The following is a 56,734-nucleotide window of genomic DNA, read 5'->3' on the forward strand; positions in this document are numbered from 1 at the left end:
GACCCGGGCCAGATAGTCGGGGGCATGGTCGGCATTGTCGGCCACCACCAGGGCGCCGGGGCGGAGATGCGGCTCGATCAGCGCCAGGATCTCGGCATAGAGCACCTTGGCGCCGTCCAGCAGCACCAGATCGATCGCCGGCGGCAGGTCGCGGGCCAGCGTTTCCAGCGCATCGCCCTCGCGCAGCTCGACCAGATCGGCAAGGCCGGCGGCGCGCAGGTTGTCGCGCGCACGGGCGGCCTTGGCGGGCTCGAATTCGGTGGTGATGATCCGCCCCGCGCCATCCGTGCCGGCGGTATCGCGCAGCGCCGCCGCCAGATGCAGGGTCGAGATGCCGAAGGAGGTGCCGAATTCGACGATCGACCGCGCCTTCAGGCTGTATGCAAGCATATAAATCAGACGTCCGGTTGCAGGTGACACCGGCAGCGCCAGCCCGGCCAGACCGTGATAGAGGTGGCGATAGAGGCTGCGGCTGCGCATCAGCCGGTCGCGCTCTTCGGCGGAGAGCGCGGCGAGGGCCGGGGGAATTTCTGCCGCCGCGGCTTCGGCGAACAGGCGGTCCAGCAGGGTGGCGACCGGCTGTGCGGTGAGTGTGGACATGGGACGACATCCCTCTCGACAGGCAGGGTTCAGAGATCGACCGTTTCGGATTGAGAGGGGCGCCGCCTCGCCCTAAAAATATGACGAGATCGTCGCATTCGCGCTAATCGCATTGGCGGAGCCCAAGATGCCCCCTGCCCCAACCCCGCGGATTTCCTTGCGAAAACGCCCGCAACAATCCCGGTCCGAGGGGCTGGTGGCGGCGATCCTGGAAGCGGCGGTTCAGGTTCTGACGACCGAGGGCGCGCAGCGTTTCACCACCGCGCGGGTGGCGGAACGGGCGGGCGTGGCCGTGGGCTCGCTCTACCAGTATTTCCCCAACAAGGCGGCGATCCTGTTCCGCCTGCAAAGCGACGAATGGCAGCGGACCGGCCGCCAGATGCATGCGATCCTGGCCGACACCAGCCGCACGCCCGCCGACCGGCTGCGCGATCTGGCAATCACCTTCCTCCGCTCGGAATGCGAAGAGGCCGCCATCCGCCGCGCCCTCGACGACGCCGCCCCGCTCTACCGCGACGCGCCGGAGGCCCGCGCCGCCCGCGCCTGGATCCACGACACCCTCGCCGCCTTCATGCGCGAAGCCCTCCCCGACGCCGACGACGCCCGCCGCGCGCTGATCGGCGAGTTGATCCTGCGCACGCTGAAATCAGTGGGGCAGGACTATTCGGAAACGCCGCGATCGGCCGCGGAAATCGCGGCGTTCGGGGCGGCGTTGGGGGAGATGCTGGTGGGGGGGTTGGGGGGGTAGACCGGTTGGCACGACTAATGGGTGACAATTTAAAAACTATTAGGTTAAAATCTACCCACACGGGTGCTCTTCACGGATAACGTGGCCCGCATTCGGCTGTTCGGCATGACATTCGCCTCTTTGGCGGGTCAGAGGCTGCCTCTATTTCGGCTAATGATCATGGGGACCTGTCGTCGGGAGAACTGCCCGTGCCCTCGTTTAGGGAAACGCTTGCACCACTGTCAGCCCAAATGGTGCGCGAGCATCAGATCCTCCACATCGCCGCTGATCTGCCGAGCGATGATGGCGCAATTGAGCGTGCACGCGCTGAAATTCTGAGATGGGCGCAGAAGCGTAGCGGCGGCAAGCTTCCGCGTCATGCCATGGAGGGGCGGGGTTTCGAATTGCTGGCAGCCGGCCGCAACAGCAGCGCGGTGGAAGTCCATCTTCCCGAAATCCATGCTTGGGCTTTGCGTCAGGAAGATCCCGATAAAGAGGTTCCAGGGCGCATCTGGACCTCGGAAGCGATCCTGTGGCGCACGCCGGACAGGCCACCAAGGTTTGCTGCCAGATTGATCGTCGGCAGCGGGGAGGCGGAGCTTGATATTGCTCCTGCGGTTCCTGGATATATTCGACAACTGATCGATAGGGTTGGCCTGAAAAGCGGCGGTCGGACGTTGTCGTCGCTGCCACGCCATGTCGAAGGTAGGGACGCCGAGGACGCGCTTCTTGATTTGCTGGCAGATCCGGCACGCCGACTGCCGGTCGTCGCCGTCTCCGTGGACCCGAACAACCCAAAGTCGCCGATTGATCTTGACGGGCTCGCTGCTGCTCTTTGTGGGCTCTGTGATGTCGTCAAGGTTCCGCCAGAGGCATCGTGGGCACTTACCGAGCGGTTCGGCAAGCGGCTGTCAGTGTTCGACCGCGCCGTTCGGATCTATATGCCGGGGTTCGATGATTACGCCGATCCGTTCGCCCACCCGCTTTGGCTAGGTGCACGGCTGGCAACCGAGGGTGATGCCGCGGTTGTCGAACGCCAGATCAGGGCGCAGGTGGCACAGTTCAGCACGCGCGCCGTACGCCTGGGCGTGACTATCCTGCCATTTGCGCAACTGCGCAGCTACGCTCGAAAAGCGGAACAGGAGCGGCTGGCGAGAACTGGAGCGTCCGATAGCGAGAAACTATCGGCGGCGGAACGTCGCATCATGGCGTTGGAGAAGGAACTGGCCGAAGCCAAAGACATGGAACAATATGCGCTGGAGGAAGAGGGCAAGACAAGGCTGCGTGCCGAAGAAGCCGAGAGCCGAGAGCGGAATACGACGGCTCAAATCCAGGTGCTCCTGCAAAGACTGTCGAATGCCGGATTGGGCAGCGACGACGTCCAAGTGCTTCCAACAACGTGGGCAGATTTTGAAGATTGGTGTGACGAAACGTTGGTAGGGCAGGTTGCGCTCACGGGAGCGGCACGACGCGGCTGCAAAAAAGCGCTCTATACCGACGTGAAGCAGGCCGCTCGTTGCCTGCTGTGGTTGGCCCGGGAATGTCGCAGTCGCTTTCTGGATGGTGGCGGCTCACTCCGCGACGAACCAATCGAAGATGGAATTCGCAACGCTCCTTGCGGCAGCGACGGATTCGCATTCAATTGGCAAGGTCAACATCTGAACGCAGCTTGGCACGTGAAGACGGGGGGAAACACGCGTGCCCCTGAATACTGCCTACGCATCTACTACGGCTGGGATGAACAGACACAGCAGATCGTCGTCGCCGACATGCCGGCCCATCGGCGAACTGGCGCCAGTTAGGGACGAACGTCCGAATTTCATCGCACCCTCCCCGCGACCGTCAAGGCGCACCGCTCGGCGCGGTCGCGGATCATGTCGGCAAACTGCTCACTGGCCCATTGGTCCAAGCCGGAAGGCGAAAGCTCCTCTGCGACGGTGGTCGCCTTCTCAAGCACGCCCCTGCTGATCTCCGCAACCCGTCGTCGGATCAGCGGCAGGCCGAGACCCGTGTCGGCTGCGAAGCTTGCCCAGCCCTTGGCGTCCAGCTCGGCGAGCGTCGCCCGTTTCCCGATCTTCATGGCGAAATTCGGCGAGAGATCGGGATAGGCGACAGTCGCCAGAAGGTCGTAGAGCGGGGCGAGGCGCGGGCCTCCGGTGTCATAGAGGATCGAGAAGTTCTTGCCGTGCGCATCGGCATTCCCGGCGATCACATTGAAGATCACCGCGTCGAGAAGCTTCAGCACATCGACGGCGGGCCTGGCGGCGACACGGCGGAGCAGCGCGAAGCAATCCTTGAAGGTCGGGCCACCTTCGCTGGCATATTTGATCTCCGGTGGCACACCGAGTGCCTGGCAGAAATCTTCCTGATGGATCCGGCGCACAGCTCCATCACCGCCGATGGCGCGGTCGTAGCGCTGGATCAGCAGAAATGGGCGCCCCTGCACGATACGCGCCTCTACCGGCGCGACATCGAGACCGATTTCAGCGGCAAGTCGCATCACAAAGGCCTCGTTCTCGGTCGTGGCTGCGAAGCGCGAGATCGGCGGTTTGAGAATATGTGTCGTCGGCTGGCCCGGCGCAGGCAACGCCACCGCACCATCCACCAGAACGACCGGCACCTTCGATTGCGCGCCGGCCAGCGAGAGGCGCAGTCCGCGCTCGCCCGCCAGCAGCGGGCGAAGGGGCAGCGCCTCCAGCATCCGGATCAGGGCCGCATCATCAAGCGGGCTCGTCCGCCGCTCGTCGGCAAAACCCGTCGGTGGTTCGCCGGGCGGCAAAAGCTGGAGCGCGCCCGCGACATCGCCCCCGAGACGATCGAGAAGGGCGAAATCATTGGCGCGTGAAACGCCCAGCGCCTGAGCCACACCGTCGCGCTGGCCTTCTTCCGGCAAGAGGCCACCGAAAAACGGACGACATTCGCGACGGCTGAACGGCTCCACCCGCTTTGGCAGCGAGGCGGACAAGGGCGGCACCTCTGCATCGCCCAGCCACTCCGGCGCATAGGCGAAGCCGAGTTCACCGTGCGGGTTCTGTGTCAGCTGGCCAACCAGGCGCCCGTCCCACCAGATATCGAGGGCGCGCGTCATGCCTTCGGCCGTCCGTTGATATCGGGCGGCGGTGCGATATCGAAGGAGCATCCGAGGGCCGCCAGGACCTGAAGCGTCTTGCCGATCTGCGCGGTCGGCTTGCCCGCTTCGAGATCGACGATGAAGCGCAAGCCGACTCCGGCTGCGCCCGCAAGCTCGTCCTGCCGCAGGCCTGCGGCCTTGCGGGTGGCGCGGACGATATCGCCGATCTCGGCAGGGGTGAGGGTGCGTCTGGCCATGATCTTTCCCGATCGGGAAATTATGATCGAACCCCGAAGATTGTCCATCAGAATTTCCCGCTCGGGAAAACGCTTCGCGAGCATAATGACGGCGGATCGTCTTAAAGAGACATAAAAACTAGCCTTGGTCTCGGCAAAAAAGCCCCGACAGGCCCAACCCCGCCGGGGCAATCCTCCCTCAGAGACGGCCGCCCCTCACACCGCCGCCATCACCTTCTCCCGCGCCCAAAACCGCAGGTCGCGGCAGGTTTTCAGGAAGGCGGGGGCGTCCGACGGGGCGGTCAGTTTCACGAAGCCGGCGTCGCGCTTGGGCGGGGCGGCGCCGGCTTCGGTCATCAGCGCGTCGGCGTCGGGGGCCCAGGCGATGAATTTGCGGTGGGCCCAGGCGTCGCCGATGAAATCGAGCGCGGCCGGGTGGGCCTTCAGCCGGTCTGCGCCCTCGGCCGAGATCAGAATGGCGACGGCGTCGTAGAGCACCGAGGGGCCGCCGTCGATCTTCTGCGCCGCCGGCACCAGCATGCCGTCGCTGAGGGTGACGCCGGCGATTTCGGGGGCGATCACCTCGATCATCGCGCCTTCGGCCGAGACCGCCTTTTCAAGCGCGGCATAAAGATCCGCATCGGCGCCGTCGGTCAGCAGCACGCCCAGCTTGCGGCCGCGGAAGCTGTTCGGGCCGTTGAGCAGGATCGACAGGGCCGGCGAGGGCGGCAGGTCGGTGCGGGTCGGCTTCGCCGCCGGGGCCGGATCGGGCATGTCGCGCACGCCCAGCCCCACCGCCACCGCATCGGCCAGATCCTGATGCACGTTCAGAAGATGCGACAGCATGCGCAGGCGGATGTCCGGGCGTTCCACCTTGCTCAGCTCGAACACCAGCGCATTTGCCATATGGGTGCGTTCCGCGGGCGTCTGGCTGATATAGAACTGCCGCGCCTGGCTGTAATGATCCGCGAAGCTTTCCGGCCGCATGCGCAGCTTGTCGGGCTCGTGCTCGGTGACCCGCAGGCTGGAGAAGCCGGTCTTCGGGTCTTCGCGCGGCCCTTCCTTCCAGGAATTGGGTTCGTAATTGGCGCGGCCCTTGCGCACCTCCATGCGCATATGCCCGTCCTGCTGGAAATGATGCATCGGGCAGCGCGGCCGGTTGACCGGGATCTCGTTGAAATTAGGGCTGCCCAGCCGTTTCAGCTGGGTGTCGAGATACGAGAAATTGCGCCCCTGAAGCAGCGGGTCGTTGCTGAAATCGACCCCGGGGATGATGTTCTGGGTACAGAAGGCGACCTGTTCGGTCTCGGCAAAAAAATTGTCGACCACGCGATCGAGCACCAGCCGGCCCACACGGCGCACCGGCACGATCTCTTCGGGGATGATCTTGGTCGAATCCAGAATGTCGAAATCGAAAGCCTGGGCGAAGCTTTCATCGAACAGCTGAAGCCCCAGCTCCCATTCCGGTGCGTCGCCCTTCGTGATCGCATCCCAGAGGTCGCGGCGGTGGAAATCCGGATCGGCGCCGTTGATCTTCACCGCCTCGTTCCACACCACCGACTGCATGCCGAGCTTCGGCTTCCAGTGGAACTTCACGAAGGTCGATTTGCCGTCGGCATTGACCAGACGGAAACTGTGCACGCCGAAGCCTTCCATGAAGCGGAAGGCGCGCGGGATCGCCCGGTCCGACATGATCCACATGACCATGTGCATGCTCTCGGGCGTCAGCGAGATGAAGTCCCAGAAATTGTCATGCGCCGTCTGCGCCTGGGGGAAGCCGCGATCGGGTTCCTGCTTGGCGGCATGGATCAGGTCGGGAAACTTGATCGCGTCCTGAATGAAGAAGACCGGGATGTTGTTGCCGACGATGTCCCAGTTGCCCGCCCCGGTATAGAGCTTCACCGCGAAGCCGCGCACGTCGCGCGCCAGATCGAACGAGCCCTTGTTGCCGGCGACCGTCGAAAAGCGCACGAAGGCCTCGGTGCGCCGTCCCGCTTCCTGAAACGGATCGGCGGTGGTGATGTCGGCAAGGGATTCATAGGCCTCGAAAAAGCCGTGCGCCCCCATGCCCCGGGCATGCACCACCCGTTCGGGGATCCGCTCGTGATCGAAATGGAAGATCTTGTCGCGGAAATGCACATCCTCCATCAGCACCGGCCCGCGCGGGCCGATCTTCAGCGAGGACTGATCATCGGCGACCGGCATGCCGTGCGAGGTGGTGAGCACCGGCGTATCGCCGCCGGCGGTCTGGTGCAATTCCCCGCCAGGGCCGCGCAGCGCCTCCTGGTCGTGGATCTTCACGGGCGTGCGGGCATCGGGATCGGTGGTATTGGCCATCTGGTCGGGGCTCCGCTGGCGGGATCAGGCGATCCGGGGCTGGCTGAGTGAAGGGAGAGAGGGAGAGAGGGAGGGCGGGCGGCCCGGCCGGGGAGGCGGGGCGGAGCGGCCGGGCCGCCCGCCGACGGGGCAGGGCTCAGCGCCCGCCGCCGCCATTTCCGGCCGCACCATGCCCGGCGCGGCTCTGGTTGTGCGCACCGCCCGGCACGACCACGCCGGTCATCGCGGTGCCGGTGGAGTCCGGCGAATAGCCGAGGGCGCTGTCGGCCAGCGACAGCACGCCCACCAGCCGCTCCTGCCGGTTCATCACCGGAATGCGGCGGAGCTGGATGTCGCCCATGTTCTGGACGACATGCTCCACATCCTCGTCCTCGTAGCAGTATTTCACGTCGCGGGTCATGACCTCGGCGACCTTGGCGGACCCGTCGCGGCCGGCGCCGACGCCGCGGATGGCGATGTCGCGATCGGTCACCGCACCGATCAGGCGGTCGTTCTCGCCCACCGGCATATAGCCGATATCGCAATCCGCCATCCGCTCCGCCACCGCGCGCAGGCTTTCATCCGGCGTGGCAAGCTGGACATTGCGGCTCATGAGTTCCTGAACCTGCATGTTCTCGATCCTCCGTCACGGTGCCCGGCCGGCGGGTGCCGACGGCCGGCGCCAGGTTCCCGGTGTGTCGATCGTTCGGGCGCTCAACACCCGTCGGCGCCGATGGTTCCGGAGCCGATGGTTGCGGAACGGATCGCGCGGACAGGCGATTGAGGGGCCGTCCCGCCTGCCCATCCACGACGCCAGGAAGGATCTCCCAGTGACAGCCCAGACGACGGATCGCAAGGCGCAGGCCTCCGGCTCGGGCGAGCCCGGCAATCTCGACGACCTGCTCGACCGGCTGGCAGAGGCCGGCCGGAACGAGACCGACGGCAAGGTGTCGGTCGACGACATCTGGCACACCATCGGCCAGCGGTCTTTCGGGCCGCTGCTGCTGGTGGCGGGGCTGGTGGTGATGACGCCGCTGGGCGGCATTCCGTCGGTGCCCACCATCTTCGGGGTGATCGTGATCCTGATCGCAGGCCAGCTGCTGCTGGGCCGCAAAAGCTTCTGGCTGCCGGGCTTTCTGCGCCGGCTGCGCGCCGATCAGGACAAGCTGGACAAATCCATCCGGGTGTCGCGGCCGGTTGCGCGGGTCATCGACCGGCTGATCAAGCCGCGGCTGACCTGGTTGACCCGCCCGCCCTGGAACCGGGTGATTGCCGGCGTCTCGGTCGCGCTGGCGGCCATCATGCCGCCGCTGGAACTGGTGCCGATGGGGGCGGCCGTGCCGTCGGCGGCGATCACCGCCTTCGGCCTGGCCCTGGTCGCCCATGACGGGCTGCTGGCACTGATCGCCTTCGCAATCAGCCTCGGCGGCTTCGTGCTGGTGGGCACGCAGCTGCTGTAGCCCCCCGCCCGAAGGCTCGCGCCCTGTGCCGCAAGCCGGCCCCGGGTGCCGGCGCGGCGATGGTCAGTCGTTCCGCTTTTCCAGACGGTAGAGAAACTGCCCGACGCGCAGCCCGTGCCCCAGCGCATGGCGCATCAGATGCACACGGGGCGGCTTCGCGGCCTCTTCTGCCGAGGCCGGCCAGTCGTCGAAAACCTTGCGCATCAGGGCCACATCCAGCACCTCGCGCGCCAGGGGCGATCTTTCGATCCGCTCCAGTTCCGCGCGGATCCAGTCCCGGCGCTGATCGGCCCAGGCGAACCATTCCGGCTGCCCCGGCGCGATCCTGGTTTCCGCGGCGATCGGGGCCGGAACACGGCCGGCCAGCATGCGTCTGGCCAGGTAGCGGTCGATGCCGTTGCGGTGATACTGATCCCGCGGAATGGCGAGACAGAATTCGACCAGATCCAGATCCGCGGTCGGATCGCGGATCTCGATCCCGTCCGCGGTGGTGAGGAAACCGAACCCGGCGCGGCGGACCCGCATCGCCTCGATGCCGGCGATCTGGCGATCCAGATCGGGCGAGCCGGTGCGCGACGGGGGGGCGGGATCAACCGCGCTCAGGCCCAGCCGGTCGGCCAGATCCATCCGCACGCCCACGAAATCCGCCCAAGGATTGGCCGGCAGCCCGGCCCAGGCCCGGCGGGTAAGCCGGTGACCGAAGGGCAGCAGCGGCCGGATTCCGTTATGCCACAGGGTCCGGGCCAGGCCGGTCCCCCGCCGCGCCCGCCGCTTCAGGAACCCCATGGCCTGGAGCATCCGCCCGCGGCGGAGGGCATCGGCCAGTCCCAGCCTGCCGTCATGGCTGATCGTGGCGTTTCCATAGCCGCCGCTCAGAACAACGGAGACCCCCAGGCGGCGGGCCAGATCCCGGACCGGCGGATACAGCCAGCCCGCGCTGTGCAGCGACGGCAGCGGCAGGTCGCGCGACCAGAAAAACCCGCCCATCTCTTCCTCTGCAAGCGAGGGCAGGCCGGCATCGACCCCATGGCCGGTGATCTGGGGATACATCGCGAGCAGGGGCTGAACCCGCGGCCATTCATCGATGAAATGCCGGGCCGGATCATGGATCGCGGCAACCGTCGGGTCCGGCCGGACGGTGACGGTGTGAAACATACGGTCCCGCTGCTGCGCCGCCGCGGTCACCACCGCCGATGAATCGAGCCCGGCGCTCAGATGGCACAGGAAGGGGCCGGTTTCCGGCATCCGGTCGGCAACCGCACGATCCAGAAGTTCCCGCGCGGCGGCGACATAGTCGTCATCCCGCCGGTAGCGGACGGAGCGGCGGGGGATCGGCGACCAGAAGGACCGCAGGGTCAGGGCACCATCCCGCCAGAGCAGGGCATGGCCGGGCGGCAGCAGATTGATATGCCGGTAGGGCGTCCGTTCCGGCGCCAGATGCTGAAGATCATACAGCCGGTAGGCCAGCGCCTCGGGGTCCGGCGTGTCCGGCAGCTCGGGAAAGCCCAGCAGCAGGCCGGGGCGCGAGGCGGCATAGAGGCAGCCGTCGACCACGGCGTAATACAGCGCGCGGTGGCCCATGGCATCCACGGCCAGAAGGCATGATCCGTCGCGCCCGTCATGGCGCGCCAGGGCGAAATCGCCGCGCAGCCCGCCCAGGGCATCGATGCCCAGCCGGGCGAGGGCCACATCCAGGATCTGTTCCGCGGTTCGGGCCTGTTCCGCGGTTCGGGCCTGTTCCGTCGTCCGGGCGGGGCTGCCGCCGTCAGGCAGTCCCAGCCGGTCGGCCAGACCGGCCGCCTTCAGGATATGGCCATCGAGAACCAGCCCCGACCCGTCCGGGGCCGGCAGGATCGTGCGGGGCCGGCCGGGGGCACGGCCGGGCCGCAGCCGGGCCGCCGTCGGCGCCCCGGGGTCGAGCACCGCCAGCCTGGCATTCACCGCAGTGAAAACGGCCGATGGCCGCAGGTGACCGGGCAGCTCCGGCCGGATCCCGACGGACGGCCGTACTGAGACGGCAAGAATGGGCACGGACAGGTCCGCCGTTGATCGGAACCGGATGCTCAGCCGGTCAGGGCGGCCAGCTCAGGACTGGGGCGAAAAGTCGCCATCGTAATTGGGGCCGCTCACCCCCTGGGTCTGCTCGGAAACATATCCGATCTCCAGGCGCGGGGCCGACCAGACAGGCCGTGAGAACTCTTCCACCCCGGCGAAATGTTCAACATCGCGCTTCATATCTCTACTCCAGTTCGACAATTGGCTTACGGTTCGGATCATAGCATAGCAAGGCGCGGCGCCAAAGTATCCATCACTCTTTTTACATGCAGGGAGCATCAGATACTCCAGAAGATCACGCCATACGCGAATCCTTCTCAAGGGCAGAGGCTTCCTTAAGGGCAAAGGCCTCCTCCAGGGCAAGGGGCCTCTCCGGGGCAGAAGCATGGGATCGATCCGGCCGGTGCCGGGTTGCCCCCGTAACCGGTCCCCCCGCCCGGGCGCCCCCCGCCCGGGCGATCGATCCCGCCAGGAGGCCCGCCATGCCCCGCCCCACTCTGCACACCCACCTCACCCTGCGCACCCTTCCCGCCCTGCTCACCACCCTGCCCCTGGTCTTCATGGTGGCGCCCGCCCGCGCCCAGGACCCGCCGATGGCGGTGCAGGCGACCGTGGCGGTGGTGAAGCCGGCGAAGCTCGATCTGCCCGAACGCGACCAGGATCTGATCCGCCGCCTGACGGTGCCGGAAGGCTACGAGGTCGAGGTCTATGCCCGCGATCTGGGGGCGCCGCGCATGCTGGCGGTTTCCCCCGCCGGCACGCTTTATGCCACCCGCCGCGACACCGGCGATGTGGTGATGCTGCCGGCGGCCGATGGCGGCGGCGCGCGCACGCCGCGCACCGTGGCGAGCCGCGCCGGGCTCCATGGCATCGCCTTCGACGGCGACCGGGTCTTTCTTGCCACCGATACCGACGTCTATGTGGCCGAGGTGCTGGCCGATGGCGGTTTCACGCGGCTGGAGCGGATCATCGACGATCTGCCCGATGGCGGCCAGCACCCCAACCGGACGCTGGCCGTCGGCCCCGACGGGCAGCTCTACATCTCGGTCGGCTCCAGCTGCAATGCCTGCGCCGAAACCAACCCCGAACACGCCACCATCCTCCGCGCCAGCCCCGACGGGCAAAGCCGCCGGATCTTCGCCGGCGGCCTGCGCAACACCATCGGCTTCGACTGGCAGCCGGAAACCGGCGCGCTCTACGGCTTCGATCACGGCATCGACTGGCTGGGCGACGACGGCCAGCTGGAAGAGCTGAACCGGATCGAGCAGGGCGGCCGCTATGGCTGGCCGCATCTGGTGGATTTCTCGCGCCCCCATATCCGCAGCGCCCCGCCCGACGGCATGTCGCTGGCCGACTGGAAAGCGATGTCGACTGAGCCCGCGCTTGGCTATACCGCCCATGCCGCACCGATGCAGATGGCGTTCCACGACGGCACCGGCATGCCCGAAGACGTGGCGGGCGATGCCTTCGTCGCCATGCGCGGATCATGGAACCGGGCCACGCCCAGCGGCTACGAGGTGGTACGGGTGCGGTTCGAAGACGGCCAGCCGGTCGAGGCCCGCCCCTTCTTGACCGGCTTCCTGACCGGCGCCCCGACCCGGGGCCGGGGGGATGACCCGATGCCCGGCATGCTTGGCCGGCCGGTCGGCCTCGCGATCATGCCGGACGGCGCGATCATGGTCGGCGACGACACCAACGGGGTGATCTACCGCATCACCCACCCCGAGACGAAGACGGCGGGCGCCCGCCTCACGCCGGCAGAGCCGCCGGCGCAGAAGCCTGCGGGCCGGCCGCTGGCGCTGGAACGGCTGGCGCCGGACCATGCCGCGGAGATGGAGGTGACCGCCGGGTTCGAAGACGGCGGCAGCCTGCCGGTATCGATGCTCGCCCGCGGCCATGACGCCTCGCCCGCGCTGACATGGTCGGGCGCGCCCCAGGGCACCCGTTCCTTCGCGGTGGTGATGGAGGATGCCGATGCGGCGGGGCCGACCCCCTTCGTCCATTGGATGATCTATGACCTGCCGGTGGGCCATCAGGCGCTGCGCACCGGCCTGCCGGCGGCGCCGGTGTTGCGCGACCCCGAAGGCGCCCGCCAGGCGACCAACAGCCATGGCGGCATCGGCTATACCGGCCCCAAGCCACCACCGGGGGACAAGCCCCATGCCTGTCACCTGGTCGTGCTGGCGCTGGATATCCCGCGGCTGGAGGTCGGCCCCGCCGCCGATCCCGCGGCCGTGCTGAAAGCCATGGACGGCCATGTGATCGGTGCCGGCCGGCTGGTGGGCCATGCCGGTGGCTGACGCATCCTTCGCGCTGCCCGTCATCCACAACCCCGCGGCCGGCGGCGGCCGGTGGCCGGTGGCGCGGCTCGGCGCGCAGCTTGAGGCGCAGGGGCTGGCGGCGGCCCCCCTGATCCATGCCAAGGATCCCGATCTCGGCCCCCGCCTTGCCGCCGCCGCCGCGGGGCGCCGGCCGGAAGCGGTGCCGGTGCTGGTGGCCGGCGGCGACGGCACCGTCGCCCGGCTGCTCCGCGCCCTGCCCGACCGGCGGATGCCGGTCGCGATCCTGGCCACCGGCAGCGCCAACAACATCGCCCGCAGCTTCGGCCTGCATCTGCCCGATCCGGACGACCAGAGCGGCGACAGGGTCGATCTGGCCACCCGGGTGCTGGCCGGCATCGCCTGTCCCTGGCATGCAGGCCGGGTGCAGATGGACACGACAGCCCCGCGTCTCTTTTTCGAAAGCGTCGGCTTCGGCGCGATCGCGGCCGCAATGGATGGCGGCGGCAAGGACCTGCACGGCCTGCCCAAGATCCTGGCCGGCCGCGCGGCCCTGGCCGAGGCGCTGGCCGCCGGCCGGCCGCAGCGCTGCCGGCTGACGCTGGGCGACCGGGTCGTGGCCCTCCGCAGCCTGCTGGTCGAGATACCCTGCCTGCCCTGGACGGGACCGCGGCTGCTGATCGCGCCCGGCCTGTCGCCCGGCGGCCGCCAGGTCTGTGCGGTCACCCTGCCCGCCCGGCATCTGGCGGCGGCGCGGGCCTGGCTGGCCGATCCGGAAATGCCGGTCCATGCCTTGTCGCCGCTGACCGCACCCCATATCGTTCTCGACGGCCTGAGCGGCCCGGTCAGGATCGACGATGCCCGGCTGACCGAAGATGCCGCCGGCCGCCCCTTCGCCTTCGACCGAGACCCCGATCCCTTCCGCATCCTCACCGATCCCGACATCTGATCGACCCGCCAGACGGAGACCTGCCGTGACCACGCTCAGCCCGAACGAGCTGCACGAGATCGAGATGCTGGCGGTGGAGCTGGCCGAACGGGCGGGGGCGGACATCGTCTCGCGGCTGGGCTCTCTGCTCTCGGTGCGCTACAAGACCGGCGCCGAGACCGACCGCACGCTGCGCAACCCCGTATCGGATGTCGACGAGGCGGTGGAGCGGGCGATCCGCGAGCGTCTGGCCGGACGCTTCCCCGAACACGACGTGATCGGCGAGGAATTCGACCACCGCCCCGGCCGCGACCACAGCATCGTCTGGGCGATCGATCCGATCGACGGCACGTCGAATTTCGTCAACGGCTTCCCGCTCTTCGCCTGCTCGATCGGCGTGCTGGACCGGGGCCGGCCGGTGGCGGCGGCGGTCTGGTGTGCCACCAGCCATGCGCTGCGCCCCGGCGTCTATCACGCCCGCGCGGGCGGCGGGCTGCAATTCGACCGCCAGCCGCTTGCGCCCGCGCGCAACCCCATGGTGCATCGCAGGCTGGCCGGCGTGCCGCAATTCCGCCGCGGCCGCCACCCCTGGGATCTGCGCAAGACCGGCTCGGCGGCGATCGAATGCGCCTTCGTGGCGGCCGGCCTGCTGGAAGCGGCCGCCTTCAACACCCCCAATCTCTGGGATGTCGCCGGCGGCGTGCTGCTGGTGATGGAGGCCGGTGGCACGGTGCTGGAAGGGCGGCCGGGCGCCTGGCACGATTTCGTCCGCTTCGACCCCCGCCACGGCCGCGGCACCGGCGACGCCCCTGCCGATCTGGCACGCTGGAACGCCGGCCTGATCCTGGGCACCAGCGCCGAAGCCGCCCGCATCATGGCCGAAGAGGCCATCGACGCCCGCTGACGCGGGCGCGGCGGGGCGGCGTGCGTCGACCCCCAACCAGAAACGCCCCGGCATCTTTGCCGGGGCGTTTTTGGTTGGGCCGTCGCGGCCGGCCCGCGGGGGGAATGGTCCCGGGGGGGAGGGGGCCGGCCGGTCGGCAGGGGTGGCCGGATGCCTTACCCGCGCGTGCCGAGGGCGGCGCGCAGCTCGCCGCCATGCTCGTTGTTGGCAGGGCCGTCCAGCACCTGATCGGGGCGGCTGGCGGCGCCGTAATAGGCCGCCGTGCGATCCTCGTCATACGAGATGTCGCCGACCGAGACCGTCGCACCGGCGAAGGCGCCTTCGGTGCCCGACCACACGACCACATCCTTCGCCGTGTTGTCGGTGGTGGCGGCGGCACCGTCCTTGGCATCGCCGAAGGTATAGCCGGCCTCGGCGCTGAGCGTGAAATCTTCGTCGTTGCGGAAGCCCTGTACCGCCTTGTCGGTCATCAGCATGAAGGCCATCGGGCCGGACTCGCCGCCCGCCTGGGCGCCGAAGCTCAGCCCGCCCATTTCATAGAAGGCCGGATTGCCCCAGCCGTCGTCGGTGCGGGCCAGGAACACGCCGGCACCGCCGCCGGCACCGATGATCAGGGCGCCCTGGGCGAAATCGGGCACGATGAACACGCCACGGGCCTTGTCCAGGGCGGCGCGCGCCTGGCCGTCGGAGGCCAGCTGGTTCGCAACCCTGGTGGCCTCGGCGACGATCTCCTGCGCCTCCTGGCGATCCTCGGCGATGTCTTCCGCATCCTCGCGCGCGTCGTCGCGATCGGCGTCGCGCGGCGCCGGAACCGCGCCCGGCTGCGACCGCTCGGCCGGAACCTGCGTCGCGGGGGCCTGCGTCGCGGGGGCCTGGGCCACATGACGCGTGTCGTCGGAGGTGGGCACCGCGGCAGAGAAGGCGGGGGCGGCAAGGCCGCCGGTCACGAGCATTGTGGCCGTCAGCAGGGCGAACTTACGCATGGAGTGGTCTCCTTGGGGGGAAATGGACATATCCGGAGAAACGGAAAAGGTTTGGAACGGGGAAGGGCGGCATCGCCGCCGATCAGTACCAGTGGCGCCGGCCGTCGCCCGGGTCGGACCGGTCATGGCCGTTGCGGCAGGCCAGGTACCAGGCGGCGAGCCCGACCACCCCGGCCACGATCAGCCCGGTGGTCATCGGATGCTCGCGCGTCGCCCGCCGGGCATCGGCGCCGAGCGCCGCGGCGCGGTGACGTGCGGCGCGGAGCGTTTCGGGCGCCGCGGTCTCGTGGGCGGCATGGCTCAGGCGGTCAGCCAGCTGGTGGACCTGGCGCTTCAGGGCGGCCAGATCCTCCTGAAGACGGCTGTTGGCCGTGCGGTCGTCGGTCATGAAGGCCTCCGGTCGATAGGGTCTTGAGCGCACCCCGCAAGGTGCGGTTCACCCTCTCAACGGCGACCATGCGGTTTGGGTTCCACGAAGGCCTGGTTCCGGTACGGGCCTGGTCCCGGTACAGGCCTGGTCCCGGTACAGGCCGGCCCACCTTCTTCCGGAACCGCAGCAGGCCGCGCGCGGTTGACACCCCGGACCATAAGACCGGGAGACCGCGCCCCATGTATGACGGCACCATTCCGCCGACCGATCGCAAGCCCACCGCCGATCCCGACCGGCTTGCCGCCCGCTTCGCCACCATCCGGCATCAGACCGAAGCCCTGGCGGCGCCGCTCGACCCCGAGGATCAGGTCGTGCAGTCGATGCCCGATTGCAGCCCGACCAAATGGCATCTGGGCCACACCACCTGGTTCTTCGAACGCCTGGTGCTGCTGCCCTGGCTGCCGGGCTGGACACCGGTCGACCCGGTCTATGACCATCTGTTCAATTCCTATTATGTCGGCCTGGGCAGCCGCCATCCCCGCGCCGCCCGCGGGCTGCTGACCCGCCCGCCGCTGGCGCGCGTGCTGGACTGGCGGGCCGGCGTCACGCAGGGCGTGCTCGACCTCATGGCCTCCGCCGGGCCGGATACCCTCGCCCGGGTGATGCCGCTGGTCGAACTCGGCATCCATCACGAGCAGCAGCACCAGGAATTGCTACTTATGGATGTGCTGCACCTGTTCGCGCAGAACCCGTTGCAGCCGGCCTATCTGCCGGGCGACGGCGGCACGGCGCCGGTCACCCCCGCCACCGACACCCCCCGCCCGCTCACCTGGACCGATCATCCGGGCGGCATCCACCAGATCGGCCACGACCCGGCCGCCGGTTTCGGTTTCGACAATGAAGGCCCGCGCCATCCGGTGCTGTTGCAGCCCTATCGCCTGGCCGACCGGCCGGTCACCAATGCCGAGTGGCTGGAGTTCATGGCCGAGGACGGCTATGCCCGCGCGGAATTCTGGCTGTCCGACGGCATCGCGCGCGCCGGGGCCGAAGCCTGGCAGGCACCGCTGCACTGGTTCCGCCCTGAACCCGACGGCCCCTGGTGGCAGATGACCCTGCGCGGGCCGATGCCGGTCGATCCGGCGGCGCCGGTGGTCCATGTCAGCCATTACGAGGCGGATGCCTTCGCCCGCTTCCAGGGCGCGCGCCTGCCCACCGAGGCCGAGTGGGAAGTGGCGGCCGCCGGGCACCGGGTCGACGGCAATCTGCTGCCGCGCGGCGTGCTGCACCCGCAGCCGGCCGGGCAGACGGGAGGGGGCGGCGGGCCGGTTCAGCTCTATGGCGACGTCTGGGAATGGACCGCCAGCGCCTATGGCCCCTATCCGGGCTTCCGCCCCGCGGCCGGGGCGATCGGTGAATACAACGGCAAGTTCATGGCCAATCAGATGGTGCTGCGTGGCGGAAGCTGCGTCACCCCCGGCGGCCATGTCCGGCCCGGCTATCGCAACTTCTTCTACCCGCATCAGCGCTGGGCCTTTGCCGGCCTGCGGCTTGCCGCCGACGCCTGATCTCCCCCTTAAAGGAGGCCTCTTCCCATGTCAGCCAGCCCCACCGGCGGCATCACCGCCGCCGGCCCGCGCGCCCGGGCCGCGGCCGCGGCCACCGACCCGTCGGATCTGGAAACCCGGGCGCTGCGCGGCCTGACCCGAACCCCCAAATGCCTGCCGCCGGCGCTGTTCTACGATGATCGGGGCTCGGCCCTGTTCGACCGGATCACCCGGCTCGACGCCTATTACCCCACCCGGGCCGAGACGGCGATCCTGCGCCGCCAGGCACGCGAGATCGCCGCCCATGCCGGATCGGGGGCGGTGCTGGTCGATTACGGCGCCGGATCCTCGGTCAAGACCCGGCTGGTGCTGGATGCGCTGGACCGGCCGGCGGCCTGGGTGCCGATCGATGTCTCGGCCGGCCATCTGGAGCGGGCGGCCGCCGCGATCGCCCGCGACCATCCGGGCCTTGTGGTCGCCCCCTTGGTCGCCGATTTCACCGCCGCCCTGGATCTGCCCGATGCCGTCAGGGCCCTGCCCGGCCTGCGGCTCGGCTTCTTCCCCGGCTCGACCATCGGCAATCTGGCACCGGACGAGGCGGTGGCCTTTCTGCGCCGCGCCGCCAGCCTGCTGGGGCGCGAAGGCCGGCTGATCGTCGGCGTGGACCTGGTCAAGGATGAAGACCGCCTGCTCGCCGCCTATGACGACCCCGAGGGCGTGACCGCCGCCTTCAACCTGAACCTGCTGGCCCGGCTCAACCGCGAGGCCCGGGCCGATTTCGACCCCACCGCCTTCGCCCACCGGGTGCGCTGGAATGCCGGCCTCTGCCGGATCGAGATGCATCTGGAAAGCCTGACCGACCAGGTGGTCAGCATCGCCGGCCGGCCGATCCGCTTCCGGGCGGGCGAGACCATCCACACCGAAAACAGCCACAAATTTACGCCCGAAAGCTTCGCCCGCCTCGCCAGCCGCGCCGGCTGGCGCAGCCGGGCGTGCTGGACCGATGCGGCACGCGATTTCAGCGTGCATGAACTGGTGCAAAGCCATTGACAAACCGGCATCCGAGGCCCGTCGCCTGGCCGTGGAGACTGAGAAAGCGACGGAGGCGGGGCCCGCACCGTTGACGGAGGGCGACGATTGCGCCGACGGCATTATCGCCCATGAAGGCAGACGGCCGGGCGGCTACTGATCGCGGAACTTCGCCGGCTGGCCGTCGGGCGGATACTGGTTCTCGGCCAGCAGCCGGGCCAGATGCAGCACGTTGCGCGCCGCAAGATCGATGGTGGTGCCGATCTTGTCGGGCATGGCCGGCAGGTCCTTGTAATCGGTCTTGCCCATGGCCTCGCCCACCCAGTAGACGACGGCATTGGGCGGGATGGTGAAGCCGACATCGGCCAGGCCCTGATAGACCTCGGCCGCGACGTGATGGGCGCCGTCTTCATTGCCCACCACCACCAGCGCCACCGCGCGGCCGTAAGAGCGCAGCCGCCCCGCCTCGTCGGTCTCGGTCAGGAAGGCGTTCAGCCGCTCCAGCACCCGCTTGCAGACGCTGGAGGGCTGGCCAAGCCAGATGGGGGTGCCGATCACCAGGATCTGCGCATCCAACACCTGCCGGCGGATCTCCGGCCAGGCATCGCCCGGCCCCTCATCGGCGGTGATGCCGGGTTTGATGTCGTGATCGACCGCACGGATGCTGACCGTCTCCACCCCGTCGCGGCCCAGCCGGTTCAGGAATTGCGACAGCAGCAGATCGGTGGAGCTTTCGGCATCGCCGCCCTTCAGCGTGCAGTTGATGCCGAAGGCCCGGATCGGTTTCGGGTCCGCCATGGCTCACCCCTCCTCGCGCCGCACGAATTTGAAGAAGCGGCTGGTCCTGCCGTCGGCGGTCTTGTCCTGATGCAGGAAGGCGATGCCGGTCTCGTCGAATTTGCGGAAGAACGCCTCCCAGCTGATCCGCTCCAGCCCGGGATCGGGCTCGCCGTCGTCGAAATCAATCCGCAGGATGCCGGCATCATCGCCCTTGTGGGTGGCCTTCACCGCAGCGGGGTGGCCCCCGCGCGCCTCCGCCCAGCGGCGGATCTCGTCGTGATCGGTGGTGGTGCGTGCGTCGGACATGGGAACAGGCTCCTCAACTGATATCGCCTCGCGACAGCGAACCATCCGACCCCGGCAATGGTTCCGGGAACCGCGGCCCCGGCGGCCGGGTTGACGGGATCAGGCCCGGACACGAAGAGAGGCGATCCATGGCGCGCAAACCGGCAGAACCGAAGGATGACGGCGACGAAGCGGCGGCCGATCGCCCCGCCGCGCGCCCTGTCTGGACCGGCAATATGCGGCTCGCCCTGGTGTCGGTGCCGGTGAAGCTCTACGCGGCGGTAAAGAGCGGGGCGCGGATCCGGTTCCACCAGGTCCACGAGCCCTCGCACCGGCGCATCCGCTATCAGAAGATCGTGCCCGGGGTCGGTCCGGTGGATACCGACGAGATCGTGAAGGGCTTCGAGCTGGACCAGGGCCGCTGGGTGCTGATCGATCAGGACGAGATCGACGCGCTGAAGGTGGAAACCCGCCACACGCTCGATCTGGTGCAGTTCGTGGGCCCCGACGAGATCGCGCCGATCTGGTTCGAGCGGCCCTATTACGTGGTCCCCGACGGCGATCTGGCGGTCGAGGCCTATGCCGTGCTCCGCGATGCGCTGAAACGTGCCGGGCGGATCGGCCTCGGCCAGTTCGTGATGCGCGGGCGGGAATATGTCGCTGCCCTCAAGCCCTGCGGCCAGGGGCTGATGCTGGAAACCCTGCGCTTCGCCGACGAGGTCCAGCGCGCCGCCCCCTTCTTCACCTCGATCGACGAAGAGGCGAGTGATCCGGAACTGCTCGACCTCGCGGCCGAGCTGATCGAGCGCAAGACCTCGGCCTTCGAGCCCGGTCGGTTCAAGGACAATTACACCCGGGCCCTGCGCCAGCTGATCGACGCCAAGGCGGCGGAGAAATCGGTCGAGGTGGGCGAAGAAGCGGCCGGGGAGACGGGCGGCGGCGGCAAGGTCGTCGATCTGGTCGAGGCGTTGCGCCGCTCGGTCAAGGACGGGGGCAAGGCGAAGCCGGCACGGAGCGGCCGGCGCAAGGCGGGCTGAAGCCGATGACGGCCGACACCCTCGACGCCTATCGCCGCAAACGGCGCTTCGACCGCACGCCCGAGCCGGATGCGGAAGACGGGGGCGCCGCGAAAGGCGGCAGGCTGACCTATGCCATCCAGAAGCATGATGCCCGGCGGCTGCATTACGATCTCCGGCTGGAATGGGCGGGGGTGCTGAAAAGCTGGGCGATCACCCGCGGTCCCAGCCTGGATCCGAAGCAGAAGCGGCTGGCGGTGCGCACCGAAGACCACCCCCTCGCCTATGCTGGCTTCGAAGGGCGGATCCCGGAAGGCCAGTACGGCGCGGGCGAGGTGGTGCTGTGGGATCGCGGCCATTGGGAGCCGATCGGCGACCCCGACGCGGGCCTCGCCGCCGGGCGGCTGGATTTCATCATCCAGGGTGAGCGGCTGCATGGCCGCTTCGTGCTGGTGCGCATGAAGCCGGCGCGGAAGGCGGGGCGGGCCAGGGAAAAGGCGGAAAACTGGCTGCTGATCAAGCGCGACGATGCCGATGCCGACCCGACGAGCGAGGTGACCCGCCGCCACCCCGGCAGCGTGGCGGTTCAGCCGAAAAGCGCGGCCGCACCCCTGCCCGGCTTCGTAGCGCCGATGCTCGCGACCCTGACCGATCGGCCGCCGCGCGGGCCCGGCTGGGCGTTCGAAATCAAGCTCGACGGCTATCGCGCGCTCGCCGCGGTTTCAGGCGGGCGGGTGGTGATCCGCACCCGGTCGGGCCTCGACTGGACCGGCCGCTTCCCCGGCATCGTCAGGGCGCTGGCGGCGCGCGCCGACCTGGACGGCGTGCTGCTGGATGGCGAGGTGACGGCGATGAACGCCGATGGTCGCAGTGATTTTTCCGCCCTGCAGGCGGCGCTCTCCGCCGGGGGCGAGGGGCTGCATTACGGCGTCTTCGACCTGCTGGCCGAGGGCGGCGAAAGCCTGCGCCATCTGCCCTGGACAGCCCGCAAGGCCCGGCTGCGCGCCCTGATCGGCGAGACCGCGGGCGGGACCGTCCATGTCGTCGACCACAGCCCCGGGCCGGCCGCCGCCCTGCTCGACCAGGTGTGCAGGGCGGGGTATGAGGGGCTGATCGCCAAACGGACCGGGGCGCCCTATCGCTCGGGGCGCGGCCATGCCTGGCTCAAGGTCAAATGCGGCCATGCGGGGGAGTATGTGGTGGTCGGCACCTCGCCGTCTGCCGCCGGGCGACCCTTCGCCTCTCTGCTGCTGGCGGTCGTGGAGCGCGGCCGCTGCCGCTATGCCGGCCGGGTGGGCGCCGGGTTCGGCGACAGGGATTTCGCCTGGCTGGCACCCCGGCTGAAGGCGCTGAGCCGGCCGACACCCGCCGTCGATCGCGACACCATACCGCCCGCCATCGCCCGCGAGGCCCGCTGGGTGGAGCCGCGGATCGTGGTCCAGATCGTCCATGGCGGCCTGACCGGCGACGGGCTGATCCGCCAGGGCCGCTATCTGGGCCCGCGCGAGGACAAGCCGGCGGCCGAAGTTGAGGCGGACCGGATGATGGCCGTCGAGGAGGCAGAAGCGATGGACGAGACCGGAGACAGCCTGCGCGGCGTGCGCCTGACCCATCCCGACCGGGTGCTCTTCCCGGAACAGGGTGTCACCAAGCGCGATCTCGCCCGCTGGTTCGATGCCGTGGCGGAGCTGATGATGCCGCATCTGGACAACCGGCTGGTCAGCCTGGTGCGCTGCCCCGAGGGCCGGCGCAAGGCCTGCTTCTTTCAGCGCCATGCCGGCCGTGGCCTGCCGGACGGTTTCGCCGGCCGCAAACTGACCGGGAAGGACGGCCGTACCGAAGAGTATGTTATGGTCCGCAATCCCGAAGGCCTGATCGGGGCGGCGCAGATCGGGGTTCTTGAGCTGCATCTCTGGGGGTCGCGCATCGATCGCCCGGAACGCCCGGACCGGCTGGTCTTCGATCTGGACCCCGATCCGGCGGTGGGGTTCGATGCCGTGCGGCAGGCAGCCTTCGACATGCGCGACGCGCTCGCCGCGCTCGACCTCGCCTCGGTGCCGCTGCTGACCGGCGGCAAGGGGGTGCATGTGGTGGCCCCGATCGCCCGCCGGCACGACTGGCCGGTGGTCAAGGCGGCGGCGAAGGCCCTGGCCACGCGCTTCGCCGACCATGATCCCGCCCGCTTCGTGGCGACGATGAGCAAGGCGAAGCGCAGGGGCCGGATCTTCATCGACCATTTCCGCAACGACCGCACCGCCACCGCGATCTGCCCCTGGTCACCCCGCGCCCGGGCCGGGGCGCCGGTGGCCTGGCCGGTCGACTGGAAGATGCTGGCGGAGATCGACCGGGCCGATGCCTTCCGCCTGGGCGACCCCCTGCCCGCGGCCGACCCCTGGGCCGGGCTGGTGCCGCCCCGGCAGGGGCTGACGGTGGCGGCGTTGAGCGCGCTCGGCGTTACGGAATAGGGGCATGCGGGAATGCGACACCCGGCAATGACCGCAGGCCGCGTTTTCCCCTCGCCATCCACCGCGATGAGAGGATTATTTTGGGCCTGCCCCCCAAAAAAATGAAATACCGGCTTGCCAGAAGGACGAAAAGGCCCCACCTTCGGCAGCGTCGAGTACGAGCCTACCAGGTTCCCAGACCTCTAGCCGATGAACTTCGTATACCCATTCGAATTTGTCTTGTTTGAGATCTGATTTCGACCATCCGCACGCGATGCGGGTGCCCTTATGACGACGACGAAAGGTTATTCCCATGGCTACGGGAACCGTGAAGTGGTTCAACACCACCAAGGGCTTCGGCTTCATCCAGCCTGACGAGGGCGGAAACGACGCCTTCGTGCACATCAGCGCCGTGCAGCGCTCGGGCCTGACCGAACTGGTCGAAGGCCAGAAGGTTGCCTACGAGCTGATCGCTGACCGCCGCAGCGGTAAGCTGGCAGCTGCCAATCTGGAGCTTCTCTGATCCGGTTACGGCGCGCCCCTTCGGGTGGCGCGCTCCGGTGACGATGTCTCCTGGAAAGACCCCGCCCTGGTTTCGACCGGGGCGGGGTTTTTCTCGTCTGCGGATCATGCCGAAACGCGCGCGGACGAAAGGCCGCACTTGAAACCATCCCGGAAAAGCCGCACCCTTTTCCACGTCGGCAGGGACCAGGGATGACGGGGTCCCCGGCTGGCCGTCCGCCAGGGTTGCGGATGACACTGCAAAACGACGATGACGAAAGGGTGTCCCCTCATGGCGACGGGAACCGTGAAGTGGTTCAACGCCACCAAAGGCTTCGGCTTCATTCAGCCCGACGAGGGCGGAGCCGATGCCTTCGTGCACATCAGCGCCGTTCAGCGCTCGGGTCTGACCGAGCTGCGTGAGGGCCAGAAGGTCTCTTACGAGCTGGTCGCAGACCGCCGCAGCGGCAAGCTGGCGGCCGCCAACCTGTCACTGATCGGCTGAGCCCGGCCTGTCCCACAGGCCGGCCTGACCGACAGGCCGGGAGCGCGTTCGCAGGCGTAGGATCGACCACGGACTTTCACGACGCCTGACGATACCCGAGGCACTTTCGGAAACCCCGCATCCTCTGACCGAGGGTGCGGGGTTTTCTCGTCTCCGGCGCCATCATCCCGCGCCATGATCATCCCGGGCCATGATCACCCCGGGCCATGGTCACCCCGGACCGTCATCGTCCCGGGGCGGCACCGGCCGGGGTGCGGTACGTTCCTCGCCCTGATCGGTCAGGGTCGGAAATTCGCCCTGGTTCTCCACCGCCTCCGGCGGTTCCGCCGGGTTGTTGCGGATGCGGTCGCGGGGGGAGCCGGGGCGGAAGGTGGTCAGGTCCTGATTGTCCTCGATCGCCACCAGTTCCTCGGCGCGGCCGCGGTAATCCTCTTCCAGCCCGGGAATGGCGCCCTCTTCCTTCCACAACCGATGCATGTGCTCTTTGATCCGGTCGTCTCTATTGGTTGTTCTCTGCTCCGGGCTCTGCCTGGTCATCACCGGCCTCCTTGCTGGGGATGCCGGTCAACCGGCGGGGCGGAGCGCGGGTTCCGGGGCGGAGGTCCCGATGGCGGGGAACCTGTCGCGCGATCCGGGGTTCACCCCTGGTAACCGCCCGCCTGAGCAGGAGATACCGCCGCCATGGCGACAGCCGATCGGAACCGCCGGCAGCCGGACCAGACCGATGCCGGGATCCTGGGCAGCGCCGAAGGGCGCGAGGCCGATGCCCGCGACACGCGCAGCCCCGATGGCCGGCGCTTCCGCAATGTCCCGCGCGACGAAGCGCCCGCCCGGCCGGACGACGTGATCACCGACCCCGTCACCGGCGAGGCCGAGGGTCTGGACCCCACCGAAGAGGCCACCCGCCGTGCGGCCGAAGACGTGTTCGACGACGACGAGGCCCTCGACGACGAAGACGATGGGGAGACCGAGGATGAAGACCGCTTCCCGGAGGGCTGGCCACCCGACCGCCGCGACACGGACGACGACGATGCCGGGTGAGCGTGTGGCGGGTGAGCGCGTGGCGGGTGACCGTCTGGCCGAAGGCCGGTCGGTGGGGCTGGAGGTGAACGGCCGGCGCCATCGCCTGACCATCGACCCCAGGCTCAGCCTGCTGGACCTGCTGCGCGACCGGCTGGGGCTGACCGGCGCCAAAAAGGGCTGTGACCATGGCCAGTGCGGCGCCTGCACCCTGATGGTCGACGACCGGGCCGTGCTCGGTTGCCTGACCCTGGCCGCCCGGCTGGACGGCGCCCGGGTCACCAGCATCGAGGGGCTGGCGCCGGATGCGGCGGACGGGGGCGCGCTCCACCCCCTTCAGCAGGCCTTCATCGACCACGACGCCTTCCAATGCGGCTATTGCACCCCCGGCCAGATCCTGTCGGCGGCAGCGCTGCTTGCCGCCGACCCCGTCCCCGATGACGACCGGATCCGCGAGCATATGTCGGGCAATCTCTGCCGCTGCGCCGCCTATCCCAACATCGTGGCGGCGGTGCGCGCGGCGGCCGGCCGGATGGGGGGCATGTGATGCAGCCCTTCCGGATCACCCCCGCGACATCGGCCCATGGCCCGGCTTCCAGCGGCGCCCGGCAGATCGCGGGCGGCACCAATCTGGTCGATCTGATGCGGCTGGGGGTGGAACGCCCGGCGGCGCTGGTCGATCTGGACAAGCTTCCGGCGCCGTCGCTCCGCGGCATCACCCGCCTGCCCGACGGCACCTTCCGGATCGGGGCCCTGACCCGCATGGCCGAGGCCCTCGCCGATCCCGCCCTCTGCGCCGCCCTGCCGATGGTGGCCCAGAGCCTGGCGCTGGCGGCAAGCCCGCAGATCCGCAACATGGCGAGCCTGGGCGGCAATCTGCTGCAGCGTACCCGCTGCCCCTATTTCCGCGACGTCAGCTGGCCCTGCAACAAGCGCGAGCGCGGCAGCGGCTGCGCTGCGATGGAGGGCATCACCCGCCATCACGCCATCCTCGGCACCAGCGGCAGCTGCATCGCCGCCTATCCGGGCGATTTCGCCCAGGCAGCCCTGGCGCTGGATGCGCGGATCGAGATCACCGGCAAGGGCGGCCTGAGGCGCATGAATCTGGCCCGGCTGCACCGCCTGCCCGGCGGGACGCCCGATGCGGAAACCGCGCTGGACGCGGATGAAACCATCACCGCCATCTACCTGCCGGCCCCGGGCTGGGCGCGGCGCTCCCTGTTTCTGAAGCGCCGGGAACGCGCCGCCTATTCCTTCGCCCTGGTCTCGGTCGCCTGTGCGCTCGACATGGCCGGCGACCGGGTGCGCGAGGTGCGGCTGGCGCTGGGCGGCGTCGCCACCATCCCCTGGCGCGCCGTTCCGGCCGAACGGCTGCTGGCCGGCGAACGCCTGACCGAGGAATGTGCCCATGCCGCCGGCGTCGCCGCCTTCGCCGATGCGGTGCTGCGGCCCGACAACGCCTTCAAGCGCGATCTGGGCGTCGCCATGATCGTCCGCGCCCTGATCGCCGCCCGCGATCTCGACATCACGGAGGCACGGCCATGACGCTGCCCGCCGGCACCCCGCGGATCGACGGGCGCGCCAAGGTCACCGGCCAGGCGGTCTATCCCGCCGACACCGCCATTGCCGGTCTTGCCCATGCGGCACTGGTCGTCTCGCCCGTGGCCCGCGGCCGGCTGATCGCGATCGAAACCGCGAAGGCCGCCGGCCTGCCGGGCGTGCTGGGCGTGCTGACCGTCCACGACGTCGCCGGTCGCATCGGCCTGCCCCGCTTCGGCGTCGCCGCCGCGTCGATCGCGCCGCTCCAGAACCGGCTGATCCGCCATGACGGCGAGATCCTGGCGGTGGTGGCGGCAGAGACCGCCGAGATCGCGGCAGAGGCCGCCGCCCGGGTGAGCTTCCGGATCGAGACCGAGATCCCCGTCACCGGCTTCGACGATGCCGGCGCCGAAACCGTCGCCGCCGCCGAAGCGGCCGGCCGCAAGGATCCCGGCCAGGGCGATATCGCGGCCGGTTTCGCCGCCGCCGAGGTCTGTATCGACGCCGATTACGAGACGCCGGTGCAGCATCACAATGCGCTGGAGCTTTATTCCACCACCGCGGTCTGGGAGGGGACGGGCGACGACGCCCGGCTGACGGTCTACGAGCCCTCGCAGAACGTCAATGGCTGGCGCCATGAACTGGCCCGCCAGCTGGGCATCGATGCCGGCCGGGTGCGGGTGGTGGCGGAATTCGTCGGCGGCGCCTTCGGCGGCAAGGGGCCGATGACCGCCCGCACGGCGCTGATCGCCTTCGCCGCCCGGCATTTCGGCCGGCCGCTCCGCTGCGTGGTCAGCCGCGCCCAGGGTTTCACCGCCGGCACCCACCGCGCCGAAACCCGCCAGCACATCCGGATGGGGGCCACGCGCGACGGCCGGATCACCGCCTTCGTGCATGAAGGCGCCGAGGTCACCTCGCGCGCCGACCCCTATCTGGTCGGCGGCAATTCGGTCACCGCCCGGCTCTACGGCTATGGTGCGGTTCAGACGAAGCTGGAGCTGGTCCGTGCCGACCGGCCCACCCCCGGCTATATGCGCTCGCCCCCGGAAGTGCCCTATGTCTATGCGCTGGAACAGGCGATGGACGAGATGGCCACCGCACTCGACATGGATCCGATCGCCTTCCGACGGCGGAACGACACCGATACCGACCCGCTGACCGGCAGGCGCTACAGCAGCCGGATGCTGATGCCCTGTTTCGATGCCGCCGCAAAGGCTTTCGGCTGGGACCGGCGCGACCCGGTGCCGGGGTCGATGCGCGATGGCGACTGGGTGATCGGCATGGGCTGTGCCGCCACCGTCTACCCCGCCAACATCGCCGCCGCCACCGCCCGGGTGCAGCTTGCGGCCGATGGCCGGGTGACGGTCGAAACCGCCAGCCACGAGCTTGGCACCGGCATCCGCACGGCCGCCGCCCGCATGGCCGCCGAGGTTCTGGGCGTGGCGCCCGAACGGGTGACGGTCAGAACCGGCGACAGCGACCTGCCGCCGGCCCCCGTCTCGGGCGGATCCAATTCCACCGCCAGCGTCTGTTCGGCGGTGGCGCGGGCCGCAGAAGCGGTGAAGGCCGATCTCTTCACCCGGCTGACCGCCCCCGGGGCCGGCCCCTTCGTCGGGCTCGCCCCCGCCGCGCTCCGCCTCCGGGACGGGCGGGTGGAGGCCGGCGGCCCCTATATGGCGCTGGGTGCCGCGATGGACGCCGCCGGGCTTACCGCGATCACGCAGACGGGCGCATTCATTCCCGAGGGCCTGAAGCCCGATGCGCTGGAGAAGCTGCGTGCCGGCGGCACGCCGATGCGCGGCGGCGGATCGGGCGATCTGCTGCGCTATGCCATGGGCGCCGAATTCGCCGAAATCCGCATCAACCGCCGCACGCTCGAAATCCAGGTGCCGCGCATGACCGGCGCTTTCGCGGCGGGCCGGATCATGAACCCGCCGACCGCGCGCAGCCAGCTGGCGGGCGGCATGATCTGGGGGCTGTCCACCGCGCTGATGGAAGAGACCGAGCTGGACCGCCGGGCGGCGCGCGTGCTCAACCACGACCTTGAAAACTATCTGATGCCGGTCAACGCCGATATCGGGCAGGTGGATGTGATCCTGCTCGACGAGGACGACCGCGCCGGCAATCCCTCGGGCATCAAGGGGCTGGGAGAGCTTGGCAATGTCGGCATGGCCGCCGCCATCGCCAATGCCGTTCATCACGCGACCGGCCGCCGCTTCCGGCGCCTGCCGATCCGCATCGACCGGCTGTTCCTGCCCGCCTCTTACGATGTGGTGCCCTCTCCCGACCCCTCCTGACGCGGCGGCCCCGGCCGCCGCCCGACCGGAAGGACCCTGACATGAAAGCCGTCGTTTTCCACGACGTGGGCGATATCCGTCTCGACAGCGTCGCCGATCCCGAGCTTCAGGCCCCGACCGACGCCATCATCCGCATCACCGCCAGCGCCATCTGCGGCACCGATCTGCACATGGTCCGCGGCACCATGCCGGGCATGAAGCCGGGCACGATCCTGGGCCATGAAGCCATCGGCATCGTCGAGGAACCGGGGTCGCAGGTGCGCAATCTGAAACCCGGCGACCGGGTGGTGGTGCCGTCGACGATCAGCTGCGGCTGGTGCGCCTATTGCCGGTCCGGCTATACCGCGCAATGTGACATCGCCAACCCCAACGGCCCCCAGGCCGGGACCGCCTTTTTCGGCGGCCCGGCCCAGACCGGCCCCTTCGACGGGCTGCAGGCCGACTATGCCCGCATTCCCCATGCCAATGCCGGCCTGGTGAAGCTGCCCGACGGCATCACCGACGATCAGGCGATCATGCTCTCCGACATCTTCCCCACCGGCTATTTCGGCGCCGACATCGCCGAAATCACCGAGGGCGACACGGTGGCCGTGTTCGGCTGCGGCCCGGTCGGCCAGTTCGCGATCATCTCGGCCCGGCTGATGGGGGCCGAACGGGTGATTGCGGTCGACCGCCTGCCCGACCGGCTGGAAGCCGCCCGCGCCAAGGGCGCCGAGATCGTGAATTTCGAGGAAGAGGACCCGGTGGAGACGATCCGCGCGCTGACCGGCGGCATCGGCGTCGACCGGGTGATCGATGCGGTGGGCGTGGATGCCGCCGCCCCGGGCGAAAAGCCGGGCGAGACCGCAACCCGGGTGCTCGATCAGGCCATTCCCGCCATGGCCAAGGCCGGCACGCTCGCCGTCATCGGCGTCTATCCGCCCGATGTGCACAGCTTCCCGATCGGCCAGGCGATGATGCGCAACGTCACGATCAACATGGGCAACTGCAACCATCGCCGCTATCTGCCCCGGCTGGTGGATCTGGTGGCGTCCGGCACCGTCGACCCTGCCACCGTGCTCACCCGCAACGCGCCGCTGATGTCGGCGATCGACGCCTACCGGCAGTTCGACCGTCAGGCCGATGGCTGGCTGAAGGTGTCGCTGACCCCGGGGGCTCGCTGACCCCGGGCGCCGGATCCTGAGATTCCCGGAGGCCCGGATATGGCTGACCTGCTCAGAACCCCGCGCTGGCTGGCGGAGCTTGCCGCCGCCATGCCGGCCGGGACCGGCTATCTGCTGCTGCTGATCGTGGCGGTGGGGGTGGCGCTGATCGCCCACCGCCTGTTCTTCCGCCTGCTCACCATCGTGGTGCCGCGCAGCGGCAAGGGCTTCCGCACCGAAGTCTTCCGCCGGGTGCGCGGCCCCTTGCGCCTGGCCTTCATCCTGATCGCGCTTCGCGCCGTCGCCCCCGAACTCGCCGTGGACGAGGGCGCCAGTGCGATCATCGGCCGGGTCCTGCAGCTGGGGGTGATCGGGCTGATCGGCTGGATCGCGGTCACGGTGCTGCGCAGCCTGGCCGATGTCAGCCGGCGGCGCTATCGGATCGATGTCGACGACAATCTGGTGGCGCGCAAACATCGCACCCAGCTGATGCTGCTGCAACGGGTCGGCATCGGGCTGGTGGTGGTGGTGACGGTGGCGGCCATGCTGATGACCTTCCCGTCGGTGCGCCAGTACGGCGTCAGCCTGTTCGCCTCGGCCGGTGTCGCCGGCGTCGTGATCGGCTTCGCCGCCCAGTCGATCCTGGCCAATCTGATCGCCGGCATCCAGATCGCCCTCACCCAGCCGATCCGCATCGAGGATGCGGTGGTGGTGGAAAACGAATGGGGCTGGGTGGAGGAAATCTCCGCCACCTATGTCGTCATCCGGCTGTGGGACTGGCGCCGCCTGGTGCTGCCGATCTCGTATTTCATCGAAAAACCCTTCCAGAACTGGACCCGCGAGACCGCCGGCATCATCGGCACGGTGATCTGGCAGGTGGATTACGCCATGTCTTTCGCCCGCATGCGCGAAAAGCTCGACGAGTTCCTGAAGCAGAGCCGGCTCTGGGACGGCAAGGTCGGCGTGCTGCAGGTGATCGAGACCACCGAGCGCACGGTCACTATCCGCGCGCTGATGAGCGCCCCCAACTCCCCCACCGCCTGGGATCTGCGCTGCGAAATCCGCGAGAAGATGCTGGTCTGGATGCAGGAGGAATGCCCCGAGGGGCTGCCGCGGCTGCGCAACGACGTCACCGCAACCGTCCGCGCGCCCGATGGGCCGGCAACCGGCGTCGACGGGCAGGAACCGCTGATCCCCAAGGCACCGGACCGGATGGGCGTGCGGCAGTGATCCGGCGGCCGGGTCACCCGGGCGCCATCGCCCCGCCATCCGGCCACATCAGGCTCTCGCCATTGTCGCGCAATGCCTGGCCCCATTTCGCCAGCCACCAGCCATACTGCTCGGGCCAGTCCTCGAAATCGCCGGTCAGGCCCAGAGCCTCGGCGGCGTGATGGGCCCAGAACGGATCGACCAGCATCTGCCGGCCCAGGAAGATCAGATCGGCACGATCCTCGCGCAGGATGCGTTCGGCCAGCTCAGCCGTGCGGATCATGCCGACGGCGCCGGTGGCGATGCCGGCCTCGCGGCGGATTCGGTCGGCGAAAGGTACCTGATAGCCGGGGCCGCGCTTCAGATTGGCATTGGTCGAACCGACCCGCAGATTGCCGCCGGTCGAACAATCGACCAGATCCACGCCTGCCGCCTTCAGCGCGCGCGCGAAGATCACGCTGTCCTCTAGCGTCCAGCCGCCCTCGATCCAGTCGGTGGCCGAAATGCGCACGAAAAGCGGCGTCGCCGGCGGCAGGGCCGCGCGCACCGCCCGGGTCACCTCCAGCGGGAAGCGCATCCGGTTCTCCAGCGTCCCGCCGTAGTCATCCATGCGCTGATTGGCGAGCGGCGACAGGAAGCTTTGCAGCAGATAGCCATGGGCCATGTGCAGTTCGATCACGTCGAAGCCGGCCAGCACGGCGCGCCGCGCCGTGGCGACAAAGGCATCGCAGATCCCGGCGATCTCGTCGCGGCTCATCTCCCGCGGCATCAGCCAACCATCGGCCAGCGGCAGGGCGGAGGGGCCGGCCGGCTGCCACAGCTCTTCCCCGGCGGCGATGTCGCGCCCGGTCAGCGGCCCGTTGCCGCGGAATGCCCGCTGCTGGCTGGATTTGCGGCCGCCGTGATTGATCTGGATGGCGGCCTTGGCACCAAGGGCCCGGATCTGGCCGGCAATCTCGCGCAGGCCGGCGATCTGGCCATCCTCCCACAGCCCTGGATCGCCATTGGTGATCCGCCCGGCGCGGGTAACCGAGGTCTGCTCCACGAAGACCAGACCGGCACCGCCCATGGCGAACTTGCCGTAATGGATCAGGTGAAACGGTTTCACATAGCCGTTCTCCGCCGAATACATGCCCATCGGCGAGACCACGATCCGGTTCTTCAGCTCCACCCCGCGGAAGGTCGCGGGGCTGAACAGCCTGACATCCTGTCGCGTCACGTCTCTTTTCTCCCTCGGTCGCGCGTGATCACACCCCGGGCGCGCAGCGCCTCGATCTGCGCATTGTCATAGCCCAGCATCCCGGCCAGAATGTCGGCATCATCTTCCCCAAGCCGCGGCGATGGCCGGCGCGACACCGGCACGGCGCCATGGAAGCGCAGCGGGCTTGACGGCAGCACCACCCGGCCGAATTCGGGATGATCGACATGTTGCAGCATGCCGCGTTCATGCATATGCGGGTCGTTCACCACCTCCACCAGGTCACGCACCGGAGCGGCCGGCACCTTGTGGCGACGCAGGATCAGGGCCAGCTCCGCCTTGCTGTGACGCGCGGTCCACTCGCCGACCAGGCGGTCGGTCTCATCCATGTTGCGCACCCGGTCGGCAGCGGTGTCGAACCGCGGATCGCGGATCAGGTCCTCGCGCCCCATCGCCTTCAGCAGCGCCGTCCAATGATGCTCGTTGACGCCGATGATGGCGACATGGCCATCGGCCGCCGGATAGACGTTGTAGGGGGCCTCGGCCATGGCGCCGTGACGGTTGCCGGTACGCGGCGGTGCGCGGCCGGTGTCGAAGACGAAGGCCAGGTTCGATGCCAGGCTCGGATAGACCGTCTCCAGCATCGCCACCTCGACCAGCCGGCCCTCACCGGTGCGGGCACGCTGGCAGAGTGCGGTCACGATACCGGCATAGAGATGCACGCCGCTCAGGAAATCGACCACCGCCGGCCCGGCCTTGACGGGGGGGCCGTCGGGAAAGCCTGTGACGCTCATCATGCCCGACGCTGCCTGGACGGTGATGTCCATCGCCAGATTGTCGCGATCGGGACCGGACAGGCCGAAACCCGTGCCCGAGGCATAGACCAGCCGCGGGTTGATCCGGCGCAGCTCTTCCCAGCCCACCCCCAGCCGGTCCATCACCCCGGGGGCATAGTTTTCCAGCAGCACATCGGCCCGGGCGGCCAGATCCTTCAGGATCTGCACACCTTCCGGCGCCTTCAGGTCCAGCGCCATCGCCCGCTTGTTGGCATTCAGCATGGCGAAGGGCACCGCCGCACCCGGGCTGACCCGGGCACGATGGCGGATCGGCTCGCCCGCCGGCGGCTCGATCTTGATCACCTCGGCCCCGGCCTGAGCCAGCAGGAACCCCGCATAGGGGCCCTGATAGACCTGGCCCAGATCCAGAACCGTGATCCCGGCGAGCGGCAGCTCGGCGGCCGCAGTCGGACTGGTTGGCGTCATCACTCGATCTCTGGGCGCCGGCCGGCGCAGGCGCGCCGGTGCCGGACGGCTTTTCTCCCCCGGGGGGAGACGGAAGAAAGAGGTCGAAGCAGGTGCCAAGGGGGAGAGGCACCTGCTCCGACAAGTCCTGGCCAGGGAGGCCGGCGGCGGCTCAGAAGCCGTAAAGGACCGCCGGATTGTCGACCAGGATTCTGCGGCGCACCGTCTCGTCCGGCGCGCATTCGAAAAGAAGGCGGATCAGATCGTCCATCCGCGGGGTGGTTTCGTCGCTGTGGCCGACATGCGGCCAGTCCGACCCCCAGACCAGACGGTCGGGATTGGCGGCGATGATCGCCCGCATATGGCCTGCGGTATCGGCATAGGGCGCCCCGACCCGGGTGTTGCGATCGGCGCCCGACAGCTTTGTCCAGTAGCGGCCGGTCTTCAGCTTGTCGCAGAAGCCGCGGAAACCGGGGCTGTCGGGGGGAATGTCGGCCATGGTCCGCGACATGTGGTCGATGACATAATCGAGCGGCAGCTTTTCCAGGTCGGGGGCCGCCTCCATCAGATCGGAACTGTTGATCCAGAGCTGGGCATGCCAGCCGCGCTCGGCGATCCTGGGCGCCAGCGCCACCAGCTCGTCATAGCTGGTGCCAAGCGTCGAGACCGGCTTGCCGTCCTGGCGCAGCATGGTGATCCGCACCGCCTTGAAGCCGGCATCGGTCAGCTCGTCCAGCACCCTGTCCGAGACGTCGCCCTTCAGGATCGCAGTGGCGCGCAGCCGGTCGGGATAGCGGCGTAGCGCGTCCAGGGTCACTGCATTGTCGGCGCCGGAGCCCACCGCATGGACGATCACGCCGCGCGAGACCCCGATCGCATCCCAATGGGCGAAGAGGTCTTCCACCGTTCGCGGAAAGCGCGGCGTGAAGCGGCCCTCGTCGCCATGGGGGAAGCGGTCATACGGGCCGTAGAGATGCACATGGCAGTCGGCGCTGCCTTCGGGCAGACGCAGGCCTTCAGAGAGGGGATGGGGGGCGGTGGTCATCGGATATCCTCCGGACTGTCAGAGGCCCAGATAGGCCTGTTTGATGTCGTCGGCGTCGCGGAGCGCCGCCGCCGGCCCCTCGCGGGTGACCCGGCCGACGCGCAGAACATAGGCGCGGTCGGCAACCTTCAGCGCCGCGCGCATGTTCTGTTCGACCAGCAGCGAGGCAATGCCGCTCCGGCGCAGCTCGGCGATCGCGCCCAGGACGCTGCGCGCCAGAAGCGGCGACAGCCCCATCGACGGCTCGTCGAACAGCAGCAGCCGCGGCCGGGCCATCAGCCCGCGGCCGATCGCCAGCATCTGCTGCTCGCCGCCGCTCAACCCGCCGGCCAGCTGGCCGAACCGCTCCTTCAGCCGCGGGAACAGCTCCAGCACCCGGTCGACGCCGAATTCGGGCCCGCCGCCATTCACGTCGACGACGCGGAGATTGGCCTCCACCGTCATGCCCGGAAAGATCTCGCGCCCTTCGGGCACATGGGCAAGGCCAAGGCGCGCGGTCTGCCAGGGCTTCAGCCCGTCGATCCGCCGGCCGTCGAAGGTGACCGAGCCGCCGGACAGTGGCAGCACCCCCGAAATCGCGTTGAGCAGGGTGGTCTTGCCGGCGCCATTGGCGCCCAGCATGGCGACGATTTCGCCCGGGCGTACCGAGAGCGACACCTCGCGCAGCGCAGTCACCCGGCCATAGGCGGCCGACAGCCCGTCCACGGTCAGCAATGCGTCAGTCATCCTCGGCCCCCAGATAGGCGGAGATCACCTCCGGATGTCGGAACACCGCGGCGGGCGTGTCGGCCACCACCGGCCGGCCGTCCACCACCACCAGCGCCGCCTCGCACAGTTCGCCGATCGCGGCCATGTCGTGCTCGACCAGCACGATGGTCCGGCCGACCGCGACCTTGCGCACCAGGGCGACGAATTCGGCGGTCTCGACGTCGTTCATGCCGGCGACCGGCTCGTCCAGGAAGATGATCCTGGGGTCGGTCATCAGCATGATCGCCACGGCCAGACGGCGCTGAATGCCGTAGGCGAGGGACGCGGCCGGCTGCCCGGCGATCCGGTCGAGCCCGCAGAGCGCCAGCACGCCTGCGGCCTTGTCCTCGAAGGCGGCCATCTCGTCGCGCCAGCGCCGGCCGTGCAGGATCCGTTCGATCACCGAATGGCCCATGGCCGAATAGCGGCCGTAGAGCAGGTTCTCGCGCACCGTCGCCTGGCCGAATACGGCCGTGCGCTGGAAAGTGCGGCCGACGCCCCGGCGGGCGACCTCGTGATGGCGCATCGCCGCCACGTCCATACCCAGCACCTCGACCGTGCCGGCGCTGGGCCGGGTGATGCCGCAGAGGATGTCGAACAGGGTCGACTTGCCGGCCCCGTTGGGACCGATGATCCCGTAGATCGCCCCTTCCGGGATCGACACATCGACCCCTTTCAGCGCCGCGACGCCGCCATAGCGCTTTTCGATGCCCCGGGCGCGGACCGCAAGGGGCCGGTCGACAAAGCTCGTGCCAGCCGTCATCGCCCGCCCTCCCCGCGCGTCAGCCGCGCCATCACTGCCCGGCCGATCTGGTGCAATCCGCCTGGCGCCAGCATCATCACCAGGATGATCGCCAGCGAGAAGACCAGCACCTTGACGTTGGGGTCGAGCTTCAGGAACTGCGGCAGGATGGTGAAGATGGCGGTGCCGATCACCGGGCCGAACAGCAGGCCGGTACCGCCGATCAGCACGGCGAGCAGGGCATCGACCGTCAGCACCACCGAAAAGACCTCGGGCGTCACGATCTGGGTGTAGGGCAGACAGAGCGCGCCGGCCAGTGCCGCGACCGGCGCGCTCAGCACCAGCATCTTCAGCCGCTCGCGGAACACGTCGACACCCACCGACTGCGCCAGATGGCGGCTCTGGCGGATGCTTTCGATCGCATGACCGAAGCGGGAACTGCGCACCCGGGCGAGAAAGGCCAGCACCAGCAGCAGGATCACGGCCGTGAAGAAGAAATAGCTCTGCGGGTCGGTGAGATCGACCGGTCCGACGGTGAGGCTCGGGAAGCCGAACAGGCCGAGCGGGCCGCCGGTCACTTCCAGATTCATCGCCGCCACCATCATCACCCCGGCGAGCCCCCACGAGACAATGGAGAAATAGGCCCCGGTCAGGCGCAGCGTCAGCCAGCCGATGCCGATCGCCAGCACGGCGGAGGCGGCCATCGCCACCGGCACGGCCGCCACGAAGGGCACACCCGCTTCGATGGTCAGCATCGCCGTGCCATAGGCCCCGACACCGAAGAAGATGCACTGGCCGAGCGGCACTTCGCCGAGGCCGCCCAGCATCAGATTGATGCTGAGCGCGAAGAGCGCGAACGCGCAGGTATAGCCGGCAAGGCTGAGGATGAAGGTGCTCCGGACCCCGAAGCCGATCATCAGGATCAGCAGGATCGCGCCGAGCGTGAGCATGATGCCGGCCGGGGCGCCGCTGCCGGGAGCGGCAGCCGGCCGCCCGCCGGACGAGGTGGAAGACGTGTCGGTCATGTCGGTGCCTCTCTCCCGTCAGTGCCGGTGCAGCTGTGCGCGCCCCATCAGCCCCTGGGGCCAGAGGAGCAGAACCACGATCACGAGCACCCAGCCCAGGGCGGGCGTCCACGACACGGAGACGTAGGTTTCGAAGAAGGCATTGCCGAGGCCGATGGCCATGGCCCCCAGCAGGGCACCCGGAATGCTGCCCAGCCCGCCCAGGATCACCACCGTGAAGGCGGTGATCATGTTGGCGTCGCCCATGGTCGGGAAGGCGCTGATGATCGAGGCGAGCAGCGCGCCCGACAGGCCCGCCGCCGAGACGCCGAGCACGAAGGCGAGCGCACGGATCGTCGGCACATCGATGCCGGAATAGAGCGCGCCGCGGGCGTTCTGGGCGACGGCGAGCAATTGCTGGCCCCGCACGCTGCGCTTCAGCCAGGCCGCAAAGCCGATCAGCACCACCAGCGACACGACGGCGATGAACAGCCGCTGCCCCGACAGGAACAGGCCGAAGACCGTCGTGGTCGCCTGTGCGAACGGCGAGGCCACCGGCATCGGATCGGGGCCGGCCACCAGGATGATCGCGGCCACGATCGCCTGGCCGGCGGCGAAGGTCACGATGATCGAGCCATGCTCGCCGCGGTCATAGATCGCCCGACGGACGATTGCGATTTCGCAGGCAAAGCCCACCGCCGCCACCAGCAGCACCGCCAGCGGCAGGGCGGCCAGATAGGGCAGGCCCATCTGCTGAAGCAGCAGCACGCCGTACCCGCCCAGCGCGAAGAAGGCGCCATGGGCGAAGTTCACGACATGCAGCGTGCCGAAGACCAGGGTCAGACCCACGGCAACCAGCGCATAGCCGGCCCCCAGCATCAACCCGTTCAGAAGCGTCTGGAAAAGGAGATCCATCCGTCCCGTCCTCTGTCGCGAGACGCGGCACGCAGTTGCTGCTGCATCTGCATGCCGCCGCGGATCCTCAACGGTTCGCGATGGTTTCGCGGAGCGTCAACCGGCCGTCCTTCACCTCGTGGATGTAGAACTGCGGTGCCCGGGCCCGGCCACGATCGTCGAAAGTGAGGTCACCACGCGGCGACGGCCAGGGATTGGTGCGAAGGGTCTTCGCGATCAGATCGTAGTCATCGGCGCTGCCGGCCTTGTCCATCGCGCGCGCGATCACCTGCACGGCCTCGTAGGTCACCAGATGGACCTTGTTCGGTTCGGCCTGATGCGATGTCCGGAAGGCCTCGACGAAGGACGCCATCGCGCCGGTATTGCCCTCGGCGATGAAGATGTCGCCGGTGATCAGGCCGTTCATCGCCCCCTCGGCCGGGGTCAGCATAGACTCCTGTACCACGCCCGGGGCCTGGGTCTCGACCGGGAAACCGCCCTGCTGACGGATCTGCTTCCAGAGCTGCGCAGACCGCGCCGGATAGGCATCGGCGACGTAGACCAGCTCCGGCGCCGATGCCTTCACCTTGCTGATGATCGAGGTGAAATCGGTGATGTTGGCGTCATAGGTCGCGACATTGACCAGCGGAATCCCGGCCGCCTCCAGCGACTTGCGCAAGCCGGCCAGCAGCGCCTTGCTGAACTCGGAATTCTCGCCCATATAGGCGACCGTCTTCGGCTTCAGCGTGCCGGTGATATAGCCGTTGAAAGCCTCGGAATTCGCCGAAGCGGTGTTGTTGATCTGGAAGAGCCATTTGGATCCCTGCTCGGTGATCGCATCGGCCTGGGCGGCCGCATTCACCTGCAGGATGCGGTTCTTTGTGACCGAGGTTTCGGCCAGGACCACGGAGCTGTTGGTACCGCCGGTGATCGCCTGCACCCGGTGCTCGGACATCAGCTTCTGCACCGCGGCGACACCGCCCTGCGGCGTGCCCTTGTCGTCTTCATAGACCAGTTCGATCTGCCGTCCGCCCAGAATGCCGCCGGCGGCATTGATCTCGGCCGCGGCCATCTCGGCACCCATCCTGGCGTCACGCCCGTAACCCGCAGCCGCACCCGTGAACGGGGCCGCCACGCCGATCCGCACGGGATCCGCCGCCAGCGCCGCGCCAGTCAGAACCATCGCCGCGGTCATGCTGACCGCAGTCGCAAGAATGCGACGTCGCATGTCGTTAACCTCCCTGAAGACCCAGCCTTATGGCGGTCTTTATTGACGAGTTCATGGGGGTTACAGGCACAAAGCCGCACCCTCGTCCCGGATGGGGGCATCCGGACCGCCCGTCACTCGTTTTGCATTGAAGAGATCTTTACCGGGTCGTGCGTGAATTACTCACGGCGGAACCGTCAACCTCTTGGCCTTCAGTATGAGGATGGGCCGGATCAAGTCCAGATTTTCGCCCATGCGTATTTCGTTTTCATATCTGTGGAATCTGGCCGCGCGGCCGCGACGCATGCCTGCGCGCCTTTCAGGGACCGGGCATCGCCCTTCAACAAGAGATGGCCGCTAAATCAGTCCTGTACGGCCGGTGCGGCTTATGCCACGAACAGGATGACAGATCTCTCCGCATCTGCTGGCTGTTCCTCCCCCGTCCGGTGGCGGATCATTTTGCAGAAACCGGCGCTTTCCTTACCGGCGAGCGGGTTTCATCCATGTCTGTCCGCATTTCAAAGCCCCCTGCCTCATCAAGACTTTCCACCATGGCAGGAAGGTTCTGGAAGGTCCTTGCTGATCTGGACGATACCGGATGCCGGTCCGTCCACAGGGCTGTTCAGCCCCTGCGCCGGACGGGCGGCCGCAGCCACCTGTTCCGTGAAGTAAAACCGCACGGCGGCAACCTCTGGCACTCGTGCTATCCTGTCCGCCAGAGCGATTACGGCGGGGAGCCATGGATGCCCTGATCACCGCCGCCGCCCGCGCCCTGGCGGCGGACGATCTTCTGGGGGCGCTCAACAGGGTCGCCCTTCGCGACGACCCGCCGGCGCTGGCGCTGCGCGGCATCGTCATGGCAAGGCTCGGCGAATTCGGCCGGGCACGCGACCTGCTCGCCCGCGCCGGCCGCGGCTTTGGCCGCAGCAACCCCGCGGCCCGGGCGCGCTGCATCCTGGCGGATGCCGAAATCGCCCTGGTGCTGCGCGACATCGCCTGGCCCCAAGGGCTTCTGGATCGCAGCCGCGCGATACTGGAAGCGGCAGGCGACCATGCCAATGCCGCCCATGCCCGGATCATCGAGGCCCGGCGCCTGCTGCTGATCGGCCGGCCGGGCGCCGCCGACGCCCTGATCGCCGGGCTCGATCCCGGCCGCATCACCCCGGCACTCGCCGCCGGGCTGCACCTGACCCGCGCCGGCATCGCCGCCCGCCGGATCGCGGCCAGAGAGGCGGCCGCCGAACTCGATGCCGCCGCCGCGGCTGCGGAGGCAAGCGGGATCGCCGCCCTTACGGCCGAGGTGGCAACCGCCCGCCGCCAGCTCGACGCCCCCGCCGCCCGACTGGTCCGGACCGGGACCGGCCGGCTGGTGACGCTGGCCGAGGTGGAAGCCCTGCCCGCGCAGACGGCGCTGATCGTCGATGCCTGCCGGCTGATCATCCGCGATGCCACCGACGCCCGCCCGCTCGCCACCCGCCCGGTGCTTTTCGCCCTTGCCCGGCAGCTGGCGCTGGCCCATCCGGCCGATGTGCCGCGTGCGGTGCTGATCCGCGAAGGCTTCGGCGGCCGCAGCGCCGACGACAGCCACCGCGCCCGGCTCCGGGTGGAAATCGGTCGGCTGCGCCGCCTGCTCCACCCCCTCGCCCGGATCCGCGCCACCGCGACCGGCTTCGTTCTGGAAACGCCCCGCGCCGGCCCGGTCGCCCTGCTCGACCCGCCGGTCGCAGCCCCGGGCGGGCGGATGCTGGCCCTGCTCGCCGATGGCGAGGCCTGGTCGACCGCGGCCCTCGCCACCGCCCTCGGCACCAGCCCGCGCACCGTGCAGCGCCTGATGGAACGCCTCGCCGCCGACGGCCACGCCCGCCCCACGGGCCGGGGCCGCGCCCGCCGCTGGACGGCACCGGCCCTCGGCGGTTTCCCGACGATCATGCTGCTGCCGGGGGTATAGGCGGGACCGCAATTTTGCCCCTGAAAGTTGCCATTGACGCCGCCGCCGATTGTTGCCGCATCTTTTCTCATCAAGGACTTGCCGGGAATGTCCGGCCTTGATATTTAGGGAAAAAGCTTTACCTCTTGCGTAAAGGTTTTATGTGCTGATCGGCTTCAAGACGACAAAGCTGAAGAAGCTGCTGTCCGACGAACGGCAGCTCAGCCGTGAGTATGGCGCCAGTGGCGGGCGAAAGATTGCGCGCCGGCTCGCCGTCCTTGCCGCAGCGGAGTGTCTGGCCGACATCCCGACCACGCCGCCCACACGACGGCATCAGCTGAAGGGCGATCTGGACGAGCAGTTTGCCGTCGATGTCGAACATCCATACCGCCTGCTCTTCAAGCCGGATCACACCCCTGTACCAAGATGTCAGGATGGCGGCATAGACCTGACGAAGGTCACCGCGATCACCATCCTGGGAGTTGAGGATTACCACTGATGACGACCGCCGCCACGGAATTCGAGCCAGATTATGTCGTCTCGCCGGGAGAGATTCTGGAGGAGATCCTTGAGGCGCGCGGCATGAAGAAGCGTCAGCTCGCCGACAGATCAAACAAGTCGACCAAGCTGATCAGTCAGATCATCGCCGGTATCGCGCCGGTATCGCCGGATACGGCCATCGCGTTCGAGCGGGTGCTGGGCGTTCGGGCCTCCCTCTGGAATAATCTCGAATCCCGGTACCGCCTTCATCTGGCAAAACAGGACGAGCGAGCCCGCCTGGCATCCAACGTTGCATGGGCAAACCGTTTTCCCCTCGCCAGAATGAAGAAATTCGGCCTCGTCGGCGATGCCCGGAAGCCGATCGTCGAAGATATTCTGGATTTTTTCGGCGTGGCGAATACTGACGCCTGGGAGAATGTTTACCTCCAGGAACAGCAGAGAGTGGCGTTCAGAGCCTCGCAAGCGTTCCAAAGCAGCCCCTATGCGATCGCTGCCTGGCTCCGCTGGGGAGAGAAGCATGCGGAATCGCTGGACGTTCCCGCCTTCGACAAGGACAGGTTCAAAACGGCATTGAACGACATCAGGGCATTGACCCGTCTGACGCCTGAAGAGTTTCACGCCCCCCTGAAGGAGTTGTGCAGCCGGTCGGGTGTGGTCGTGCTCTGGCTGCCCGAACTTGATGGCACGCGCCTTAGCGGCGCTACAAAATGGCTCGGTCCGGAGAAGGTCATGATCCAGCTCAGCTTGCGCCACAGGACCGACGATCATTTCTGGTTCAGTTTCTTTCATGAAGCGGCTCACGTTCTTCTTCACGGAAAGAAAGCCGTCTTTATCGACGACGCCAGCAATACAACGACCAAAGAAGAAGATGAAGCGAATCTCTTCGCGCAAAATCATCTCATTCCCAGATCGCATTGGGCTCGTCTCACCAGGACGAAGGCGTTCTCGCGGGACAGAATCGTCTCTTTTGCAGATGATTTAAATATAGCGCCGGGGATTGTTGTGGGGCAACTCCAGCATGCCGGACTCATACCGTACACACATCTGAATGGTCTGAAGCGGAAATTCGTCTGGGCAGATCAGCGCTATAACTGAGGAGATCGCCTTCCCGACAGCATTGTTACTCTCACCCCCACCCTCCCCTGATCCAGGCTGAGGCTCGGACATGATCCCACCGCAGATCCCAAGGGAGGTTCCCATGACCACGACCCGCACATCCCCCACCGCCGCCGCCACGCCTGCCACCACCGAGGCCGAAATCCTGCGCGAATACGGCCCCTGGCCCGGGGTCGAGACCGTGCACGGGATCAGTTTCGACGGCAGCCATGTCTGGTTCGCCGTCGGCCCGGCGGTGAATGTGCTCGACCCGTCGGATGGCCGGGTGGTGCGCACGCTGCCGGTACCGGGAGAGGCCGGCACCGCCTTCGACGGGCGGTTTCTCTACCAGATCGCAGGGCCGGTGATCCGCCGGCTCGACCCTGAAACCGGCGCGGTGCTGGGCACCATCCCCTGCCCGGGCAATGGCTGCGCCTCGGGCCTCGCCTGGGGCGAGGGCACGCTCTGGGTCGGCCAGTTCGATGACCGCCGGATCCTGCAGATCGACCCTGAGACCGGCGCGGTGCTCCGCCACATCACCTCGGACCGCATGGTTACCGGCGTCAGCTGGGCCGGCGACGAACTCTGGCACGGCACCTGGGACGGCGACTGCCAGACGGCCGATCTGCGCCGCATCGACCCCGAGACCGGCGGCGTCATCGCCGTGATCGCGATGCCGGCCGGGCTTGCCGTCTCGGGGCTTGAGAGCGACGGCAACGGCACTTTCTATTGTGGTGGCGGCCGCAGCGGAAAGATCAGGGCGGTGCGCAAGAGCCTGTAAGCACTAGCCCCGGCCACCCCCCGCCACCTCGCGCATGAATGCCAGGAACCGCGGATCCGCGGCATGGGCAACGTTCACCCGGATGGCGGGGGCGCGGGGGGCGCGGTCGGGAGCGAAGACCTGGCCCGGGGCCAGGAAGATGCTGCGCTCCGCCGCGGCGCGGGCCAGCGCCAGTTCGTCCGTGCCGGGCGGCAGGCCGACCCAGAGATAAAAGCCGGCATGGGCCGGCGTCGCCACGTCCAGCCCCATTTCAGACAGGGCGCCGGCGGCCGTGCTCGCCGCCTCGCCCACCCGCGCGCGCAGCCGGCGCAGATGGCGGACGTAATGACCGTCGGAAATGAAATTGTAGATGAAGCGTTCGACATAATCCGAAGTGGCGACCACGGTGAGCATCTTGATGCCCTGCAGCGCCGCCGCCACCGGCGCCGCCGCCGCGACATAGCCCGAGCGCAGGCTGGCCGAGAAGGTCTTGGAGAAGGTGCCGACATAAAGCACCCGGTTCAGCTGATCGAGGGCGGCGAGCCGGGGCGCCGAGGCCGGCATCACATCGGCGAAGGCATCGTCCTCGACCAGCTGGAAGCCATGGCGTTCCGCCGCCTGCAACAGGCCATAGGCCGTGCCCATGGTCAGGCCATGGCCGGTCGGGTTGTGGCCCTGGGACTGGGTGAAGAACAGTTTCGGCCGGTGCTGGGCCAGCTTCGCCGCCAGATCCGCCAGATCCGGCCCTTCGGGCCCGCGGCGGATGCCGATGATCCGCACCTTGGCCAGCGTCAGTTTGCCGAACAGCGGATAATAGCCGGGGTCGTCGACGAAGACCGTGTCGCCCGGCTCCAGATGATGGCGGATGATCAGGTCGAGCGCATGATTGGCGCCGTAGGTGAGCAGCACCTGCCCCACCCCGGCCTTGATGCCCCGCTCCGCCAGCAGCATGGCGATCCGCTCGCGCAGCGGCAGAAACCCCCAGGAACTGCCATAGCCATGGTCGATCGCCTCGCCCTTCGGCCATTTGAACCGGCCGAAAAAGCGGCCGATTTCAGAGCCTTCCATCCAGGCCTGGGGCGGGCGGCCGTCGCCGGGGCGGACCTCGTAATGCTGGTCCAGCTGCTCGCGCAGCAGCGAGACCACATCCACCGCCGCCTCGACATCCGGGTTCTGGCGCGGCAGCGGCCGGCGGTTGCCGCCGGTGACATAGAAGCCCGATCCCGGCCGCGATTCCAGCAGCCCGGCCGCGACCAGCCGGTCATAGACCTCGGCCATCGTGTTCTTCGACACCCCGTGATCCCCCGCCGCCGCCCTGACCGAGGCCAGGCGCTCGCCGGTTTTCAGCAGGCCGCCGGTGATCTGCCCGGTGATCAGCTCGACCAGCTGATCGATGCGGCTGGGTTGACGCGGGGGTGTGTCTGCCATATTGAAGCCGTCCGCCGAACTGTCCCATGAGCTTGACTGGGACAGTCATGGTGATGAACCGTCCGACCGTCCCTTGCCCGTCCCCCGGATCATAGGACAATCATTGCCAAAGTCACAATCCTTCCCCGCTGCCCCCGGAACCATGTTTCCGGGGTCCGGGAAGGCCGGGATGCCGGACAGACGGAGGAAACATGCAGGCCTGCGACAGCGCGATCAATTCGCGCCTTGAGAACTATCGCAACCTCACCCCGGCCGAGCGGCTGGCCGAACTCGCCCGCGCGGCCGGGCTGGATGCAGCCGACCAGGCCCTGCTGGCCGACCCCGCGGCGCTCGCCGTCGATCGCGCCAACGGCATGATCGAGAATGTGATCGGCACCTTCCAGCTGCCGATGGGTGTGGCGACCAATTTCCGCATCAACGGCCGCGACTATCTGATCCCGATGGTGGTCGAAGAGCCGTCGGTAGTGGCGGCTGCGTCCTATATGGCGCGCATCGCCCGCAGCAACGGCATCGGCTTCGAAACCTCCAGCACCCTGCCGATCATGCGGGCGCAGGTTCAGCTTCTGGACGTGACCGACCCCTGGGGCGCGCGGCTGCGCATCCTGGCGGCGCGCGAGGCGATCATCGCCGCCGCCAATGCCAAGGACGCCAGGCTGGTCAGCCTGGGCGGCGGCTGCCGCGACATCGAGGTCCATGTCTTCCCGAAAAGCCGGGTCGGGCCGATGGTGGTGATGCACCTGCTGGTCGATGTCCGCGACGCCATGGGCGCCAACACGGTCAACACCATGGCCGAGGCGGTGGCACCGCTGGTGGAACAGGCGGCCGGCGGCCGGGTGCGGCTGCGCATCCTGTCGAACCTGGCCGATCTGCGCCTGGCCCGCGCCAGTGTGCGGGTCTCGCCCGCCGCACTCGCCACCAAAACCGTCTCGGGCGAGGACATGGTGACCGGTATCGTCGAGGCGGCGGAATTCGCCGCGATCGACCCCTATCGGGCCGCCACCCACAACAAGGGCATCATGAACGGCATCGACCCGGTCGTGGTCGCCACCGGCAATGACTGGCGGGCGATCGAGGCCGGCGCCCATGCCTTCGCGGTGAAGGACGGGCGCTATACCTCGCTCACCACCTGGGAGCGCGACCGCGAGGGCAATCTGGTCGGTACGCTGGAAATGCCGATGGCGCTGGGCCTGGTGGGCGGCGCCACCAGAACCCATCCGCTCGCCCAGGCCGCCCTGCGCATCCTGAAGGTCGAAACCGCGCAGGAACTGGCCGAGGTGACGGTGGCGGTGGGCCTGGCCCAGAACATGGCCGCCCTGCGCGCACTTGCGACCGAAGGCATTCAGCGCGGCCATATGGCGCTGCACGCCCGCAACATCGCCATCCTGGCCGGGGCCGAAGGGGCCGAGATCGAGGCGGTGGCGAAGCAACTGGCCGCCGCCCATGACGTGCGCGTCGACCGCGCCCGCGAACTGCTCGACGAGCTGCGCCGGGGTTGATCCCCGGCGCCAATCACAAACAGCCAGTCACATCCGGCTGACGATCCTGGGGAGAAAACCGATGACCAGCCATGATCAGACCACCCGCCGCGGCCTGCTGAAGCGCGCCGGCGGCATCGCCGCCGCCGGTGCCGCGGTGGCCGCCGGTGCCGGCACCTTCGCCGCACCCCATGTCGCCCGTGCCGCCGGCCAGCCGGTGAAATGGCGCATGCAGGCGCTGTGGGATGCCAACACCACGCCGATGAAGTTCGAGCAGCTCTTCGCCGACCGGGTGAAGGAACTCACCGGCGGCGGCTTCGAGATCCAGACCTTCACCGCCGGCCAGCTGGTGCCGGCCAACCAGGCCTTCGACGCGGTCCGCGCCGGCGCCTTCCAGATGATGAAGACCTTCGACGGCTACGAAGCCGGCAAGATCCCGGCCTTCGCCTTCACCTCCACCGTGCCCTTCGGCTTCCCCGAGAGCGACCAGTACGAAGCCTGGTTCTACGAGAAGGGCGGTCTCGACATGGCGCGCGAGGCCTATGGCAAGGCCGGGCTGATGTATATCGCCCCCACCGTCTATGGCCAGGAGCCGATCCATTCGAAGGTGAAGATCTCGTCGATCGCCGAGTTCCAGGGCAAGAAGGGCCGCTTCGTCGGTCTCGCCTCCAGTGTGATGGGCGCCATGGGCGTGGCGGTGACGCCGCTGCCGACGGGGGAGGTCTATTCCGCGCTGGAAAAGGGCGTGATCGACATCGCCGACCGCGGCGACCTGACCGCCAACCTCCAGGCCGGCCTGGCGGAGGTTGCCAAATTCGTCATCCTGCCCGGCGTCCACCAGCCGACCACCGCCACCAGCTATGTGGCGAACAAGGCCGCCTACGAGGCCCTGCCGGCGGAATACAAGGCGGTGCTGGCGGTGGCGGCCCGCGAGACCTCGGCGGCGCTGCGCCAGCATATCGTGGTGCAGGACGTGGCCTCGCTGGCGAAGTATCGCGAAGCGGGTGTGGAGATCGTCGAACTCGACCCGGCCGACATCCGCGCCAACCGCGCCAAGGCCGAGGCCCAGTGGCGCGTCGCCACCAAGGACGACGCGCTCGCCACCCGCATCCTGGACAGCCAGGTCGGGTTCATGAAGGAACTGGGCCTGCTGGGTTGAGGGAGAAGGAGGGAGGCGGACGCCTCCTTCCGTTCGTCCTGCCGATGTCCGGATCCGCAGGGGACAATTCCTGAACGACGTTTACACCGTCATCCCGGCGAAGGCCGGGATCCAGGTCTGTCTCCACAAAAAAGGATGCCGAACACCTCGCGTTCGCCCGCGGATGGCGTGGATCACAACGCCTGACACGATCCATCACCAGGGATGATCGCCGTCCATTTCCGTAGAAGCCTACCTGGATCCCGGCCTTCGCCGGGATGACGGTATTGGTGTTTGTGCACAAACGGGTGAGGCCGGCAACGGACATCCGCGACAACCGCCGTGGCGCTTCTGCCGGGCGCCACCTGCCCCAACAACACAACATCGCCGGGCGGCGGGGCCTTTGTCCCGCCGCCTTCGTCCGGTTCCGGTGCGGAGGATCCTGATGTCCGCCCTTGTCGGGGTGGTCCGCGGCTATTGCACGGCCGTCACCGCCTTCAACCATTTTCTCGCCCGGCTGGCCGCGCTCGTCATGTTCGTGGTCGTGCCGGTGATCCTGTTCGAGGTGGTCTCGCGCTATTTCTTCGATGCGCCGACCAACTGGGCGATGGAATCCGCCACCCTGGTCTTCGGTCCCTATTTCCTGACCGCCGGGCCCTGGCTGCTGCACATCCACGGCCATGTGAACATCGACATCCTCCACAAGGCGGTCGGCCGGCGGTTGCAGCTTGCCTTCGATGCCTTCGGCCAGCTGGTGATCATGGGTTTCTGCTGGGTGCTGATCGAGCTTTCCTGGCCGCTTGCGGTCAATTCCTGGGAGCTGGGCGAGACCAGCTTCTCGTCCTGGAACCCCGAGATCTGGTGGACGAAATTCTTCCTGCCGGGGGCGCTGGCCCTGCTGTTCCTGCAGGCGGTGGCCGAATTCCTGCGCGCTGCGCTGCAACTCGGCGGCGGTGACGACCCGATGAACGGCGCCGGCCGGCCCCGGGCAGGTGCGGCATGACCGGCATTGCATCCGAAGGCGTCCTGATCTGGATGTTCGCGGGCCTGGTCGGGCTGATGCTCACCGGCCTGCCGCTCGCCTTCGTGCTGGGCGGGCTTGCGATCCTGTTCACGGTGCTGCTCTGGGACCCTGCGGCGCTGACCATCACCGTGCTGCAGATCTTCGACACCATGCGCTCGGACTCGCTGATGTCGATCCCGCTCTATGTGATGATGGCAAGCGTGCTGCAGCGCTCGGGCATCATCGAATCGCTCTACAAGGCGATGGAGCTGTGGTTCAACCGCCTGCCCGGCGGGCTCGCCATCGGCACGGTGATCATCTGCACGATCATGGCGGCCATGACCGGCATCGTCGGCGCCGCGGTCGCGGCCATGGGCATCCTGGCTCTGCCCTCGATGCTGAAGCGCGGCTATGACCAGCGCCTGGCGCTGGGCACGATCTGCGCCGGCGGCACGCTCGGCATCCTGATCCCGCCTTCGGTCGTGACCATCGTCTACGCCGTCACCGCCCAGGTCTCGATCGGCCAGATGTTCATCGGCGGCATCATCCCGGGCCTGCTGCTGGCCGGGCTCTATGTCGCCTATATCGTCATCCGCAGCCTGATCGACCCGTCGATCGCACCACGCGACCCCTCGCCGGTCGCCTGGGGGGCCCGCCTCCGGTCGCTGCGCGCGCTGATCCTGCCCTTCCTGATCATCCTGGGCGTGCTCGGCAGCATCTATGCCGGCATTGCCACGCCCACCGAAGCGGCGGCGGTGGGGGTGGCCGGCGCGGTCATCTCGGCGGCGATCGAACGTCGGCTCAGCCTCTCCATGCTGTCCGGCGCCGGCATCGACACGATCAAGGTGACCGCGATGATCCTGTGGATCACCATGGGCGCCAAGGCCTTCGTTGCGATCTTCACCGGCACCGGCGGCGCCGATTTCCTGCTGGAGTTCATCCGCGACCTGGACGCCAACCGCTGGCTGGTGCTGGCGGCGATGATGGGCGTGCTGGTGTTCCTGGGCCTGTTCCTGGACGAGATCGGCATCATCCTGCTCTGCGTGCCGGTTTTCCTGCCGGTGATCCAGCTCCTGGATTTCGACCCGCTCTGGTTCGGCATCCTGTTCATGGTCTCGGCCCAGACCGCCTATATCAGCCCGCCCTTCGGCTACACCCTGTTCTATCTGAAGGGCACGCTGCCGCCCGAGATCGGCATGGGCACGGTCTATCGCGGCATCATCCCCTTCATCCTGCTCCAGCTGGTGGGGCTGGGCCTCTGCGCGGCCTTCCCTGAGCTGGTGTTGTGGTTGCCGAAGATGATGGTGGCGGGGTAGGCAAAGTGCAGTGGACGCAGACCGAGGTGTCAACGGACAGCTGTCCGTTGACACCCGCCTGCGACTCCGACTAACTCCTCGTCACCCCAATCAACCTTGATCACCCCGGTCAGGCGACAGGAGGAGCTCACTTGAACGCACCTGCAAAACGCCGCCGGCCTGCGCAGCTCTCGTTTTCCAACATTTGTCCCGTCGATGCTGCGGTCGAAGCCATGTCCACTGCGGGGATTGATAAGCGGGGAGCGGTCTTCACGCGTCGTGAAGTCGTCGATTTCATTCTTGACCTGGTCGGTTATTCAGTCGACCGCCCTTTGCATCATATGCGGCTCCTGGAACCTTCGGCAGGTGACGGCGATTTTCTGCTACCGGCGATCGACAGACTACTGGCATCCTGGCAAAAAGCCGGCAAACCGACGGCTGTAGAAACACTCCGGGATGCAGTGCGGGCAGTAGAACTTAATCGTGTTTCCGTGGATGCGTGTCGCCGCAAGGTGATTTCTCGCCTGATCGAGGAAGGGCTCCCCAGGCAGGCCGCCGAATCGCTCGCAGCTTCCTGGGTTATGCAAGGTGACTTTCTACTAACACATTTCGATCAGACGTTTGACTTTGTGATTGGCAATCCGCCCTACGTGCGACAAGAGCTCATCCCCGATGCGCTCATCATGGCTTACCGCGCGCGATACAGGACGATTTATGATCGCGCTGACCTCTATATTCCCTTTATTGAGCGCGCCCTTGAACTCTTGAGCAAGAGCGGAGCCTGCGGCCTGATCTGTTCAGATCGATGGATGAAAAACCGTTATGGCGGGCCACTACGAGCGTTCGTTGCCGATAACTATCACCTGAAAATCTACGTCGACATGGTTGGCACAACAGCCTTCCATGCGGACGTCGTAGCATATCCAGCAATCACCGTTATCACGGCCGATCGGCCAGGCGGTCCGACGCGCATTGCACATCGACCACCAATAGCAATCGAACCGCTTGCGAAACTCGCAAAAGCGTTAACTTCCGACGCAGTATCCAAATCTCAAGGCGAGGTGCGCGAACTCTATGGGGTAGCTGCTGGTTCAGAGCCCTGGCTTCTGGAAGAATCTGCTCAGCTTGCACTAGTCCGCCGCCTTGAGGCGAGCTTCCCAACTCTCGAAGAGGTCGGCTGCAAGGTGGGAATCGGCGTTGCGACCGGTGCCGACAAAGCATTTATCGGTCCCTTTAAGAATTTGGATGTGGAACCGGATCGTAAACTTCCGCTTGTAATGACGCGTGACATCCAAAATGGGAATGTATCTTGGCGCGGCCTTGGTGTCATCAATCCCTTCGGTGATGATGGGCGCCTTGTCGATCTCGCCGATTATCCCAGGCTACGCACTCATCTGGAAGCGCACCGTAACCAGATCGTAAAACGCCATGTTGCGCAGAAATCTCCGCGCCAGTGGTATCGTACGATAGATCGCATCTATCCGGCGATAGCGAAAAAGCCAAAGCTGCTGATACCCGACATCAAGGGAGAGGCTCATGTTGTTTATGAAAGCGGCGAACTGTACCCGCATCACAATCTTTACTTCATAACTTCAGATCACTGGAATGTACGAGCCCTTCAAGCCGTGCTTCTTTCTGGCATTGCACGACTTTTTGTAGCGACCTATTCGACCCGCATGCGCGGTGGTTATCTTCGGTTCCAGGCACAGTATCTGCGCCGGATCAGACTCCCGGCCTGGGACAGCGTACAGGCCGTACTTCAAAACAAGCTGATCGAGGCAGCCACAGATGGCGATGTCGTCGCTTGCAATCAAGCCGTTTTCGATCTCTACGGCTTGTCGAAAAGCGAACGGATGGTGCTTGGAGGTGGTGAGGACTAAATGGCTCTTGATTTGGCTGACTACGAGCAGAAGGCACGCGACGCGACGATGGCCTTTTGGGGTAACCGCCAGAAAGCGCTTGATGCCAAAACCAAAGCGGGTAAGAGCGACATCGGTGAACGCGGTGCCGTTACTGCAGGCAACACGATGGACGGCTTCATCGCCCTCATGATTGACCTGATACATGCCAACGGTCTTACCCAAGCTGAAATCCATCGAGCTCGTAGCGCGCTGACTTTGCCAGGTTTTTTTCCGCCCCACCAAATTATGGGACATTCTGGTAATTAACCAAGGCCGTCTCGTCGCGGCGATAGAAATGAAAAGTCAAATTGGCCCTTCCTTTGGCAACAATGCCAACAACCGCGCGGAAGAGGCCATAGGAACTGCCCACGATTTTTGGACTGCTTATCGTGAGGGTGCTTTTGGTGCGGACACGATCCGTCCGTTTGTTGGCTGGCTTGTCTTGGTTGAGGATGCGCCGAAATCAAGAGCATCTGCTCAACGAGAGGTCTCCCGCCATTACCCTGTCTTCTCAGAATTCAAGAATGTTTCTTATCTACAGAGGTACGATATCCTCTGTCGGAAACTCATGCGTGAGAACCTATACACTTCTGCCTGCACCCTCACTTCTTCCCGCGAGGCAAAGACGACCGGAAGCTATGCAGAGATGTCTGAGATCACAAGCCTGAAGTCCTTCGTCACAGCATTTGCCGGCCATATCGCAGCTGAGGTTGCCAGAGGGTAGTTCCCGGATCGGATCGGGCCTGTTCCGGGAACAGGCCCCCGATGCAGCTTGATGGCCGCCAATCACCCCTCCCCCGCCACCCGCATCAACAACCCGTCATGCACCCGGCCGGAGGTCGTGGCCCCCGTCTCCCGCACGAAGCCCTCGCGTTTCACCACGGAGCTGCCCTCCGTCGCGAGGCGCGGGTGGTCGCGGCGGAGCAGGCGGCCGGTCGGGGGTTGGGCGGTGGGGCTGGCGGCGTCGGCGAGCGCGCGGACGAAGCTGCGCCACCAGCGGCTGACATCGTTGACCGACAGCACCGCCATCATCGCCTTCCAGCGCTCGCGGCGTTCCTCAAGGCTCATGGTCAGGCCCTGCTGCATAAGCCGGGCGGTCTCGTCGTGGTCGAGCGGGTTGACGATCAGGGCGGCGTCCAGTTCATGTGCGGCGCCGGCGAAGCGCGACAGCATCAGCACGCCCGGATCTTCGGGGTTCTGGGCGGCGACATATTCCTTCGCGACCAGGTTCATGCCGTCATGCAAGGGCGTCACCACCGCCATCCGGGCCATGCGCAGCACGCCGGCAAGCGTTTCGCGCGGGATGCCGCGGTTGATATAGCGCAGCGGCGTCCAGTCGGGTTCCGAGAAGCGGCCGTTGATCCGGCCGCTGATCTCTTCCAGCTCGCGCCGGATCGCGACATATTCCGGCAGCTTGCTGCGCGACTGCGAGGCGATCTGCACGAAGGCCATCCGGCGGCGCAGCTCGGGCGCGTTCTCCAGCAGGCGCTCATAGGCCAGCATCCGATGCGGCAGGCCCTTGGTGTAATCCAGCCGGTCGACGCCCAGCATCAGCGCACCGCGGCCGGCGCCGCGGGCAAGCTTGATGCAATACTCGCTCCCGGCATGGCGCTCGGCGGTCAGGGCAAAGGCGGCGGGGTCGATCGAGATCGGAAAGACGGAGGCCCGGAAATGGCGGCCGAAGGCTTCCATCCGCCCGTCCATGGAGACGCTGCCCCCCGCTTCCCAGCGGATATAGTCCTGGAAGGCCCGCAGGTCCGCCGCGGTCTGGAAGCCGATCAGATCGGCATGGGCCAGCCCCTCTACCAAAGCGCGGTGTTCGGGCAGGGCCGCGAAGGCATCCGCGGCCGGAAAGGGCGTGTGCAGAAAGAAGCCGATCGGGTTGCGCATGCCCCGCCGCCTGAGCTCTTCGGCCGCCGGCAGCAGATGGTAGTCATGGATCCAGATCATGTCGTCGGGATGCAGCAGCGGCAGCAGCCGGTCGACGAACTGGCGGTTCACCGACCGATAGGCGGTGTAGCGGTCGGCATCGTGGTGCATCAGATGGGGGGCGCTGTGCAGCACCGGCCAGAGCGCCTCGTTGGCATAGCCGTTGTAATAGCCGCGATGATCGGCCGGCGTCAGGTCCACGGTGGCGACCCGGTAGCCGCCGGGCTGGATCTCGGGCCCATGCAGGGCCGGCGCCTCGGAAAGCTGGCCGCTCCAGCCGAACCACAGGCCGGCGGTCTCGCTCAGAGCCTCGCGGACGGCCACGGCCAGTCCGCCGCTCGCCCCCGCATCTTCGGTGGACCGCGGATCTGCGCGGGCCACGCGGTTGGAGATCACCACAAGTCGCTTCAAGATCCGTCCCTCCAGGCTCCGACCGGGCCGGTCCTGGCCGGCGCCGTCGTCGCAATCATCACTCGTCGCAATAACCCGCGGAGGAGGGGTTAGGTTCCGGCGCCGCCGGCCTCCGCGTTCATGCCGGCAAGCCCGGCCAGCCAGCGGCGAAAGGCGGGCGCATCGGGCACGGTCCAGCGTGCGGCAGTCCCGGGGGCGGCCTGCGGGCCGATGCCGGTCGCCCCGACACGGATCGAATGGCCGCCCATGGCATTCACCATGGCGAAGCCGTCCTCGTCGGTGACGTCGTCACCGGCGAAGACCGGCACCCGGCCATGAAAGGGAGCGGTGCTCATGAAGCTGCGGATGGCGGTGCCCTTGTCGGCGCCCGCCATCCTGAGTTCCACCACCATCTTGCCCGGCATCACCCGCAATTCCGGCCGGGTCGTCCCCGCCAGCCGCCGGGCCAGCGCCAGCGCGCCGGCCCCGGCTGCCGGGGCTGCCCGGTAATGCAGGGCAAACCCGTGGGATTTCCGCTCCAGCAGCACGCCGGGATGGGCGGCGGTGAAGGCGGCGAGCGGCGCCTCCAGCGCCGCGAAGCCTTCAGGATGCGGCAGCGGCGGCCGGCCGCGCCATTCCAGCCCGTGCTGGCCGGCGGCCGCCGGCCGGGCGGGATGGAACAGCCGCTCCAGCTCGGCCAGCGGCCGGCCGCTGACCAGGGCCAGCGCCCCGCCGAACCGCTCCGTCAGCCGCTCCAGAAGGGCCGGCAATTCCGGGCTCACCACCACCGCATCGGGGCTGGGGGCGATGTCGACCAGGCAGCCGTCCACATCCAGAAACAGCGCCCAGTCGGGCCCGGCCTGGGGCAGGCGCGACGCCGCCAAGGTCACTGCCCCGGGGTCGCGGGCTTGCCGTTGCCGCCCGGCTGCCTGCCCGGGGTGAAGGGCGCCGAGGCCTGGGCGGTGCCCGAACCGGTGGTTCCCGGCGCGCCGCCGCCCACCTCGGACCCGAAACCGCCCGAGGAGCCGGCCGCAGAGGTGCCGGTGGCCTCTTCCTCCATCCGCCGGCGGAAGCGGCGCAGATCGTCCATCAGCTGACGCTTGGGATGGCGCGGCATCAGCCACTGGCCGATGCGGCCCAGCAGCCCCGCCGGCACCTCGTAACGCAGCGTCACCGCCACGTCGGTGCGGTCGCGGCCATCGCCGTTTTCGGTGTCGGGGATGAATTCGACCATGCCGGCATTCTGGAAATCCGCCTCTTCGGTGGTGCTCCAGGCGATGCGGCGGTCGGGGATGTCCTGGGTGATGCGCGACACGAAGCCGATGCTGTCGCCCGCCGGCCCGTCGATGATCCAGCGCGAGGTGCTGTCGTCGATCTCGCGGATGCTGTGCACATGAGAGAGGATGCGCGGCAGGTTTTCGAGGTCGCGCCAGCGCCGGTACAGCTCCGATGCCGGGCGGTCGATCGTCACCGACGCATGGATTTCAGAGGTGCCGCGGCCGTTCACCTCCTGCTCGTGCCGGGTGTCGATGCCCAGCCGTTCATAAAGCATGCAGCGGCCCTGCAGGCCGCGATGGATCAGCAGACCGCCGGCCGCCATCGACAGAAGGCCGCCGGCATGAGCCGGATGGTCGGATTTCAGGCCGTGGCGCACCAGACAGGCACCCAGAAACAGCGAAACCAGCTGTTCCGCCGGATGCACATTGGGGGTGCCGTCGTGATGGCCGTGATCGGTACGGGTCGCCATGGGGGAAGGCTCCTTGGGATGAACAGTGGTCCCGCACAACCCCCGACCGGCCAGAGGGTTCCCGCCATGCAGAGAGGGTTCCCGCCACCCGGGCGGAACCGGGACGCGGAACCAGGATGCCCGGGCGGTGTTGATGCAGCAGACGGCCCATCGATGCCCGAGGACGCCTGGTCATGCACAGATCCGACGAGACACCCGCGGACCGCACCCGCCGCCTGGAGAAGATCGCCCACCGCATCTGGGTAGAGGAAGGCCGCCCCCATGGCCGCGATCGCGCGCATTGGGCGGCGGCCGAAGCCGAGCTTGAGGCGCTGGAGGCGGCCAACCGGTCGGTACCGGAAACAGGCCGCCCGCCGGGCCCGGGCGACGCACCCTATGAGGCCGGCCCCACACCCGGCCCGGCCGTACCCGCCCCACCCGTCCCCGGCTCCCCCGCGCCGTCTGCCGCGGAACCCGGCCCCGCGGCGCCGGAAACCCGCACCCGGCGCCGCCTGGCCGCCGGGACGACGGCTGACACGCCAGAGACGAAGGCGGTCGGGGCCGGGACGCACCGCGCCAAGGGCGGCACCGACGCCGCGCCGACAGCGACGGCCGATGCGCCAAAGAAGGCGGGCACGAAGCCGGCCACCCGTTCCCGCACCCGGCGGCCGGCGGGGGATGCATGAACGCGCAGTCCTCCCGAACCCCCTGGCACCCCCGGATCCTGATGGTGCCCGCCGCAACCGCCCGCGAGGGCGCGGCGCTGGCGGCGGCCGCCGCCCGGGCCCGTGATCTGGGTTTCGATCATCTGCTGCTGGCCGGCCCCGCCGAGCCGGCCCGGATCGAGGC

At 68.0% G+C, this 56,734-nt stretch carries 53 protein-coding genes and 1 pseudogene (2 of these 54 running past the window's edge); 30 read left to right on the forward strand and 24 right to left on the reverse strand.

What is annotated here, in order from left to right:
* Positions 1–600: the 5' portion of an O-methyltransferase gene (locus P7L68_RS04805; protein WP_371999480.1), read on the reverse strand. It extends 72 nt beyond the left edge of the window; the window shows 600 of its 672 coding nt (coding positions 1–600); the start codon lies at positions 598–600; its stop codon lies off the left edge, out of view.
* Between the two features lie 127 nt (positions 601–727).
* Between P7L68_RS04805 and P7L68_RS04810 the strand changes: the two genes are divergently transcribed.
* Both P7L68_RS04810 and P7L68_RS04815 read left to right on the forward strand, forming a co-directional pair.
* Positions 728–1,348, forward strand: a complete 621-nt coding sequence (locus P7L68_RS04810) for a TetR family transcriptional regulator (RefSeq protein WP_371999482.1) — start codon at positions 728–730, stop codon at positions 1,346–1,348.
* A gap of 230 nt (positions 1,349–1,578) precedes the next feature.
* Entirely contained in the window at positions 1,579–3,129 is a 1,551-nt protein-coding gene (locus P7L68_RS04815) for a hypothetical protein (protein WP_371999484.1), read from the forward strand.
* A 17-nt stretch (positions 3,130–3,146) separates the two neighbouring features.
* Here the strand turns inward: P7L68_RS04815 and P7L68_RS04820 are convergent, their stop codons facing one another.
* The 4 genes from P7L68_RS04820 to P7L68_RS04835 all read right to left on the reverse strand — a co-directional run bounded on the left by P7L68_RS04820 (position 3,147) and on the right by P7L68_RS04835 (position 7,580).
* The gene (locus P7L68_RS04820; protein ID WP_371999486.1) at positions 3,147–4,415 is read right to left on the reverse strand and encodes a type II toxin-antitoxin system HipA family toxin; all 1,269 of its coding nucleotides are present in this window, start codon (positions 4,413–4,415) and stop codon (positions 3,147–3,149) included.
* Entirely contained in the window at positions 4,412–4,654 is a 243-nt protein-coding gene (locus tag P7L68_RS04825; protein WP_371999975.1) for a helix-turn-helix transcriptional regulator, read from the reverse strand. Before P7L68_RS04825 ends, P7L68_RS04820 begins: the two co-directional genes overlap by 4 nt.
* A 195-nt stretch (positions 4,655–4,849) precedes the next feature.
* Positions 4,850–6,970: a catalase gene (locus P7L68_RS04830; RefSeq protein WP_371999487.1), complete on the reverse strand. Its 2,121-nt coding sequence runs from the start codon at positions 6,968–6,970 to the stop codon at positions 4,850–4,852.
* 136 nt (positions 6,971–7,106) lie between these two features.
* The gene (locus tag P7L68_RS04835) at positions 7,107–7,580 is read right to left on the reverse strand and encodes a CBS domain-containing protein (RefSeq protein WP_371999488.1); all 474 of its coding nucleotides are present in this window, start codon (positions 7,578–7,580) and stop codon (positions 7,107–7,109) included.
* A 199-nt stretch (positions 7,581–7,779) separates the two neighbouring features.
* Here P7L68_RS04835 and P7L68_RS04840 point away from each other — a divergent pair, with 199 nt between their 5' ends.
* The gene (locus tag P7L68_RS04840) at positions 7,780–8,409 is read left to right on the forward strand and encodes an exopolysaccharide biosynthesis protein (protein WP_371999489.1); all 630 of its coding nucleotides are present in this window, start codon (positions 7,780–7,782) and stop codon (positions 8,407–8,409) included.
* A gap of 63 nt (positions 8,410–8,472) precedes the next feature.
* Here P7L68_RS04840 and P7L68_RS04845 read toward each other — a convergent pair whose 3' ends face one another.
* The gene (locus P7L68_RS04845) at positions 8,473–10,350 is read right to left on the reverse strand and encodes an asparagine synthase-related protein (RefSeq protein ID WP_371999491.1); all 1,878 of its coding nucleotides are present in this window, start codon (positions 10,348–10,350) and stop codon (positions 8,473–8,475) included.
* 144 nt (positions 10,351–10,494) lie between these two features.
* Positions 10,495–10,644, reverse strand: coding sequence for a hypothetical protein (locus tag P7L68_RS04850; protein ID WP_371999493.1), 150 nt, complete (start codon positions 10,642–10,644; stop codon positions 10,495–10,497).
* Between the two features lie 302 nt (positions 10,645–10,946).
* Here P7L68_RS04850 and P7L68_RS04855 point away from each other — a divergent pair, with 302 nt between their 5' ends.
* Genes P7L68_RS04855 through P7L68_RS04865 form a run of 3 tightly spaced genes read left to right on the forward strand, consistent with a single transcriptional unit; the run spans position 10,947 to position 14,575 of the window.
* Complete coding sequence (locus P7L68_RS04855; protein ID WP_371999495.1) at positions 10,947–12,764, forward strand: YbhB/YbcL family Raf kinase inhibitor-like protein; 1,818 nt, start codon at positions 10,947–10,949, stop codon at positions 12,762–12,764.
* Entirely contained in the window at positions 12,757–13,692 is a 936-nt protein-coding gene (locus P7L68_RS04860; protein WP_371999496.1) for a diacylglycerol kinase family protein, read from the forward strand. Before P7L68_RS04855 ends, P7L68_RS04860 begins: the two co-directional genes overlap by 8 nt.
* A 25-nt stretch (positions 13,693–13,717) precedes the next feature.
* The gene (locus tag P7L68_RS04865) at positions 13,718–14,575 is read left to right on the forward strand and encodes an inositol monophosphatase (RefSeq protein WP_371999498.1); all 858 of its coding nucleotides are present in this window, start codon (positions 13,718–13,720) and stop codon (positions 14,573–14,575) included.
* Between the two features lie 155 nt (positions 14,576–14,730).
* Here P7L68_RS04865 and P7L68_RS04870 read toward each other — a convergent pair whose 3' ends face one another.
* Positions 14,731–15,558 carry a lipid-binding SYLF domain-containing protein gene (locus P7L68_RS04870; protein WP_371999499.1) on the reverse strand — a complete coding sequence of 276 codons (828 nt, stop codon included), beginning with the start codon at positions 15,556–15,558 and terminating at the stop codon, positions 14,731–14,733.
* Positions 15,559–15,640: 82 nt separating this feature from the next.
* The gene (locus tag P7L68_RS04875) at positions 15,641–15,946 is read right to left on the reverse strand and encodes a hypothetical protein (RefSeq protein WP_371999501.1); all 306 of its coding nucleotides are present in this window, start codon (positions 15,944–15,946) and stop codon (positions 15,641–15,643) included.
* 221 nt (positions 15,947–16,167) lie between these two features.
* Between P7L68_RS04875 and egtB the strand changes: the two genes are divergently transcribed.
* On the forward strand, positions 16,168–17,493 hold the full coding sequence (gene egtB / locus P7L68_RS04880) for an ergothioneine biosynthesis protein EgtB (protein WP_371999502.1): 1,326 nt from the start codon (positions 16,168–16,170) through the stop codon (positions 17,491–17,493).
* A gap of 27 nt (positions 17,494–17,520) precedes the next feature.
* Positions 17,521–18,522: an L-histidine N(alpha)-methyltransferase gene (egtD, locus tag P7L68_RS04885; protein WP_371999504.1), complete on the forward strand. Its 1,002-nt coding sequence runs from the start codon at positions 17,521–17,523 to the stop codon at positions 18,520–18,522.
* A 132-nt stretch (positions 18,523–18,654) separates the two neighbouring features.
* Here egtD and P7L68_RS04890 read toward each other — a convergent pair whose 3' ends face one another.
* Positions 18,655–19,299 (reverse strand): flavodoxin family protein, encoded by a 645-nt coding sequence (locus P7L68_RS04890; RefSeq protein ID WP_371999505.1) that lies wholly within the window; start codon positions 19,297–19,299, stop codon positions 18,655–18,657.
* A gap of 3 nt (positions 19,300–19,302) precedes the next feature.
* Positions 19,303–19,587: a hypothetical protein gene (locus P7L68_RS04895; protein ID WP_371999507.1), complete on the reverse strand. Its 285-nt coding sequence runs from the start codon at positions 19,585–19,587 to the stop codon at positions 19,303–19,305.
* Between the two features lie 128 nt (positions 19,588–19,715).
* Between P7L68_RS04895 and P7L68_RS04900 the strand changes: the two genes are divergently transcribed.
* The 4 genes from P7L68_RS04900 (at position 19,716) to P7L68_RS04915 (ending at position 24,032) form a co-directional block, all read left to right on the forward strand.
* A complete protein-coding gene (locus P7L68_RS04900; protein WP_371999510.1) occupies positions 19,716–20,603 on the forward strand; it encodes a Ku protein in 888 nt (295 codons plus the stop codon).
* Positions 20,604–20,608: 5 nt separating this feature from the next.
* Positions 20,609–23,047 carry a DNA ligase D gene (gene ligD / locus P7L68_RS04905; protein WP_371999511.1) on the forward strand — a complete coding sequence of 813 codons (2,439 nt, stop codon included), beginning with the start codon at positions 20,609–20,611 and terminating at the stop codon, positions 23,045–23,047.
* Between the two features lie 292 nt (positions 23,048–23,339).
* Entirely contained in the window at positions 23,340–23,549 is a 210-nt protein-coding gene (locus P7L68_RS04910; RefSeq protein WP_041606896.1) for a cold-shock protein, read from the forward strand.
* Positions 23,550–23,819: 270 nt separating this feature from the next.
* On the forward strand, positions 23,820–24,032 hold the full coding sequence (locus P7L68_RS04915; protein WP_371999513.1) for a cold-shock protein: 213 nt from the start codon (positions 23,820–23,822) through the stop codon (positions 24,030–24,032).
* 210 nt (positions 24,033–24,242) lie between these two features.
* Here P7L68_RS04915 and P7L68_RS04920 read toward each other — a convergent pair whose 3' ends face one another.
* Positions 24,243–24,569, reverse strand: a complete 327-nt coding sequence (locus P7L68_RS04920) for a DUF2934 domain-containing protein (RefSeq protein WP_371999515.1) — start codon at positions 24,567–24,569, stop codon at positions 24,243–24,245.
* A 144-nt stretch (positions 24,570–24,713) separates the two neighbouring features.
* Here P7L68_RS04920 and P7L68_RS04925 point away from each other — a divergent pair, with 144 nt between their 5' ends.
* The 6 genes from P7L68_RS04925 to P7L68_RS04950 are packed head-to-tail and all read left to right on the forward strand — an operon-like array spanning position 24,714 to position 31,260.
* Positions 24,714–25,073: a hypothetical protein gene (locus P7L68_RS04925; RefSeq protein ID WP_371999517.1), complete on the forward strand. Its 360-nt coding sequence runs from the start codon at positions 24,714–24,716 to the stop codon at positions 25,071–25,073.
* A complete protein-coding gene (locus P7L68_RS04930; protein WP_371999519.1) occupies positions 25,063–25,599 on the forward strand; it encodes a (2Fe-2S)-binding protein in 537 nt (178 codons plus the stop codon). Before P7L68_RS04925 ends, P7L68_RS04930 begins: the two co-directional genes overlap by 11 nt.
* A complete protein-coding gene (locus tag P7L68_RS04935) occupies positions 25,599–26,597 on the forward strand; it encodes a xanthine dehydrogenase family protein subunit M (RefSeq protein ID WP_371999521.1) in 999 nt (332 codons plus the stop codon). Before P7L68_RS04930 ends, P7L68_RS04935 begins: the two co-directional genes overlap by 1 nt.
* A complete protein-coding gene (locus P7L68_RS04940) occupies positions 26,594–28,888 on the forward strand; it encodes a xanthine dehydrogenase family protein molybdopterin-binding subunit (protein ID WP_371999523.1) in 2,295 nt (764 codons plus the stop codon). Before P7L68_RS04935 ends, P7L68_RS04940 begins: the two co-directional genes overlap by 4 nt.
* Positions 28,889–28,929: 41 nt before the next feature.
* On the forward strand, positions 28,930–30,051 hold the full coding sequence (locus P7L68_RS04945) for a zinc-dependent alcohol dehydrogenase (RefSeq protein WP_371999524.1): 1,122 nt from the start codon (positions 28,930–28,932) through the stop codon (positions 30,049–30,051).
* 39 nt (positions 30,052–30,090) lie between these two features.
* Complete coding sequence (locus tag P7L68_RS04950; protein WP_371999526.1) at positions 30,091–31,260, forward strand: mechanosensitive ion channel family protein; 1,170 nt, start codon at positions 30,091–30,093, stop codon at positions 31,258–31,260.
* A 13-nt stretch (positions 31,261–31,273) separates the two neighbouring features.
* On the opposite strand, the gene P7L68_RS04955 is transcribed toward P7L68_RS04950, so the two are convergent.
* The 8 genes from P7L68_RS04955 to P7L68_RS04990 form a co-directional block, all read right to left on the reverse strand.
* Complete coding sequence (locus P7L68_RS04955) at positions 31,274–32,458, reverse strand: NADH:flavin oxidoreductase/NADH oxidase (RefSeq protein ID WP_371999528.1); 1,185 nt, start codon at positions 32,456–32,458, stop codon at positions 31,274–31,276.
* Positions 32,455–33,699, reverse strand: a complete 1,245-nt coding sequence (locus P7L68_RS04960; RefSeq protein WP_371999529.1) for a CaiB/BaiF CoA transferase family protein — start codon at positions 33,697–33,699, stop codon at positions 32,455–32,457. Before P7L68_RS04960 ends, P7L68_RS04955 begins: the two co-directional genes overlap by 4 nt.
* A 151-nt stretch (positions 33,700–33,850) precedes the next feature.
* On the reverse strand, positions 33,851–34,723 hold the full coding sequence (locus tag P7L68_RS04965) for an amidohydrolase (RefSeq protein WP_371999531.1): 873 nt from the start codon (positions 34,721–34,723) through the stop codon (positions 33,851–33,853).
* 18 nt (positions 34,724–34,741) lie between these two features.
* Complete coding sequence (locus P7L68_RS04970) at positions 34,742–35,449, reverse strand: ABC transporter ATP-binding protein (RefSeq protein ID WP_371999532.1); 708 nt, start codon at positions 35,447–35,449, stop codon at positions 34,742–34,744.
* Positions 35,442–36,233, reverse strand: a complete 792-nt coding sequence (locus P7L68_RS04975) for an ABC transporter ATP-binding protein (RefSeq protein WP_371999534.1) — start codon at positions 36,231–36,233, stop codon at positions 35,442–35,444. The genes P7L68_RS04970 and P7L68_RS04975 overlap by 8 nt, the downstream gene beginning before the upstream one ends.
* The gene (locus P7L68_RS04980) at positions 36,230–37,237 is read right to left on the reverse strand and encodes a branched-chain amino acid ABC transporter permease (protein ID WP_371999535.1); all 1,008 of its coding nucleotides are present in this window, start codon (positions 37,235–37,237) and stop codon (positions 36,230–36,232) included. The genes P7L68_RS04975 and P7L68_RS04980 overlap by 4 nt, the downstream gene beginning before the upstream one ends.
* Positions 37,238–37,255: 18 nt before the next feature.
* Entirely contained in the window at positions 37,256–38,131 is an 876-nt protein-coding gene (locus tag P7L68_RS04985; RefSeq protein WP_371999537.1) for a branched-chain amino acid ABC transporter permease, read from the reverse strand.
* 67 nt (positions 38,132–38,198) lie between these two features.
* Positions 38,199–39,338: an ABC transporter substrate-binding protein gene (locus P7L68_RS04990; RefSeq protein ID WP_371999539.1), complete on the reverse strand. Its 1,140-nt coding sequence runs from the start codon at positions 39,336–39,338 to the stop codon at positions 38,199–38,201.
* A gap of 718 nt (positions 39,339–40,056) precedes the next feature.
* Here P7L68_RS04990 and P7L68_RS04995 point away from each other — a divergent pair.
* From P7L68_RS04995 to P7L68_RS05010, 4 genes are all read left to right on the forward strand, one after another.
* Entirely contained in the window at positions 40,057–41,265 is a 1,209-nt protein-coding gene (locus P7L68_RS04995; protein ID WP_371999541.1) for a helix-turn-helix domain-containing protein, read from the forward strand.
* Between the two features lie 142 nt (positions 41,266–41,407).
* On the forward strand, positions 41,408–41,743 hold the full coding sequence (locus P7L68_RS05000; RefSeq protein ID WP_371999543.1) for a type II toxin-antitoxin system RelE/ParE family toxin: 336 nt from the start codon (positions 41,408–41,410) through the stop codon (positions 41,741–41,743).
* Complete coding sequence (locus P7L68_RS05005) at positions 41,743–42,840, forward strand: helix-turn-helix domain-containing protein (RefSeq protein WP_371999544.1); 1,098 nt, start codon at positions 41,743–41,745, stop codon at positions 42,838–42,840. Before P7L68_RS05000 ends, P7L68_RS05005 begins: the two co-directional genes overlap by 1 nt.
* 103 nt (positions 42,841–42,943) lie before the next feature.
* The gene (locus tag P7L68_RS05010) at positions 42,944–43,621 is read left to right on the forward strand and encodes a glutamine cyclotransferase (RefSeq protein WP_371999546.1); all 678 of its coding nucleotides are present in this window, start codon (positions 42,944–42,946) and stop codon (positions 43,619–43,621) included.
* A 3-nt stretch (positions 43,622–43,624) separates the two neighbouring features.
* On the opposite strand, the gene P7L68_RS05015 is transcribed toward P7L68_RS05010, so the two are convergent.
* The gene (locus P7L68_RS05015; RefSeq protein WP_371999548.1) at positions 43,625–45,028 is read right to left on the reverse strand and encodes a PLP-dependent aminotransferase family protein; all 1,404 of its coding nucleotides are present in this window, start codon (positions 45,026–45,028) and stop codon (positions 43,625–43,627) included.
* A 191-nt stretch (positions 45,029–45,219) separates the two neighbouring features.
* Between P7L68_RS05015 and P7L68_RS05020 the strand changes: the two genes are divergently transcribed.
* The 6 genes and pseudogenes from P7L68_RS05020 to P7L68_RS05045 all read left to right on the forward strand — a co-directional run bounded on the left by P7L68_RS05020 (position 45,220) and on the right by P7L68_RS05045 (position 52,564).
* Complete coding sequence (locus P7L68_RS05020) at positions 45,220–46,524, forward strand: hydroxymethylglutaryl-CoA reductase, degradative (RefSeq protein ID WP_371999550.1); 1,305 nt, start codon at positions 45,220–45,222, stop codon at positions 46,522–46,524.
* Positions 46,525–46,585: 61 nt separating this feature from the next.
* Entirely contained in the window at positions 46,586–47,662 is a 1,077-nt protein-coding gene (gene dctP / locus P7L68_RS05025; protein ID WP_371999552.1) for a TRAP transporter substrate-binding protein DctP, read from the forward strand.
* A gap of 424 nt (positions 47,663–48,086) precedes the next feature.
* Positions 48,087–48,644, forward strand: coding sequence for a TRAP transporter small permease subunit (locus P7L68_RS05030; protein ID WP_371999554.1), 558 nt, complete (start codon positions 48,087–48,089; stop codon positions 48,642–48,644).
* Positions 48,645–48,649: 5 nt separating this feature from the next.
* Complete coding sequence (locus tag P7L68_RS05035; protein ID WP_371999977.1) at positions 48,650–49,960, forward strand: TRAP transporter large permease subunit; 1,311 nt, start codon at positions 48,650–48,652, stop codon at positions 49,958–49,960.
* A 212-nt stretch (positions 49,961–50,172) separates the two neighbouring features.
* Positions 50,173–51,819 (forward strand): Eco57I restriction-modification methylase domain-containing protein, encoded by a 1,647-nt coding sequence (locus tag P7L68_RS05040; protein WP_371999979.1) that lies wholly within the window; start codon positions 50,173–50,175, stop codon positions 51,817–51,819.
* Positions 51,820–52,564 (forward strand): annotated as a pseudogene (locus P7L68_RS05045) (PaeR7I family type II restriction endonuclease).
* Positions 52,565–52,626: 62 nt separating this feature from the next.
* Here P7L68_RS05045 and P7L68_RS05050 read toward each other — a convergent pair.
* The 3 genes from P7L68_RS05050 to P7L68_RS05060 all read right to left on the reverse strand — a co-directional run bounded on the left by P7L68_RS05050 (position 52,627) and on the right by P7L68_RS05060 (position 55,906).
* Positions 52,627–54,180: a trehalose-6-phosphate synthase gene (locus P7L68_RS05050; RefSeq protein ID WP_371999556.1), complete on the reverse strand. Its 1,554-nt coding sequence runs from the start codon at positions 54,178–54,180 to the stop codon at positions 52,627–52,629.
* A gap of 89 nt (positions 54,181–54,269) precedes the next feature.
* Complete coding sequence (gene otsB / locus P7L68_RS05055) at positions 54,270–55,049, reverse strand: trehalose-phosphatase (protein WP_371999558.1); 780 nt, start codon at positions 55,047–55,049, stop codon at positions 54,270–54,272.
* The gene (locus P7L68_RS05060; protein ID WP_371999560.1) at positions 55,046–55,906 is read right to left on the reverse strand and encodes an SRPBCC family protein; all 861 of its coding nucleotides are present in this window, start codon (positions 55,904–55,906) and stop codon (positions 55,046–55,048) included. The genes otsB and P7L68_RS05060 overlap by 4 nt, the downstream gene beginning before the upstream one ends.
* Positions 55,907–56,079: 173 nt before the next feature.
* On the opposite strand from P7L68_RS05060, the gene P7L68_RS05065 reads away from it, so the two are divergent.
* Both P7L68_RS05065 and P7L68_RS05070 read left to right on the forward strand, forming a co-directional pair.
* On the forward strand, positions 56,080–56,571 hold the full coding sequence (locus P7L68_RS05065) for a DUF2934 domain-containing protein (RefSeq protein WP_371999562.1): 492 nt from the start codon (positions 56,080–56,082) through the stop codon (positions 56,569–56,571).
* A protein-coding gene (locus P7L68_RS05070; protein ID WP_371999564.1) for an alpha-1,4-glucan--maltose-1-phosphate maltosyltransferase crosses the window boundary here: on the forward strand, positions 56,568–56,734 show its 5' portion. It continues 2,881 nt past the right edge of the window; 167 of the gene's 3,048 nt are visible here — the first part of the coding sequence; its start codon is at positions 56,568–56,570; its stop codon lies beyond the right edge, outside the window. The genes P7L68_RS05065 and P7L68_RS05070 overlap by 4 nt, the downstream gene beginning before the upstream one ends.

It is taken from the genome of Tistrella mobilis (assembly GCF_041468085.1).
GTDB classification, from domain to species: domain Bacteria; phylum Pseudomonadota; class Alphaproteobacteria; order Tistrellales; family Tistrellaceae; genus Tistrella; species Tistrella mobilis_A.

Bases quoted from the DNA above. Each gene is read 5' to 3' on its own strand.
- P7L68_RS04915 (WP_371999513.1), top strand. From the start codon at position 23,820: ATGGCGACGGGAACCGTGAAGTGGTTCAACGCCACCAAAGGCTTCGGC.
- P7L68_RS04990 (WP_371999539.1), bottom strand. From the start codon at position 39,338: ATGCGACGTCGCATTCTTGCGACTGCGGTCAGCATGACCGCGGCGATG.
- egtB (WP_371999502.1), top strand. From the start codon at position 16,168: ATGTATGACGGCACCATTCCGCCGACCGATCGCAAGCCCACCGCCGAT.
- P7L68_RS04890 (WP_371999505.1), bottom strand. From the start codon at position 19,299: ATGGCGGACCCGAAACCGATCCGGGCCTTCGGCATCAACTGCACGCTG.
- ligD (WP_371999511.1), top strand. From the start codon at position 20,609: ATGACGGCCGACACCCTCGACGCCTATCGCCGCAAACGGCGCTTCGAC.
- egtD (WP_371999504.1), top strand. From the start codon at position 17,521: ATGTCAGCCAGCCCCACCGGCGGCATCACCGCCGCCGGCCCGCGCGCC.
- P7L68_RS04970 (WP_371999532.1), bottom strand. From the start codon at position 35,449: ATGACTGACGCATTGCTGACCGTGGACGGGCTGTCGGCCGCCTATGGC.
- P7L68_RS04985 (WP_371999537.1), bottom strand. From the start codon at position 38,131: ATGGATCTCCTTTTCCAGACGCTTCTGAACGGGTTGATGCTGGGGGCC.
- P7L68_RS04935 (WP_371999521.1), top strand. From the start codon at position 25,599: ATGCAGCCCTTCCGGATCACCCCCGCGACATCGGCCCATGGCCCGGCT.
- P7L68_RS05065 (WP_371999562.1), top strand. From the start codon at position 56,080: ATGCACAGATCCGACGAGACACCCGCGGACCGCACCCGCCGCCTGGAG.
- P7L68_RS04945 (WP_371999524.1), top strand. From the start codon at position 28,930: ATGAAAGCCGTCGTTTTCCACGACGTGGGCGATATCCGTCTCGACAGC.
- P7L68_RS04810 (WP_371999482.1), top strand. From the start codon at position 728: ATGCCCCCTGCCCCAACCCCGCGGATTTCCTTGCGAAAACGCCCGCAA.
- P7L68_RS05005 (WP_371999544.1), top strand. From the start codon at position 41,743: ATGACGACCGCCGCCACGGAATTCGAGCCAGATTATGTCGTCTCGCCG.
- P7L68_RS04820 (WP_371999486.1), bottom strand. From the start codon at position 4,415: ATGACGCGCGCCCTCGATATCTGGTGGGACGGGCGCCTGGTTGGCCAG.
- P7L68_RS04825 (WP_371999975.1), bottom strand. From the start codon at position 4,654: ATGGCCAGACGCACCCTCACCCCTGCCGAGATCGGCGATATCGTCCGC.
- P7L68_RS04910 (WP_041606896.1), top strand. From the start codon at position 23,340: ATGGCTACGGGAACCGTGAAGTGGTTCAACACCACCAAGGGCTTCGGC.
- P7L68_RS04895 (WP_371999507.1), bottom strand. From the start codon at position 19,587: ATGTCCGACGCACGCACCACCACCGATCACGACGAGATCCGCCGCTGG.
- P7L68_RS04835 (WP_371999488.1), bottom strand. From the start codon at position 7,580: ATGCAGGTTCAGGAACTCATGAGCCGCAATGTCCAGCTTGCCACGCCG.
- P7L68_RS04930 (WP_371999519.1), top strand. From the start codon at position 25,063: ATGCCGGGTGAGCGTGTGGCGGGTGAGCGCGTGGCGGGTGACCGTCTG.
- P7L68_RS04975 (WP_371999534.1), bottom strand. From the start codon at position 36,233: ATGACGGCTGGCACGAGCTTTGTCGACCGGCCCCTTGCGGTCCGCGCC.
- P7L68_RS05060 (WP_371999560.1), bottom strand. From the start codon at position 55,906: ATGGCGACCCGTACCGATCACGGCCATCACGACGGCACCCCCAATGTG.
- P7L68_RS04815 (WP_371999484.1), top strand. From the start codon at position 1,579: ATGGTGCGCGAGCATCAGATCCTCCACATCGCCGCTGATCTGCCGAGC.
- P7L68_RS05010 (WP_371999546.1), top strand. From the start codon at position 42,944: ATGACCACGACCCGCACATCCCCCACCGCCGCCGCCACGCCTGCCACC.
- P7L68_RS04900 (WP_371999510.1), top strand. From the start codon at position 19,716: ATGGCGCGCAAACCGGCAGAACCGAAGGATGACGGCGACGAAGCGGCG.
- P7L68_RS04950 (WP_371999526.1), top strand. From the start codon at position 30,091: ATGGCTGACCTGCTCAGAACCCCGCGCTGGCTGGCGGAGCTTGCCGCC.
- P7L68_RS04965 (WP_371999531.1), bottom strand. From the start codon at position 34,723: ATGACCACCGCCCCCCATCCCCTCTCTGAAGGCCTGCGTCTGCCCGAA.
- P7L68_RS04875 (WP_371999501.1), bottom strand. From the start codon at position 15,946: ATGACCGACGACCGCACGGCCAACAGCCGTCTTCAGGAGGATCTGGCC.
- P7L68_RS04850 (WP_371999493.1), bottom strand. From the start codon at position 10,644: ATGAAGCGCGATGTTGAACATTTCGCCGGGGTGGAAGAGTTCTCACGG.
- P7L68_RS04980 (WP_371999535.1), bottom strand. From the start codon at position 37,237: ATGACCGACACGTCTTCCACCTCGTCCGGCGGGCGGCCGGCTGCCGCT.
- P7L68_RS04920 (WP_371999515.1), bottom strand. From the start codon at position 24,569: ATGACCAGGCAGAGCCCGGAGCAGAGAACAACCAATAGAGACGACCGG.
- P7L68_RS05040 (WP_371999979.1), top strand. From the start codon at position 50,173: ATGTCCACTGCGGGGATTGATAAGCGGGGAGCGGTCTTCACGCGTCGT.
- P7L68_RS04940 (WP_371999523.1), top strand. From the start codon at position 26,594: ATGACGCTGCCCGCCGGCACCCCGCGGATCGACGGGCGCGCCAAGGTC.
- P7L68_RS04830 (WP_371999487.1), bottom strand. From the start codon at position 6,970: ATGGCCAATACCACCGATCCCGATGCCCGCACGCCCGTGAAGATCCAC.
- dctP (WP_371999552.1), top strand. From the start codon at position 46,586: ATGACCAGCCATGATCAGACCACCCGCCGCGGCCTGCTGAAGCGCGCC.
- P7L68_RS04870 (WP_371999499.1), bottom strand. From the start codon at position 15,558: ATGCGTAAGTTCGCCCTGCTGACGGCCACAATGCTCGTGACCGGCGGC.
- P7L68_RS05030 (WP_371999554.1), top strand. From the start codon at position 48,087: ATGTCCGCCCTTGTCGGGGTGGTCCGCGGCTATTGCACGGCCGTCACC.
- P7L68_RS04925 (WP_371999517.1), top strand. From the start codon at position 24,714: ATGGCGACAGCCGATCGGAACCGCCGGCAGCCGGACCAGACCGATGCC.
- P7L68_RS05015 (WP_371999548.1), bottom strand. From the start codon at position 45,028: ATGGCAGACACACCCCCGCGTCAACCCAGCCGCATCGATCAGCTGGTC.
- P7L68_RS04960 (WP_371999529.1), bottom strand. From the start codon at position 33,699: ATGACGCCAACCAGTCCGACTGCGGCCGCCGAGCTGCCGCTCGCCGGG.
- P7L68_RS04995 (WP_371999541.1), top strand. From the start codon at position 40,057: ATGGATGCCCTGATCACCGCCGCCGCCCGCGCCCTGGCGGCGGACGAT.
- P7L68_RS04855 (WP_371999495.1), top strand. From the start codon at position 10,947: ATGCCCCGCCCCACTCTGCACACCCACCTCACCCTGCGCACCCTTCCC.
- P7L68_RS05020 (WP_371999550.1), top strand. From the start codon at position 45,220: ATGCAGGCCTGCGACAGCGCGATCAATTCGCGCCTTGAGAACTATCGC.